At 64.5% G+C, this 56419-nt stretch carries 54 protein-coding genes (1 of these 54 cut by a window edge); 38 read left to right on the top strand and 16 right to left on the bottom strand.

Annotation, left to right across the window (positions count from 1 at the left end):
* On the bottom strand, nt 1–76 hold the beginning of the coding sequence (locus B7Z66_08895; protein OYV76450.1) for a hypothetical protein. 1058 nt of this gene lie to the left of the window's left edge; 76 of the gene's 1134 nt are visible here — the first part of the coding sequence; it begins with the start codon at nt 74–76; the stop codon falls past the left edge of the window.
* 409 nt (nt 77–485) lie between these two features.
* Here B7Z66_08895 and B7Z66_08890 point away from each other — a divergent pair, with 409 nt between their 5' ends.
* The 4 genes from B7Z66_08890 (at nt 486) to B7Z66_08875 (ending at nt 3924) form a co-directional block, all read left to right on the top strand.
* Nucleotides 486–1388, top strand: a complete 903-nt coding sequence (locus tag B7Z66_08890) for a sulfotransferase (GenBank protein ID OYV76449.1) — start codon at nt 486–488, stop codon at nt 1386–1388.
* Between the two features lie 102 nt (nt 1389–1490).
* Entirely contained in the window at nt 1491–2045 is a 555-nt protein-coding gene (locus B7Z66_08885) for a hypothetical protein (GenBank protein OYV76448.1), read from the top strand.
* A 144-nt stretch (nt 2046–2189) separates the two neighbouring features.
* Nucleotides 2190–2726: a hypothetical protein gene (locus tag B7Z66_08880; GenBank protein OYV76447.1), complete on the top strand. Its 537-nt coding sequence runs from the start codon at nt 2190–2192 to the stop codon at nt 2724–2726.
* Complete coding sequence (locus tag B7Z66_08875) at nt 2647–3924, top strand: hypothetical protein (GenBank protein OYV76446.1); 1278 nt, start codon at nt 2647–2649, stop codon at nt 3922–3924. The genes B7Z66_08880 and B7Z66_08875 overlap by 80 nt, the downstream gene beginning before the upstream one ends.
* 47 nt (nt 3925–3971) lie before the next feature.
* Here B7Z66_08875 and B7Z66_08870 read toward each other — a convergent pair whose 3' ends face one another.
* Nucleotides 3972–6419 (bottom strand): hypothetical protein, encoded by a 2448-nt coding sequence (locus B7Z66_08870; GenBank protein ID OYV76445.1) that lies wholly within the window; start codon nt 6417–6419, stop codon nt 3972–3974.
* Between the two features lie 526 nt (nt 6420–6945).
* Here B7Z66_08870 and B7Z66_08865 point away from each other — a divergent pair.
* The 5 genes from B7Z66_08865 to B7Z66_08845 all read left to right on the top strand — a co-directional run bounded on the left by B7Z66_08865 (nt 6946) and on the right by B7Z66_08845 (nt 14292).
* Entirely contained in the window at nt 6946–7455 is a 510-nt protein-coding gene (locus B7Z66_08865) for a hypothetical protein (GenBank protein OYV76444.1), read from the top strand.
* A 127-nt stretch (nt 7456–7582) separates the two neighbouring features.
* Nucleotides 7583–8491 carry a hypothetical protein gene (locus B7Z66_08860; protein ID OYV76443.1) on the top strand — a complete coding sequence of 303 codons (909 nt, stop codon included), beginning with the start codon at nt 7583–7585 and terminating at the stop codon, nt 8489–8491.
* Complete coding sequence (locus B7Z66_08855; GenBank protein ID OYV76442.1) at nt 8476–10653, top strand: HAD family hydrolase; 2178 nt, start codon at nt 8476–8478, stop codon at nt 10651–10653. Before B7Z66_08860 ends, B7Z66_08855 begins: the two co-directional genes overlap by 16 nt.
* Nucleotides 10653–13043, top strand: a complete 2391-nt coding sequence (locus tag B7Z66_08850; protein ID OYV76460.1) for a sucrose synthase — start codon at nt 10653–10655, stop codon at nt 13041–13043. Before B7Z66_08855 ends, B7Z66_08850 begins: the two co-directional genes overlap by 1 nt.
* A gap of 412 nt (nt 13044–13455) precedes the next feature.
* Complete coding sequence (locus tag B7Z66_08845; protein ID OYV76441.1) at nt 13456–14292, top strand: hypothetical protein; 837 nt, start codon at nt 13456–13458, stop codon at nt 14290–14292.
* 1030 nt (nt 14293–15322) lie between these two features.
* Here B7Z66_08845 and B7Z66_08840 read toward each other — a convergent pair.
* The 3 genes from B7Z66_08840 to B7Z66_08830 form a co-directional block, all read right to left on the bottom strand.
* Nucleotides 15323–16801 carry an anthranilate synthase component I gene (locus B7Z66_08840; GenBank protein ID OYV76440.1) on the bottom strand — a complete coding sequence of 493 codons (1479 nt, stop codon included), beginning with the start codon at nt 16799–16801 and terminating at the stop codon, nt 15323–15325.
* A 241-nt stretch (nt 16802–17042) separates the two neighbouring features.
* The gene (locus B7Z66_08835; GenBank protein ID OYV76439.1) at nt 17043–17723 is read right to left on the bottom strand and encodes a phosphoglycolate phosphatase; all 681 of its coding nucleotides are present in this window, start codon (nt 17721–17723) and stop codon (nt 17043–17045) included.
* A 7-nt stretch (nt 17724–17730) separates the two neighbouring features.
* On the bottom strand, nt 17731–18411 hold the full coding sequence (locus B7Z66_08830; protein ID OYV76438.1) for a ribulose-phosphate 3-epimerase: 681 nt from the start codon (nt 18409–18411) through the stop codon (nt 17731–17733).
* Between the two features lie 181 nt (nt 18412–18592).
* On the opposite strand from B7Z66_08830, the gene B7Z66_08825 reads away from it, so the two are divergent.
* The 14 genes from B7Z66_08825 to B7Z66_08760 all read left to right on the top strand — a co-directional run bounded on the left by B7Z66_08825 (nt 18593) and on the right by B7Z66_08760 (nt 28941).
* Nucleotides 18593–19417, top strand: a complete 825-nt coding sequence (locus B7Z66_08825; GenBank protein OYV76437.1) for a hypothetical protein — start codon at nt 18593–18595, stop codon at nt 19415–19417.
* Nucleotides 19418–19588: 171 nt separating this feature from the next.
* Nucleotides 19589–20050, top strand: coding sequence for a hypothetical protein (locus tag B7Z66_08820; protein ID OYV76436.1), 462 nt, complete (start codon nt 19589–19591; stop codon nt 20048–20050).
* A 30-nt stretch (nt 20051–20080) separates the two neighbouring features.
* Nucleotides 20081–20662, top strand: coding sequence for a DNA-3-methyladenine glycosylase (locus B7Z66_08815; GenBank protein OYV76459.1), 582 nt, complete (start codon nt 20081–20083; stop codon nt 20660–20662).
* A gap of 254 nt (nt 20663–20916) precedes the next feature.
* Nucleotides 20917–21363, top strand: a complete 447-nt coding sequence (locus B7Z66_08810; GenBank protein OYV76435.1) for a large-conductance mechanosensitive channel — start codon at nt 20917–20919, stop codon at nt 21361–21363.
* A 212-nt stretch (nt 21364–21575) separates the two neighbouring features.
* Nucleotides 21576–22049, top strand: a complete 474-nt coding sequence (locus B7Z66_08805) for a hypothetical protein (GenBank protein ID OYV76434.1) — start codon at nt 21576–21578, stop codon at nt 22047–22049.
* A 417-nt stretch (nt 22050–22466) separates the two neighbouring features.
* Nucleotides 22467–23108: a hypothetical protein gene (locus tag B7Z66_08800; GenBank protein ID OYV76433.1), complete on the top strand. Its 642-nt coding sequence runs from the start codon at nt 22467–22469 to the stop codon at nt 23106–23108.
* Nucleotides 23105–23635, top strand: coding sequence for a molybdenum cofactor biosynthesis protein B (locus B7Z66_08795; protein OYV76432.1), 531 nt, complete (start codon nt 23105–23107; stop codon nt 23633–23635). Before B7Z66_08800 ends, B7Z66_08795 begins: the two co-directional genes overlap by 4 nt.
* A gap of 20 nt (nt 23636–23655) precedes the next feature.
* Nucleotides 23656–24915 carry a molybdopterin molybdenumtransferase MoeA gene (locus B7Z66_08790; GenBank protein OYV76431.1) on the top strand — a complete coding sequence of 420 codons (1260 nt, stop codon included), beginning with the start codon at nt 23656–23658 and terminating at the stop codon, nt 24913–24915.
* Nucleotides 24912–25412 (top strand): cyclic pyranopterin monophosphate synthase MoaC, encoded by a 501-nt coding sequence (locus B7Z66_08785; protein OYV76430.1) that lies wholly within the window; start codon nt 24912–24914, stop codon nt 25410–25412. Before B7Z66_08790 ends, B7Z66_08785 begins: the two co-directional genes overlap by 4 nt.
* Nucleotides 25409–25663: a molybdopterin converting factor subunit 1 gene (locus tag B7Z66_08780; protein OYV76429.1), complete on the top strand. Its 255-nt coding sequence runs from the start codon at nt 25409–25411 to the stop codon at nt 25661–25663. Before B7Z66_08785 ends, B7Z66_08780 begins: the two co-directional genes overlap by 4 nt.
* A 1-nt stretch (nt 25664) precedes the next feature.
* Entirely contained in the window at nt 25665–26126 is a 462-nt protein-coding gene (locus tag B7Z66_08775; GenBank protein ID OYV76428.1) for a molybdenum cofactor biosynthesis protein MoaE, read from the top strand.
* Between the two features lie 130 nt (nt 26127–26256).
* On the top strand, nt 26257–27333 hold the full coding sequence (locus B7Z66_08770; GenBank protein OYV76458.1) for a heme A synthase: 1077 nt from the start codon (nt 26257–26259) through the stop codon (nt 27331–27333).
* Between the two features lie 530 nt (nt 27334–27863).
* Nucleotides 27864–28088, top strand: coding sequence for a hypothetical protein (locus B7Z66_08765; GenBank protein ID OYV76427.1), 225 nt, complete (start codon nt 27864–27866; stop codon nt 28086–28088).
* On the top strand, nt 28078–28941 hold the full coding sequence (locus tag B7Z66_08760; protein ID OYV76426.1) for a hypothetical protein: 864 nt from the start codon (nt 28078–28080) through the stop codon (nt 28939–28941). The genes B7Z66_08765 and B7Z66_08760 overlap by 11 nt, the downstream gene beginning before the upstream one ends.
* Nucleotides 28942–29024: 83 nt before the next feature.
* Here B7Z66_08760 and B7Z66_08755 read toward each other — a convergent pair whose 3' ends face one another.
* The 3 genes from B7Z66_08755 to B7Z66_08745 form a co-directional block, all read right to left on the bottom strand.
* Nucleotides 29025–29612, bottom strand: coding sequence for a hypothetical protein (locus B7Z66_08755; protein ID OYV76425.1), 588 nt, complete (start codon nt 29610–29612; stop codon nt 29025–29027).
* Between the two features lie 4 nt (nt 29613–29616).
* Nucleotides 29617–31377, bottom strand: coding sequence for an arginine--tRNA ligase (locus B7Z66_08750; protein OYV76424.1), 1761 nt, complete (start codon nt 31375–31377; stop codon nt 29617–29619).
* Nucleotides 31378–31824: 447 nt separating this feature from the next.
* Complete coding sequence (locus tag B7Z66_08745; protein OYV76423.1) at nt 31825–34050, bottom strand: primosomal protein N'; 2226 nt, start codon at nt 34048–34050, stop codon at nt 31825–31827.
* An 857-nt stretch (nt 34051–34907) separates the two neighbouring features.
* Here B7Z66_08745 and B7Z66_08740 point away from each other — a divergent pair.
* From B7Z66_08740 to B7Z66_08725, 4 genes are read left to right on the top strand one after another with little or no spacing between them, the layout of a single operon-like run.
* Nucleotides 34908–35441, top strand: coding sequence for an RNA polymerase sigma factor (locus B7Z66_08740; protein OYV76422.1), 534 nt, complete (start codon nt 34908–34910; stop codon nt 35439–35441).
* The gene (locus B7Z66_08735) at nt 35438–35794 is read left to right on the top strand and encodes a hypothetical protein (protein ID OYV76421.1); all 357 of its coding nucleotides are present in this window, start codon (nt 35438–35440) and stop codon (nt 35792–35794) included. The genes B7Z66_08740 and B7Z66_08735 overlap by 4 nt, the downstream gene beginning before the upstream one ends.
* On the top strand, nt 35775–36077 hold the full coding sequence (locus B7Z66_08730; GenBank protein ID OYV76420.1) for a hypothetical protein: 303 nt from the start codon (nt 35775–35777) through the stop codon (nt 36075–36077). Before B7Z66_08735 ends, B7Z66_08730 begins: the two co-directional genes overlap by 20 nt.
* Entirely contained in the window at nt 36064–36531 is a 468-nt protein-coding gene (locus B7Z66_08725; protein OYV76419.1) for a hypothetical protein, read from the top strand. The genes B7Z66_08730 and B7Z66_08725 overlap by 14 nt, the downstream gene beginning before the upstream one ends.
* Nucleotides 36532–36805: 274 nt before the next feature.
* Here the strand turns inward: B7Z66_08725 and B7Z66_08720 are convergent, their stop codons facing one another.
* Genes B7Z66_08720 through B7Z66_08710 form a run of 3 tightly spaced genes read right to left on the bottom strand, consistent with a single transcriptional unit; the run spans nt 36806 to nt 39602 of the window.
* On the bottom strand, nt 36806–38182 hold the full coding sequence (locus B7Z66_08720; GenBank protein OYV76418.1) for an NAD(P) transhydrogenase subunit beta: 1377 nt from the start codon (nt 38180–38182) through the stop codon (nt 36806–36808).
* The gene (locus tag B7Z66_08715; protein OYV76417.1) at nt 38182–38472 is read right to left on the bottom strand and encodes an NAD(P)(+) transhydrogenase; all 291 of its coding nucleotides are present in this window, start codon (nt 38470–38472) and stop codon (nt 38182–38184) included. The genes B7Z66_08720 and B7Z66_08715 overlap by 1 nt, the downstream gene beginning before the upstream one ends.
* Nucleotides 38472–39602: an NAD(P) transhydrogenase subunit alpha gene (locus B7Z66_08710; GenBank protein ID OYV76416.1), complete on the bottom strand. Its 1131-nt coding sequence runs from the start codon at nt 39600–39602 to the stop codon at nt 38472–38474. Before B7Z66_08710 ends, B7Z66_08715 begins: the two co-directional genes overlap by 1 nt.
* A 473-nt stretch (nt 39603–40075) precedes the next feature.
* Between B7Z66_08710 and B7Z66_08705 the strand changes: the two genes are divergently transcribed.
* Entirely contained in the window at nt 40076–40630 is a 555-nt protein-coding gene (locus B7Z66_08705; GenBank protein ID OYV76457.1) for an HNH endonuclease, read from the top strand.
* A 285-nt stretch (nt 40631–40915) separates the two neighbouring features.
* Nucleotides 40916–41821: a hypothetical protein gene (locus tag B7Z66_08700; protein OYV76415.1), complete on the top strand. Its 906-nt coding sequence runs from the start codon at nt 40916–40918 to the stop codon at nt 41819–41821.
* A 3-nt stretch (nt 41822–41824) separates the two neighbouring features.
* Here B7Z66_08700 and B7Z66_08695 read toward each other — a convergent pair whose 3' ends face one another.
* A complete protein-coding gene (locus B7Z66_08695) occupies nt 41825–42619 on the bottom strand; it encodes a hypothetical protein (GenBank protein OYV76414.1) in 795 nt (264 codons plus the stop codon).
* Between the two features lie 316 nt (nt 42620–42935).
* On the opposite strand from B7Z66_08695, the gene B7Z66_08690 reads away from it, so the two are divergent.
* The 4 genes from B7Z66_08690 (at nt 42936) to B7Z66_08675 (ending at nt 48262) form a co-directional block, all read left to right on the top strand.
* Nucleotides 42936–44249: a Xaa-Pro aminopeptidase gene (locus B7Z66_08690; protein ID OYV76413.1), complete on the top strand. Its 1314-nt coding sequence runs from the start codon at nt 42936–42938 to the stop codon at nt 44247–44249.
* A gap of 103 nt (nt 44250–44352) precedes the next feature.
* Nucleotides 44353–45573, top strand: a complete 1221-nt coding sequence (locus B7Z66_08685) for a 2-octaprenyl-6-methoxyphenyl hydroxylase (protein OYV76412.1) — start codon at nt 44353–44355, stop codon at nt 45571–45573.
* 121 nt (nt 45574–45694) lie between these two features.
* Entirely contained in the window at nt 45695–46912 is a 1218-nt protein-coding gene (locus B7Z66_08680; protein OYV76411.1) for a hypothetical protein, read from the top strand.
* Nucleotides 46913–47005: 93 nt separating this feature from the next.
* On the top strand, nt 47006–48262 hold the full coding sequence (locus tag B7Z66_08675; protein OYV76456.1) for a sodium:proton antiporter: 1257 nt from the start codon (nt 47006–47008) through the stop codon (nt 48260–48262).
* Nucleotides 48263–48297: 35 nt separating this feature from the next.
* Here the strand turns inward: B7Z66_08675 and B7Z66_08670 are convergent, their stop codons facing one another.
* Both B7Z66_08670 and B7Z66_08665 read right to left on the bottom strand, forming a co-directional pair.
* Entirely contained in the window at nt 48298–49287 is a 990-nt protein-coding gene (locus tag B7Z66_08670) for a hypothetical protein (protein OYV76410.1), read from the bottom strand.
* A 305-nt stretch (nt 49288–49592) separates the two neighbouring features.
* Nucleotides 49593–49826 (bottom strand): hypothetical protein, encoded by a 234-nt coding sequence (locus B7Z66_08665; protein OYV76409.1) that lies wholly within the window; start codon nt 49824–49826, stop codon nt 49593–49595.
* A gap of 132 nt (nt 49827–49958) precedes the next feature.
* Here B7Z66_08665 and B7Z66_08660 point away from each other — a divergent pair, with 132 nt between their 5' ends.
* The 5 genes from B7Z66_08660 to B7Z66_08640 all read left to right on the top strand — a co-directional run bounded on the left by B7Z66_08660 (nt 49959) and on the right by B7Z66_08640 (nt 53884).
* A complete protein-coding gene (locus tag B7Z66_08660; protein ID OYV76408.1) occupies nt 49959–50345 on the top strand; it encodes a DoxX family protein in 387 nt (128 codons plus the stop codon).
* A gap of 245 nt (nt 50346–50590) precedes the next feature.
* Nucleotides 50591–51325 (top strand): NAD(P)H-hydrate epimerase, encoded by a 735-nt coding sequence (locus B7Z66_08655; protein ID OYV76407.1) that lies wholly within the window; start codon nt 50591–50593, stop codon nt 51323–51325.
* A 134-nt stretch (nt 51326–51459) separates the two neighbouring features.
* Nucleotides 51460–52401: a hypothetical protein gene (locus B7Z66_08650; protein OYV76406.1), complete on the top strand. Its 942-nt coding sequence runs from the start codon at nt 51460–51462 to the stop codon at nt 52399–52401.
* A 14-nt stretch (nt 52402–52415) separates the two neighbouring features.
* Entirely contained in the window at nt 52416–52877 is a 462-nt protein-coding gene (locus tag B7Z66_08645; protein OYV76405.1) for a thioesterase, read from the top strand.
* A 398-nt stretch (nt 52878–53275) separates the two neighbouring features.
* The gene (locus tag B7Z66_08640; GenBank protein OYV76404.1) at nt 53276–53884 is read left to right on the top strand and encodes a hypothetical protein; all 609 of its coding nucleotides are present in this window, start codon (nt 53276–53278) and stop codon (nt 53882–53884) included.
* A 121-nt stretch (nt 53885–54005) separates the two neighbouring features.
* On the opposite strand, the gene B7Z66_08635 is transcribed toward B7Z66_08640, so the two are convergent.
* Both B7Z66_08635 and B7Z66_08630 read right to left on the bottom strand, forming a co-directional pair.
* On the bottom strand, nt 54006–54512 hold the full coding sequence (locus B7Z66_08635; protein ID OYV76403.1) for a hypothetical protein: 507 nt from the start codon (nt 54510–54512) through the stop codon (nt 54006–54008).
* A gap of 183 nt (nt 54513–54695) precedes the next feature.
* A complete protein-coding gene (locus tag B7Z66_08630; GenBank protein ID OYV76402.1) occupies nt 54696–55793 on the bottom strand; it encodes a hypothetical protein in 1098 nt (365 codons plus the stop codon).
* Between the last annotated feature and the right edge of the window lie 626 nt (nt 55794–56419).

Raw genomic sequence — 56419 nt, 5'->3', positions numbered from 1 at the left:
GGACCGGATCGGCGGTGGCGGGGGGAGCGAATGTGGGGGCAAACCCTAACGTCAGTACAACGGCAGTGATCAACATTAGTCTACGCATGGGGGGTCCCCCGATGAATGGTGCTTGGGCGCCGCGCCAACTGGGAGCCGCACCGTTAGAATCATTGTAGCGGTTCCAGCTGAACGCCGGCTGAACGGCCGCCCGAGCCCTTCTGAGTATTCTGACATGATATCCGCGCCCATACCGGGCTCTGTTGACGACCTCTAGCGTGATCCATGTCGGGGCTGCGTCTGTCTCCGGCGCTCTACTGCGGCTCGGAGGCCGAGCATGGGCGTGTGGCTGCCTACAATGGTAGAGTTGAAGGGAGGGGCCGGATGGCGCTGCCGTGATGTTCGATAAGCGCTATGCTTACGCGCTATATGTGAGCCTGCCCGGATAGGGCCCTGGTGGTTGACGCATCCGGCAGGGGGCCGGAAGACACCGAATAGGGGGTGTTATGGACAGAAATGCCGTTCCCCGAAAAACTCGCGAACTCCAGAGCCACCATTTCGACTCCACGATCTGGAATGATTTCAAATTCCGGGACGATGACATCGTAATCGCGACCTATGCCAAGTCGGGAACGACCTGGATGCAACAGATCATCGCGCAGCTGCTGTTTGATGGCAGGGAGGGTCTGAATGTCCCGGAAATGTCGCCTTGGATGGATCTTCGGATTCCTCCGAAGGCGGACAAGCTTGCCTCGGTCGAGCAGCAGGAGCACCGCAGGTTCGTCAAGACGCATCTGCCGGTAGATGCCTTGGTGTTTTCTGAAAAGGCTAAATACGTTTATATCGGCAGGGATGGCCGCGACGTTTTGTGGAGTCTGTACAATCACCATGCGACAGCGAACGAAGCTTGGTACGAGGCCCTGAATGATAGTCCCGGGAGGGTCGGACCGCCCATCGGCCAACCACCGTCGTCGATCATCCAGTATTATCACGACTGGCTCGATCAGGATGGCCAGCCATGGTGGCCGTTCTGGGAAAACGTGCGGTCATGGTGGGCCATTAGAGGCCTTCCGAATGTCTATATGACGCATTTCGCCAATCTCAAGAGCGACATGGGTGCCGAGATCCGAAGGATCGCGGAGTTTCTCGATATTCCCGTCAATGAGCAACGATGGGAGGCGATCCTGCGGCACTGTAGCTTCGAGTATATGAAGGCGCACGCTGAGAAAAGTGTACCGCTGGGCGGCATTTTCTGGGAGGGTGGAGCGGCGACGTTTATCCACAAGGGCACAAACGGTCGCTGGCGCGCCATTCTCACGGAAGACGAGATCGCCGAATACGAGCGCCGTGCCGTTCGGGAACTGGGTCTTGCGTGTGCCCACTGGCTGGAGAGCGGAAGAACGTCTTGAACGGTCGAGGCAGTCTAGCGACACCGACCAAGGCAGGAACGCGCCGGTACGGTACGGAGAGCGGTGGGGACAAGGAGGCGGGGCCATAAGCCCCTATGGAGAATGACCACGTGGTGTGCGGGGCCGGGCGGACTGCGGGAGCCGATGGAAACCGATATTGAGATCCGGGAGGTTCGTGATGGTGACCTGGAGAGCTTTAACGAGGCTCTCAATGAGGTCTGCGCCGAGCGGCAGTACATGGCCATTGCGCATGGGATCCCGCTGGAAATTCACCGGGCATTTCTGCAGATCGTCATCACCAACCGGCTTCCCCAGGTGGTTGCGGTTGAACATCAGAAGATCGTCGGGTGGTGCGACGTGATCCCCCACGTTGAAGAAGGCTTCACTCACATAGGCCGGCTTGGGATGGGGGTGCGGATGTCCTATCGGGGGCGTGGGATCGGCAGGGAGCTGCTCTCCGAATGCCTCCGCCACGCGGGGCGCTACGGGCTCGAGAAGGTCGAACTGGAAGTTTTTGAGAATAATGCGGTCGCGATTCGTTTGTACGAGGCATTTGGGTTTCGGCGGGAAGGCTGCAAGGCCAAGGCCCGGAAATTGGACGGGTGTTACCAGGATAGTATCCTCATGGGGCTGTTGATTGGGGCGGGCGGGCGGTAAACCGCCTACCCAAGCCCCGGTTTCGGCGCAGCGATGGCATGGGAGGCGCCGTGTCGTTGCGGCGCATCGGCATCAGCGCGGATCAATCCGGGACCGCCTGCTGCACCACGTTGGTCATGGGGATGTCCGCGAGGTCTGATCTGTATGCAACCTGCTATTTCTGATCATCTGGTCCGATTGCTGGTGGTCGGGATTCTGATTTCCCGCATCGGGGACATCGGAACGACGTATCTGGCATCGCCTGGACTGAAACTGGAGGCTAACCCCATCGTTAGGAAATTCCGATGGTGGTACGCGTTTCTGACGCTGTTTGTGTGCGTCATTCCGTACTGGAATGCGGGCGCTGGAATCATGGTGATGGTGGTGTCGTTCCTGGTATCGACGTCGAACAGTATGCGCTTGTGGTTCATCCGGGCTCTGGGAGAGACGGAGTACTTTCATCTGCAGGTCCGGGTTGCGTCCGCGGCGAATCCCGTGAGTTCGCTGATGCTGATCTTGCTTCCGCCCGTGTTCATGGCGCTGCTCGGCATCTCCCTGTGGGTGGTCTACCCGGACCCGGCCATAGACCCTGGCTATTGGTTTGCCTCCGGGATATTGGTCTATGGGGCGGTACTGGCCGTGTATTCCCCGTTGCATTTTCTGCGCCTGCGACGGGAGGCCAGAATTTCCGGTGTCGGATGATTTTGCGCGGCCGCAGCGCGCCGTTATGGCCAGTGCTGGGTCCGCGCCGGATATCAGGCGGTGTGGATATGAAACGTGTGGTAGCCTGGCGACCGATGGCCGGTGCCGCGATTGCCGCGCGCGCAGGCGGTGGAGTTCAAGCTATGTTGGACAGGTTCCTGTGAAGAAGCCTGGTATACCCGAAGACGAGCAGGCGCGGCTGCTGCTGCTGGATGCCCTGGGAAGCATCTACTCGCCAGCGGAGGAACGGTTCGACCGGATCACGCGTCTGGCCTGCCAGGTGCTGAATGTCCCGATCGCCCTGGTTTCGTTGATTACTGCCCGATGCCAGTGGTTCAAGTCGGCTCAGGGTCTGGCTGCATCCGAGACCTCCCGGGAAATCTCCTTCTGCGGCCATACCATTCTGGGAGCCGACTCTTTCGTGGTGCCCGACACGTTGCTGGACCCGGACTTCGCTGACAATCCCTTGGTGAGCGGAGAGCCCCATATCCGCTTCTACGCGGGCCACCCCCTACGTTATGAAGGCAGTAATGTCGGGACTTTGTGCATCATCGGCCGGGTTCCGCGGCGGCTGACCCCGTCGGAGTCCGAGACCTTGCGCAATCTGGCGGAGTGGGCCGAGAATGAGCTCAAAGTGGCCGCGTTGAGCGAGGCGCAGGCGCAGCTCATTTCGGTGCTGGACGAGGCACGCCGCGCGGCGTTGATCGATTCCCCGACCCGTTCGTGGAACCGGCAGGCGATGGACGAGCTTCTTCCGGTGGAGGTGGAACATTGCCGTGTCCGCAACGTACCCATTTCGGTCGTAATGGTGGAGGTGGGCAACCTAAAGACGATCACTGGGCGTTACGGCCCCGGCGTCACGGATTGGGCCCTCCGTGAAGTTGCGCAACGGATTCGTTCCTCGATCCGTCCGCAGGATCTGATCGGGCGTTTCGCCGACGACCAATTCCTGATATTTCTTGGCAATTGCACCGAGGACACGGTGATGCTCACTGCGAACCGGATCTTGTCGCGCGTTTGCGGGGAGCCGGTGACCGCGGACGGGGTGAGCCTGGATCTGGCGCTTGCCATCGGGGCCTCGACGATGGCCTTGTCTCCGGAAGCAGATCTTAGCCGTTTGTTTCAGCTTACCGGCGCAGCCCTATCCGAAGCGCAGGCCGCGGGTCGGAACTGCGTGCGGTTGAGGACCTCGCTGTAGCGGGATCCGTTGGCCGGCGGCGTCGGTTTGAAGCGGACAGCGAAGCTTCAGTTGGCCCTGGCGGCAGGCACTGTCAGCGGCAAGGTGGCGGGGGGCAGGCATACTTGTTCGTTGCAGGCTTGCACCCGCACGTCGCCATGCACCGTGCCCGCGGGTTTCAGGGTGCCGGCGGGGAACACGCTGGTGATGTGGGCGGTACCTTCATAGACGTTCAGCCCTTCGGTGGCGAAGGCCGGCGTGATCCGTACCGGATTGGGATAGACGACCCGGGATGGAGTCAGGCCATCGAAACGCACCGCCGTTGGCACCAAGTAGTCGAAAGACGCCGGGTTCGCATTCACATGATAGCCCGGGTCGATCCGCAGGGTAACGGTAATCTCGTCCTGTCCGGCGGTGATCCCGGCCGTGGCGCTGGCGTGCACATGGTCGGCGCTATCCGGCACGTGGAATCCCTTCGAGGGCGCCTTCTGCGGGGCCGGTGCGTTTTCCGCAACCGTCTCCGCCCGGGTTTGCGGATGCAGGGCAAGAAACGCCACCAGGCTACCCCATTGCCCTGGATCCTTGGCGACTTGGCCGCTCACATGCCGGATGATCTTCGCCGCCGCTTCTGCGTAGCGTGGGTTTCCGGTGCTGCTGGCGGAGAGACCTTGCAGCAGGGCCACGGTGGCGGAGGTGCCGGACGGGTAGGTGTTGTCACCGGTGTCCTCGGGAGGGATCAGAAGGTCTTTTTCCGTCGGCACCGTGGCCAAGCCGCCGTCCGGGCGCAGGAACCGTTCCAGGATGATGTCGGCCATGGTCTGCGCGTGGGTACGCCAGCGCGCTTGGTGAGTCGCCTCATAGAGTGAGAGGAAGCCATTTCCCAACAGTGCGTAGTCATCCAGGAACGCATCGGTGTGGGCCCGCCCATCGAAGATCTCGTGTTTCAATGAGCGGGTCTTGGGACTGTAGGCGATGTCCCAGATCCGGGTTGCGGCGCGGCTGGCCAGTTGGAGATAGACCGGCTCCCGCAGAACCCCCGCGGCGTGGGCATAAGCAGTGATCGCCAATCCGTTGAGCGCGACCACGATCTTGCGGTCGGTGAAGGGCTGTGCTCGACGCTCGCGGATCGCGAACAGCTTGTCGCGTTCGGGACGCAGCGCCGTCAGCATGGGCATCACCGCCGGGTAACCGGCGTCTTTTAACGTTTTCGCGAGGGGCAGTCGGACCCGGAGGACCCCGGGGACGAGTCCGTTCAGTTGCTGCTCGCGGGTCGGGTCCGGCATGGGCGTGAGTTCGTAGACTGTAAAGAAACGCTTGGCCGCCGTCTTGCCCAACGCCGCGTCGATCTGGCTGCGGGTCCACACGTAGCTCGACCCTTCCACGCCATGGACTTCGGCATCCTGAGCGGTGTAGAAGCCACCGCCCGGTGCGCTCATGTCGCGTTGGAGATATCCGCCGATGTCCAGCGCCATGGCGCGGTACAGGGGGTCGCCAGTGAGTTGGAAAGCGCGGGTGTACACGTCCAGCAACTGTGCGTTGTCGTAGAGCATCTTCTCGAAATGGGGCACGGACCAGGTGCGTTCCGTGCTGTAGCGGTGGAAACCACCGCCTAGCGCGTCGTGGATGCCGCCCAGGGCCATCGCGTCCAGCGTCCCGCGCAGCATGCCCAGGGCCTTCTGGTTGCGGGTCACGCGCGCGTCCGCAAGCCAGAGCTCCAGGATCGGCGCGCGCGCGAATTTCGCCTGCGCCGGGCCGTTGGGCAGGCCGCCGTATTTCCAATCGAAGCGCGTCTCAAAGGCACGCCGGGCTTGCTGCACCCAGGCCAGCGGCCGTACCGGTGCGGGTGCGCTCGCACCGGGAACGCCTACCTGCTGCATGATCTGGTATACGCGGTTCGCCTTGGCGAGCACCTCTTTCCGGTGATCGGTCCACTGTTCGTGGACCATCCGCAATACGGACGGGAAGCCCGGTCGGCCGAAACTGTCATCGGTGGGCGGGAAATAGCTGCCGGCGAAGAACGGCTTCAGGTCCGGGGTCAGAAACACATTGTTCGGCCACCCGCCATGGCTCGTGAGGATTTCCGTGGCCAGCATGTAGATCTGATCGAGGTCCGGGCGTTGCTCCCGATCGACCTTGATGTTGATAAACCACCGGTTCATCAACTTGGCGATGTCCGGGTCCGAGTACAGTGTCCGTTCCGCCACATGGCACCAGTAGCAGGTGCTGTAGCCGATGGATACGAAGATGGGTTTGTGTTCCCGGCGTGCCTTTTCGATAGCCTCCGGCCCCCAGGGATACCAGTCCACCGGATTGTGGGCGTGAAGTAGCAGATAGGGGTCGGCGGAATGGATCAGGCGGTTGGTATAGCGGGGCGCGTCACGCGCGTGGCCGGAGGCGGCTGTCGCTGCGAGAGCCGGCGCGCCGAGCGACAGCGTGAGCAACAAAAACCCGTAGAACCCGACGATTCGCACCAGCAACCGGGTAGCGCCGCACCCTGGCCACCGTCCCGCCGTCATCGTGGCCCGGTCCCGGAAACCGGCGTTACCGTATGGTATTTGTCCATTGGGTCTCCGCCGTGCTGGGGCCAGGAATGGCCGTACACCGTGCTTCCAGTATAACTATCTTTATAAGATAACTAGAACCTATCTCAAAATGCATCTCGATCGCCCATGCGGCGTTGCGGACCCTGCTGCGGTGCTCATTTACTGGGTGTAAACTGCGCTCCTCGCAGGGCCCGCGCCTTGCCTGAACGCCCGATCTGCGATTTTGAGATAGGTTCTAGACTCGCCCTGGCAGGATTTTGTTCCTGCCGGGTCCGCCTTCGTCTCGCCGTGAAGTCCGGACCGAGCTACGCTATGCGAATTGCCACGCCGCCGACGGCTCCGCGCGGTAGCGGCGCCTCCGTGGCCGAATTGCTGCAGCGGTTGCGTTCGCGGATTCCGAGTCTGCGTTGGAGCGCGGCCGGACAGCTCGCCGACCGGACGGATCCGCGCGCGGTGGAAGCCTTGATCCGCGCCATGGACGATCCCGACGGCAGATGCCTTGGCCCGCATCGGGGACGATCGGGCGGTAGCGCCGATGGTCCGTGCCGCGGGGGATCCGCAGTTGCGCCTGTGGATGGTGCTGGACCTCGGGGAGTTGGGTAGCCCCAAGGCCCTGCCGTACCTGACCGGGCTTAGCCGGGATCCGCACCCGCTGATCCGCCACGCAGCCGCCCAGGCCTTGGTGCGTATCGGTGCCCCGGCCCGCGCCACCCTGCGTGCTGCCCTGGGCCACGGCACCGCCCGCGCTCAGCCCTATGTCATGGCCGCGTTGGGCGCGTGGGGAAGCCAGCCGATGTCCCGCGCCTGCAGCAGACCGCGGAGTCGGCAAGCCGCCCCCCTGGCGTCCGCGGCGCGAGACTCGGTGCAGATCATCCGGTCCTTTGCCCGCTACCGTGGCGCCGATGCGCGGTTTCAGAGCCGGCCCGCCGGTATCCGGCCCCGGATTCCGGCGCCCGGGGGGTTTGCACCGTCGCGGGTCGATCCCACGTTCTCCACCAGAACCATCTGAATCCAGCCCTGGCACTGTATTCCGCGTGCGTGGCGCATATCCGGTGCCGTGTGAAATCCGCGCGCCATGTCCGACGTGCGCGAATCCGTTACAATGAATGAAGGCCCAGTTTCATAAGGATTGTGCAATGGCGAGTGTGCCGGGGCGGCCCGTGGTCTTTGGTGAAGTCCTGTTCGACCGCTTCGAGGACGGTACCCGGGTCCTCGGCGGCGCGCCGTTCAACGTGGCGTGGCACCTCGCGGGTTTTGGCCTGGATCCTTTGTTCATCAGCCGGGTGGGGCGCGACGAGTTGGGGGAGCAGGTCCTGACGGCGATGACCGGGTGGGGTCTGGATGTGGGCGGGTTGCAGCGGGATGCCAGCCATCCAACCGGATCGGTGCATGTGAGCCTGAGCAAAGGCCAGCCGGACTTCCGCATCCTGCCCGACCAGGCCTACGACTACATCGACGCCGATGCCGTGCGTACGAGTCTCGCCGGGCTCACCCCGGCGCTGCTTTACCATGGAAGTCTCGTCGCCCGTAACCGGGTTTCCCGCAAGGCGTTGGAGCAGCTGCGCGCAACCGGCGTACCCGCGTTCGTGGATATCAACCTGCGGGCGCCCTGGTGGCAGCGCAAGGGACTCGACACGCTGGTGCACGGCGCGCGCTGGCTCAAGCTGAGTGAAACGGAGCTCGCGGTACTTATGGATGCCGGCGCGCTGGACCCGGGCCAATTGGAATCCACCACACGCATGGTGCGTGAGCGCTACGGCTGTGCGCTGTTGGTGGTGACCCAGGGCGAGCATGGGGGATGGTTCGCCACCCGCGATGCAGCGGGACGCATTGAGCCGGTGGCGGTGCCGGAATTCGCGGATGCGGTCGGCGCCGGGGACGCCTTTAGTTCGGTCACGCTCCTGGGCTTGGTCCATGGTTGGCCGTTGCCGAAGACCCTGCGCCGTGCGGCCGCGTTTGCCGCGCGCATCTGCACCATCCGGGGCGCCACGACGTCGCACCGAGCCTTGTACGATGAGATGCTGACACAATGGGAAAGCGATTAGAGAAGGGACCGCCGCGCGACCTCTACTTGCTGCTTGTCAGCGTCCACGGACTGATCCGGGGCCACGACTTGGAGTTGGGGCGCGACGCGGACACCGGTGGACAGGTCAAATACGTGGTCGAATTGGCGCGTGCGCTGGCCGCTCATCCCGAAGTCGGCAGGGTCGACCTGCTGACCCGCCAAGTCTTCGATCCAAAAATTTCGTCCGATTATGCGCAGCCCGAGGAACAGATCGCACCCAACGCCTACATCATCCGGCTGCCCTTCGGCCCGCGCCGCTACCTGCGCAAGGAGGTGTTGTGGCCTTATTTGGAAGGCATGGTGGACTTGGCGGTCCAATATGTACGCCGTGTCGGGCGGCTTCCGGATCTGATCCACAGCCACTATGCGGACGCCGGATATGTCGGGGCGCCGGTGGCGAGCCTGCTCGGGGTGCCCCTGATCCACACCGGCCACTCCCTGGGACGGGTGAAGCGCCTACGTCTGTTGGAAAAAGGCACCAAGGATGCGGTTATGGAGGCGCAGTACAATATCGCACAGCGTATCGAAGCGGAGGAGATCGCCCTCGACACCGCGTCCAGGGTGATCGCCAGTACCCACCAGGAGGTGGAAGAGCAGTACAGTCTCTATGACAACTATCAGCCCGGCCGCATGGTGGTGATCCCCCCCGGGGTGGATCTTGGTCGTTTCCATCCGCCACAGCGTGGGGTCCCGCCGGCCGCGGTGCAGAAGGATCTGGAGCGTTTCTTGAGGGACCCGCGCCGCCCCATGATCCTCGCCGTCTCGCGTGCCGACGAGCGCAAGAACATCGCTACCCTGGTGCGCGCGTATGGCGGAAACGCCGCGCTGCGTGAGCGCGCGAACCTGGTGGTGGTCGCGGGGAACCGGGACGACATCGCCACCCTGGAGCGAGGTGCGCGCGACGTAATGACCGGCCTGCTGTTGCAGATCGACCGCCACGACCTGTATGGCTCGGTGGCGTACCCGAAACACCACGCACCCGATGACATCCCGGCGCTCTACCGGATGGCTGCCACCACCCGCGGGGTGTTTGTCAATCCGGCCCTTACCGAGCCCTTCGGGCTTACCCTGCTGGAGGCAGCGGCCTCCGGGCTCCCGGTGGTTTCCACCGAGGACGGAGGTCCGCGGGATATCGTCGGGATTTGCAAAAACGGTCTCCTTGTCGATCCGTTGGACGTCGACGGGATGGGGGCATCGATTCTCGAAGCGCTCTCGGATCGCGAACGTTGGCAGCGTTGGTCGCGCAGCGGTATTCGCGGTGCGCAGGAGCATTATTCCTGGAAGAGTCACGTGCAAAAGTATCTGCGTGAGGTGCGCAGCATCCTTGGTGAGCGCTACCGGTCGCGTACGCTCGCACCGGAGAAGAGCCGGCTCCCGACCGTGGACCGGCTTGTCGTGTGTGATATCGACGATACCCTGATGGGCGATGCGGAGGCGGCCCGGGCTTTCATCGCCCGGTTGGAGGCGGCCAATGGACAGATCGGTTTCGGGGTGGCGACCGGCCGGTCCCTGGACAGTACCCTGGAGGTGCTGAAGGAATGCCAGATGCCGGTTCCGGACTTGTTGATCACCGCCGTGGGTACCGCGATCCACTACGGACACGGGATGGTGGACGACGCGGGTTGGCGGCGTCATATCGATTACCGGTGGGAACCGGATTTGCTGCGGACTGCGTTGGCGGACTTGCCGGGCCTGCGGATCCAGCCGCGGCGCGAGCAACAACCGTACAAAATCAGCTACTATGTCGATCCCGAGGAGTCGCTTCCGATCCGTGGAATCCAGCGTCATCTGCGCAAGCGTGATCTGCATGTAAATCTGATCTACTCGCACCAGATGTTCCTGGACCTCGTTCCGATTCGGGCGTCCAAGGGCCTGGCCCTACGCTACTTGGCGTGGAAATGGGGTTTGCCCTTGGAGCGGGTGCTGGTGGCGGGCAACTCCGGAAACGACCGGGAGATGCTGCTGGGAAATACGCTTGGGGTGGTGGTGAGTAACCACAGCGCCGAACTCAATCGCCTGCGCGGGAAGCCGCGGGTTTATTTCTCCAAGGGCGCCCATGCCTGGGGCATCCTGGAGGCCATGGACTATTATGATTTTTTGGGTGAGATTCGGATTCAGGAAGAGGAGGTCGTCGAATCGTGATTGAAACCGTTGATGAACTCTTGCACGAGCGGCGGGAATCCGTCTTCATGCTGTTGCACCGCTACCTGGGGCTCGGCCGTCCATTCCTGCTGCATTCGGATCTATGGGACGAGTTCCAGCGCTTTTGCGAGTCCACGGAGGGCGCGCCGATGTGCGACAGCGCGCTCGCTCGCATCATCAGTTCCGCCCAGGAGGCGGCTCTGGAGGCGCCTTGGATCTACCTTGCGCTGCGCCCGGGAGTCGCACGCTGGATTTACCTGCGTTTCCATGTCGATTCGATGGAATACCAGGAGATCCGCGTATCCGAATTCCTGGCCTTCAAGGAGCGCTTGTTGGCGGGGCGCACCTTTACGGATCCCTGGACCCTGGAGGTCGATCTCGGACCCTTCAATCGGGAATTTCCCAAGCTCAAAGAGGCGCGTTCCATCGGTCGTGGCGTGGAGTTCCTCAACCGACGGCTTTCGAGCCAGTTGTTCCAGGAGCTGGGCAAGGGGGATCAGCGGCTGTTGGATTTCCTGCGGGTGCATCAGGTGCGGGGCCGTCAACTCATGCTCAACGGGTTGATCCGCGATGTGTCTGAGCTGCGCCGTGCCTTGCGCCGGGCGGAAGATTACCTGGCTACCGAGTCCCCGGAAGCCGATTGGGAGCGGGTCGGTCACACCCTGCACAGCTTGGGTTTCGAGCCGGGATGGGGGGCGAGCGCCGAGCGCATGCGCGACACATTGAACCTGTTGACCGACATCCTGGAGGCGCCGGAACCGGGCAATCTAGAACGCTTTCTTGGGCGGATCCCGATGATCTTCAACATCGTGATCCTGTCGCCCCACGGTTTCTTCGGACAGTCCAAAGTGCTGGGCCTGCCGGACACCGGGGGACAGGTGGTGTACATCCTGGACCAGGTCCGGGCCTTGGAGAAGGAGATGCGCCGGCGGATCGCCGAGCAGGGACTGGATACTGAGCCCCAGATCCTGGTGATTACGCGGCTGATCCCCGAGGCCCGCGGCACCACCTGCGACGAGCGGATCGAGCCGATCATCGGCACCGAGTTTGCGCGCATCCTGCGGGTCCCGTTCCGGGGTTCGGACGGCAACGTCATCCCGCATTGGATATCGCGGTTCGAAGTATGGCCCTACCTGGAGGGTTTCGCGGCGGAGTCCGAGACGGAACTGCTCGCGGAACTCGGTGGCCGCCCAGATCTCATCGTCGGTAATTATTCCGACGGGAATCTGGTGGCCACGCTGCTGGCGCAACGCCTGCACGTGACCCAGTGTAATATCGCCCACGCGCTGGAAAAGCCCAAGTACCTCTATTCGGACCTCTACTGGCAGCAGAATGAATCGCAATACCATTTCTCCTGTCAATTCACGGCGGACCTGATCGCGATGAACGCCACGGACTTCATTATCGCCAGTACCTACCAGGAAATCGCCGGGCGTGAGGATGGGCAGGGCCAGTACGAGAGCTATTCCACCTTCACCATGCCGGGACTATACCGGGTAGTGAATGGCATCGATCTGTTCGATCCGAAATTCAATATTGTCTCGCCCGGCGCGGACTCGAACATCTATTTTCCCTATACGGATCACGGCCGGCGGTTGACGGGGCTGCACACCGAGATACGCGAGCTGGTCTTCGGCGCCGCGCGGCCTGGTGCGCGCGGCGTCTTTTCCGATCCCGAGAAGCCCCTACTGTTCACCATGGCACGCCTGGACCGCATCAAAAACATCACTGGGCTGGTCGAATGGTTCAGTAACGACCCCGCACTGCGCGAACAGGTGAACCTGCTGGTGGTCGCGGGGCATGTAGACGCGGCCGAATCCAGCGATCGTGAGGAGCAGGAACAGATCGCGCGCATGCACGAACTGATGGACCACCATGGTCTGGATGGCCAGGTGCGCTGGCTCGGCATCCATCTGGACAAGAACATGTCGGGGGAGCTGTACCGGTTTGTCGCGGACCAGCACGGCGCGTTCGTGCAGCCGGCGGTATTCGAGGCCTTCGGCCTGACAGTGATCGAGGCGATGGCCTCCGGGTTGCCCACCTTCGCTACCCGGTACGGCGGTCCCCTGGAGATCATCGAGCATGGGCGTTCGGGTTTCCACATCGATCCCAATCACGGGGAGGAAGCCTGTCAGGTCCTGACGGATTTCTTCGATCGTTGCGCAAAGGAGCCGGGCCACTGGGAACGGATGTCCACGGGCGCCATCGACCGGGTCCGCAGCCGTTATACCTGGGAACTGTACGCCGAGCGGATGATGACCCTGTCGCGCATCTACGGTTTCTGGAAGTACGTGACCAATCTGGAGCGGGACGAGACCCGTCGCTATCTTGAGATGTTCTATACGCTACAGTTTCGTCCCTTGGCCCAGGCGGTGCTGACGAATACTTGAGCGCGGTAGTCTTGCGCTGCTGCGAGACAGGGTCAGGTGGCGTGGGACCGCGGGGTCACGAGGCAATACGTGACCGGTCCGGCAGCGTGGGGCGAGCGATATTCGATGAAAGGTGGTCGGGACCGGAGCGGCCTCCGGGATGTCGGCTCGAAGCCAGCGTTCCGGTCCAAGCCTGCGCATCTCGCCAGTGTTCGTCGTGCGGGCGCCGCGATACCATTGCGGGGGTACACAGACCGCAGCGCGCCGACACAGTAGCCGACTCTACGTCGAGGCGGGCGTAGAGAATAACCCCCGGTTTGGCGCGCGCAGCGGCGGCCACAGCCGAAGACCGTGTAACATGCGGATTGGCGTCGTAGTGCGGGGCCTGTGGGCACCCGGGGGCCTGTGCTTGACGACCTGCACGGGAGCCGCGATGTTCGTTGATTACTACGCCATCCGCCGCATGAATCCCTACCTGGGCGTGCTCCAGGTAGTGGACACCGGCGAGGCACGGGCTTATTCGAGTAACGGCCGACGCTGGCAGGTGCGCAACGTCGAAGGCACTGGGTGGCGGGAAGCCGCTGGCGCAGAAGACGGTGACGATGCCGGTCTTTCGGCGCACAGCGACGCCCCCGAGGATATCATGGCCGCGCTGGAACGACGTCCGCCTATCCCGTTCCGTTTCGGTGACCGCTACGAGCTGTGGCTGTTGCATCGTGAGACCTTGGCGCCTCTGGCCCTGCTCCAGAGCCGGCGCTGGCGCTACGAGGTGGAGCCGGTACGCGACCCCACTTGGCGTCCGTTCATGCTCGGCGACGCGGGTTTTCCCGCCCCCGCCATTGGATCCGTCTCCAACTCCGCGCGCCACCGGGGTCTTCTGGAACGGCAGGTAAACCTCGCTGCGCGGCCCAGGCCGGTGGCTCAATGGTTCGAACGGCACACCGACGGCAGCGGTACTGGCCTGTCCGGCTTGCGGGTGGGGGAAGAGCGGGTCGGTCGGCGGATCGCGGCCCCGGACTTCCCTGAGCTCCTGGTGGACGAACGTTGGGAGACCGAACTGCAAGGTCAGTTGGTTGCCGAATACCATCACTGGAACGCGCCCCTGCTGCTGACCCACCAGAATCTCGCGCGCGCCACGCGTGTGCGCCTGGAAGAGGCCGCTCGGCGCAGCCCCCGGCGCCTTTTGGACATTTGGCCGCTGATCCCTGAAGTGCTGGACTCCGACGCCATGCGGGTGGCGCTGGTGGCCGCCCGGCTGATGCGCGCCTAGAACGCATTTCTTATCGGCCTGCTAGCCGTGCCCGTCTCGACGTCGTATCGGCTACGCCGTTGCGCCCTGTGGTCAGTGCGGTCCGTTCTGGCAGCGCCTCGGCGCCCGCGCGACGGACACCGGCGCGGTCCGCGGCCCATCGCGCCGGGCACGCTGACCACCGGATGCTGTGGTTCGTGCCACGGGATGGCGGCGCGAGTACGCTACAGTGCGCACCGCGTCGTTTTTGACCCCCGGAACGGGCCCGCGAAACCGATTCGAACGCAGCGATTTGCCCGCTGATCGCCCGCGCGTGACCGTTCGGCATTGGGCCGCTGAAAAGCGCCGGCAGCGGTACCCCACCCATCGGACTTGACCGAGCGCCGTTGCTCTGCTAAAACACAGATACGTCGGTGGAACCATGACAACATCTGCGGGACGCGGCGCAGCCTGCCGGGGCGCCTGAATAACAAGAAATCCCAGGGACGGAATCTGAAGCTGGCATCAGCGCGCGAACAGGAGGTTTGCGGCCCACCACGTACTTAGCCCCAGAGTTTTCAGTCGAGGATGCCGGTTTTCCCGCGTGAGGTCCGGTAGTCAGTCGGACGAACGGGCGACGAGCCGGCATGTTGAGGAGCGCCTTGCCATGGATAGGCGGTGCTCGTGGCGGGTCTCTGCCAGGGGAGGTCTGGCGTGTGTTGCTGAATCTCAGGCGGACGACCTCGCCACTTTATTATGGAGGTAGATGTGCCGCACCTACTCGCGGCCGCCGGTAAGGGGTTCGGGTTTGTGCGGTTCTCGCCGGCCCCATTCAGGGCCGGACGTGTTGGACACAGGGATCGTGTAGCCCGGCCCCCCGGGGTCGTGGTGTGCACCGCCAAGGAAGGCTCTATGTGTACCGAAATCCCAATGTCCCATCCGTATGGCTGTTGCTGTTGTCTTTATTCCCTGGGGCTGCACGGCCGTGCAGCCCCAGGGAATGCCGTTCGAAGTGGAGACACTTTTACCGTTGCCGCATGAGCCACCGTATGTAGCTCGTGGCTCCCGGCGATCAACCATCCAAGCCCGCCTCGGCCATGGCCACCGCGCGGAAGATGGCACGGCGTTTGTTGAGGGTCTCTTCCCACTCCGCGCGGGGCACGGAGTCCGCGACGATTCCGCCGCCGGCCTGGATATGCAGGGTGCCGTTTTTGATCACCACGGTGCGGATGGCGATGGCGGTGTCCATGTTGCCGGACCAGGATAGATAGCCCACTGCCCCGGCATAGACGCCACGTTTCACCGGCTCCAATTCATCGATGATCTCCATGGCCCGGATCTTGGGCGCGCCGGTGACGGTGCCGGCCGGGAAGGTCGCTCGCAACACATCGATGGCGCTCAGGCCCGCGCGCAGCTGTCCAGTGACGTTGGAGACGATGTGCATGACGTGGGAGTAGCGCTCGATGGTCATCTGTTCGGTGAGTTTCACCGTTCCGATCTGCGCCACGCGCCCGACGTCGTTGCGCCCCAGGTCGATGAGCATGAGGTGTTCGGCGCGCTCCTTGGGGTCTGCCAGCAACTCCTGTTCGAGCGCCAGGTCCTCCTCCTCGGTAGCGCCCCGGGGCCGGGTTCCGGCGATGGGGCGCAGGGTGACGATGCCGTCTTCCAATCGTGCCAGGATTTCCGGGGAAGACCCCACTACGTGGAAATCGGCGAGGTCGAAGAAGAACATATAAGGGGACGGATTCAGGCTGCGCAGGGCGCGGTAGAGGTCCAGGGGCGCGGATTCATAGGGGATGGCCATGCGCTGGGATGGAACCACCTGCATGACGTCGCCCTCCACGATATAGGCTTGGATGCGGCGCACCGCGTCTTCGTAGCCTTCCTGCGTAAAGCTGGAGCGGAAGTCCGCCTCCCGCACTTCGCGTGGCGGATGCGGTACCGGGGGTTGCGGCGCGGTCTCCCGGAGCGTGCGCACCAGCTCGTCGAGACGGCGCTGAGCACGGGGGTAAGCGTCGGGTATGCCGGGATCGGCGTGTACCACCAGTTCCAGCTTGCCCCGCAGGTTGTCGAAGACCACGACTTCTTCGGATACCAGCAGGAGGATGTCCGGTGTACCCAGCGGGTCCGGATTGGGACACGACCCGAGCCGCGGCTCCACGTAACGCACGGTGTCGTAGCCGAAGTAGCCCACCAGCCCACCGGTGAAGCGCGGCAGACCGTCCACGGGCGGGACCCGGTAGCGCTGTTGGAAGGATTCGATCCAGGCCAGGGGGTCGTCGGTGCGGGCATGCTCGGCAACGACGTCGTCACGTTCCACCGTCACCTGATCGCCCTGCACCCGCAGCCGGGTATGGCATGGCAGCCCGATGATGGAATACCGCCCCCATTTCTCGCCACCCTGCACGGATTCCAGCAGATAGGAGTAGGGGCCGCGGGCGAGTTTGAGGTAGGTGCTGAGGGGCGTGTCGAGATCCGCCAGAACCTCGCGGGTGACGGGGATGCGGGTATGACCCTCAGCGGCGAATTGCCGGAATTGCGCTTCGTTCATGGTCGGCTCCAGTGCAAACGGACACGGCGGGAGTACACCTGATGACGGTAGGACTCACGCGCCGCGCCATCGCCGCGCGTGGGCGCGCTCCGCCTCGTCTGGTGCACTGGATGCCGTCATGGGGGCCGCGTTCGTTTTCACTTTGAGCCTAGTCGTTCCGTAGACAGAACTATAAAACAGATCGGTGGGTTCCACCACGCATACGCGCCGCAAATGCCGGTGTTCCCACCGGGGTAGCGGCTCAGGCCGCCCGCTCTAGCAGCCCCTTGAGGTCCCTCAGGCTGGGGACCACCGCGTCCGGGTGGGCCGCGCGGATGTCCATGCCGTGATTGTAGCCGTAGGGGACGCATACGACCTGGAACGATGCGGCACGGGCCGCACGCACGTCGTTTACCGAGTCTCCGATCAGCCAGGATTCCTCGGGGCTTACCCCAAAGAAGCGCGCGGCGTGCAGCAGCGGTTCGGGGTCGGGCTTTTTCTTGGGCAGGGTGTCGCCGCTGATGACCAGTTCGAAGTAATCCCGCAGCGCGAGGTCGCGCAGCAGCGGCTCCGTGAATTGGGCCGCCTTGTTGGTCACGCAGCCCAGCCGGTATCCGGCCGCCTTGAGGTGGTCCAGCCCTTCGCGGACCCCGGGATACAAACGGCTGCGCACGGAGGTGTTCTCGGCATAGAGGTTCAGAAAGACTGGATAGGCCTTCTGAAATAGGGCCTCGTCCGGCTCACCCTCCAGGGTGCCTACCAACGCGCGGCGCACCAGCCGTTCCACGCCGTTGCCGACCCACTGACGGACGGCTTCTTCCCCCCGGATAGCGCCGCCCAAATGTTCCATCATGCGATCCACGCACCATGCCAGGTCCGGGACGCTGTCCACCAGGGTGCCGTCCACATCGATCAGGATCATGCGCGGGCGGCGCAGGGCCATGGCGGGTTTATCGCCCGGCACGGGCCAGCTCTGCGCGCATGGCGGTAATGGTCGCCTTGTAGTCGTCGGTGCTGAAGATGGCGGAGCCGGCCACGAAGGTGTCGGCGCCCGCCTCGGCGATGGCGCGGATGTTGTCCACCTTCACGCCGCCGTCGACCTCCAGGCGGATGTCACGTCCAGACGCGTCGATGATCTTGCGTGCCGCGCGCAACTTGTCCAGCACGTAGGGGATGAATTTCTGGCCCCCGAAGCCAGGGTTCACCGACATCAGCAGCACCATGTCCACTTTATCGATGGCCCACTGCAGGTAGTCCAGGGGCGTGGCGGGGTTGAAAACCAGTCCCGCTTTGCAGCCCTCTCCCTTGATCAGCTGCAGGGTCCGGTCCACGTGCTCGCTGGCCTCGGGATGGAAGGTGATATAGCTCGCGCCGGCGGCGGCGAAGTCCGGGACGATGCGGTCCACGGGCTTGACCATCAGATGCACGTCGATCGGTGCGGTGACGCCATGCTTGCGCAGGGCTTCGCACACCAGGGGACCAATGGTCAGGTTCGGAACGTAATGGTTGTCCATTACGTCGAAGTGGACGATGTCGGCGCCCGAATCGAGGACGTGGGTGACTTCCTCGCCGAGGCGGGCGAAGTCGGCCGACAGAATGCTGGGCGCGATGAAATACTCGGACATGGTCATGGATCCTCTATGGACGTCCTGAACCCAGGCTGTCCTATGCTTTGGCGCCCATGGTGCGAAGGCGCGTGAACGGGGGAATTTACCTGATTGGCGCCGATTTTTCAGCCCTTGGGGTGGTTTGGCCTATAATGTGCCGGTACGCCACGCCCCGAACCTCCTACGGACCGCCGGGAGACGCGCTATGTACCTACGGCCCCTGGTGTTTCTGACCCTGTTTCTGGCCGCCGGGCGGGTGTTTCCGGCCACCGGGGCCGACACGGCGCGGGAGCAGCACTGGGCCCAGGAACTCCAGGCGACCTTGTTGACGGGCCATGCGGAGTCCCTGAAGACCGCTAGCGGCACCTCGTTCTTTGCTATCTATACCGTGCCCACTGGCGGCCTGCGTGTCTACGGAGGAGTGATTCTCCTGCATCGGATGGGGGCCAACCCGGACTGGGCGGATGTGGTCCGTCCGCTGCGTATCGGGCTCGCCGGGGAGGGCTGGGCCACCTTGTCGCTGCAGATGCCGGTGCTGTCCGCGGATGCCGCTCCCAAGGATTACGGGGCATTGTTTCCCGACGTGCCACCGCGCATCGAGGCCGGAATCCAATTCCTCAAGTCCAAGGGCATCAAGCCCATTATGCTGGTGGGGGACCATATGGGCGCTGCTATGGGTGCCTATTTCCTGGCCCATAACGCCAACAGCGGGATCCGGGCGTTCGTGGGCATCGGCATGCCGAGCGACCCGGATCCGAAGTCACCCCTCGATACTGCCACGGCGCTCAAGCAGATCCACATCCCGGTACTGGATCTGTACGGCAGCGGTGATTTCGACGACGTGTTGGAGGGCGTTCCGCAACGAGCGGCAGCGGCGCGGGCGGCGGGCAACCATGCCTTCGCCCAGGTGCAGATCTACGGCGCCGGCCCCGATTTTCGGGACCTCGACAGTGCGCTGCTGATTCGGGTTCAGGGGTGGTTGCGCAAGTACAGCCCAGGAACAACGGGGCGATCAGCGCCAGGAGCCTGATGAGCCGTCGGCAAGCCAACTTTTCGGTCTGTGTCCCCGCGCCATCTCGAAGGGGTGGGCCACGGTGGGGCTAGCGTATCCACGTGTAGTCAATCGTATGGACCAAGACGACGCCAAGAAAATGCCGTTGGGTTACTTGGTTTCGTCATAGTCAGTCACTGAGGAGCATCCATGGAGATCGCAATCGGGTTGCACATAGTCGCTGCTGTCATCTGGGTTGGCGGGATGTTTTTCGCCTACGTGGTCCTGCGGCCGGTGGCCGCCAGCCTCCTGGAACCGCCCCACCGCCTCCCCCTGTGGACCCAGACCTTCGCGCGTTTTTTCCCCTGGGTGTGGATCTCGGTGGCGGTGCTGCCGGTGACCGGCTACTGGATGGTGTTCCGGCTGTTCGGCGGTATGGCCCAGGTCCCGGTGTATGTGAATATCATGCAAGGAATCGGGTGGGTGATGATCCTGCTCTATCTGCATGTCTTCTTCGCGCCCTATCGGCAATTGCGCCAAGCGGTGGCCCGCCAGGATTGGCCGGAGGGCGCGCGACGGCTCGGTCAGATCCGCCGCCTGATCGGTCTGAATCTGACCCTGGGTCTGATCGTCGTGGTAGTGGCCAGCAGTGGGCGCTACTGGCACGGCTAGGCGCGATCTCAATTGACCATCGACACGCCCATGGTATGTAAGCCCAAACGCCGCTGCCCGTGGGCCCGGAGCGGGTCCCTGGAGACCGATTATCACGACCGGGAGTGGGGCGTGCCGGTGCATGATGACCGAACCCTGTTCGAATTCCTGACCCTGGAAGCGGCACAGGCAGGTTTGAGCTGGTCGACTATCCTTAAGAAGCGCGAGGGATACCGCTTGGCCTATGACGGGTTCGATCCGCAGCACGTGGCGCGCTATGGCGCCCGGAAACTTGATGCCTTGCTGGGGGACGCGGGCATCGTCCGCAACCGCCTGAAGGTGGAGGCGTCGGTCGCCAATGCCCGGTGTTTCCTTGCGGTACAGGAGGACTTCGGCAGCTTTGCGGCCTATCTCTGGCGTTATACCGACGGGACGGCGGTTATCAACCGATGGCGTTCCCAGCACCAAGTGCCGGCCTGCACGGAGCTGTCCGAGACCTTGAGCAAGGACCTGCGCAAACGGGGATTTCGATTCGTGGGCGGCACGATCTGTTATGCCTTCATGCAGGCGGTCGGGATGGTCAACGACCACCTGATTGCCTGCTTTCGCCACCGGGAGCTGGCGCGTTACTGATGCACCCTCCATTAGGGCAACCTTCCGGTCCGTGCACCCCCCATTTTTCATAGGCGCGGGCAAGAGTCGGCTAGTGTGATCGACCGTATCGGCCAAGGCAAAACCAAGGGAGTGCGGTCTGTTTCCTTTGTCTCAATTGCAGCAAGGCGGGCCGCCGCGGGGTGCGGACCGGCACCGGACGTCTTTTCTAAGGGGGGCGAATAACGGGCCCAAACATCAGGACGACTGCATCGACAGATGCGAGAGAGGTATAAATGTTAAAAGATTTTAAAGAGTTTGCAATGCGCGGCAACGTGGTGGACATGGCGGTCGGTATCGTCGTGGGTGCCGCGTTCGGCACGATCGTCAAATCGCTGGTCACCGATGTCATCATGCCTCCCATCGGCCTGCTGTTGGGCAATGTGGACTTCTCCGACCTGTTTGTGGTGCTCAAGGAGGGTGCGAACCCGGGACCTTATGCGTCGTTGGCGCTCGCGCAGAAGGCGGGTGCGGTTACCATCAACTACGGTGCTTTTGTCAACACGATCGTCAGCTTCCTGATCGTGGCGTTCGCGATCTTCCTCGTCGTTCGCGGGCTGAACCGGCTGAAGCGCGCGGAGGCGGTGGCGCCGGCGGTACCGACGACCAAGGAGTGCCGGTACTGTATCTCTACGATAGCGCTGAACGCGACCCGCTGTCCGCACTGCACCTCTGAGGTGTAACTTGCCGGTCTGTGCTGGGGTTGCCGTGTGGTAGTTGCAGGCGGTGTTCCGTGACGGGGGAGGCGAGATGCTGGAATGCGCGGACGTTATATCAAAGCTTCTGGTCGCCAAGAAGATCAAGGCATGAGCTTTGCGAGACTGGGGAAGTTCCTTCCGTATAAGCGCTGGTAGCTCGGGATCGCAGTGAACCGGGCCGTGAGGGAGTGAAGCCGATGCCCGAAGATGGATCTTTTACCGTGGAGGTGGAGCAGCTGCGGGACTACGAATTTCGAGTAAAGTTCGACTGGCCGGAAGTGGCGGAGCTCACGCTGGACGAGCCCCCGCCGCTGGGCGCGCGCCAGGGGCCAAACGCATCCCGTTTGTTGGCCGCTGCGGTGGCGAATTGCTTGAGTGCGAGTCTGCTCTTCTGCCTCGAGAAAAGCCGCCTTGCACCGGGTGGCATCAAGAGCGTGGTGCGTGGAACTCTGGTTCGCAACGCGGACAAGCACCTGCGCATCGGCGGCCTCAATGTGGTCATCGATCTGGTGGGCATGGGCGAGGCTGGGACCCGGCTGGGCCGCTGCGTGGACTTGTTCGAGGAGTTCTGCGTGGTGACCGCCAGCGTCCGGCAGGGGATTCCGGTTGACGTCACCGTGCGCGCCGACGGGGATGTGGTCCACCGGGACCCGGGCGGAACGGGGCGGTAGCGATGCGGGCCGTCAGCCCACCGATGGTCCTCGCACCAACCGCCGCAGGCGCTACGATCCCGGCTCCTTAGCCCGTATGGTTCGCGCACTGTACAGCATGGTTTGATGCCGCTGTAGCCCCGTGCCTTGCCTCATCTTCCGTGTGATGCTCATGAACAGCGGACGGCAGGTATTCCGTGGCGGTTTCGCCGCGCTGCTGTATGTTGGATTGATCTGGCTGGCGTTAGCCTATGTTCCAAACCTGAAACTCTGGGGACGGGCTCCGGGTGCCGCGTACGCGCCGCTTAACGTGGAGGACGTGTACTGCGCCCAACCCCGCCTGCTTGACCGCGAGCTCAATGCGCTGAGACCCCAACGCCCGGGCGTTGTCGACCTGTATTTGTCGGGGTCGGCAGCTACGCTGCCCAGGACGTGTTCATGAAGGAGGTTCGTTACGCACGCAAGCCGATGGACCGGCGTTTCGATACCCGAGGCCGCGCGGTGGTGATCATCAACAATCGGGATACAGTTGGGAATATTCCTCTGGTGTCTGCCACCAACCTCAAGCGGATTTTGCTGCGTATCGGAACGGTCATGGATCCGAAGGAGGACATCCTGTTTCTCTATATCACCACCCACGGTGAGCCGGGACGGCTGTCCATGTGGTTTCCCTGGCTGCAGCTCAACGACCTGAATGCCGGGGACCGGCACCGGATGTTGGTGGCAGCGGGGATCAAATGGAAGGTTCTGGTGATCTCCGCGGGCTATTCAGGGAGCTTCATCGATGCCCTCAAAGATGACGATACCCTCATCCTGACCGCGGCGGCTGCCAACCGGACTTCCTTTGACTGCTCCAATGAAAACGACTTTACCTATTGCGGAGAGGCGTTTTTGCGCGATCAGCTGGCCCACCGGTACTCCTTGACCGATGCGTTCCTGGCCGCGCGCCTCCAGGCTACGCCACGCCGTTACCCGTCGAACGGCGGGCGCCGGTCCGCGCCCCGGTTTGCCCGCCCATCCCGCCGAACTTATAATGTGCTCCCGATTCCTGCTGGCACCGCTCTGGCGGCCATTCCATGAGCCACACTAATCACCCGAAGGACTTTGTTGCGCTGCGCATCGCCGTGCTCACGGTGTCCGATTCCCGTACCGAGGACACGGACACTTCAGGACGCACCCTGGTGGAGCGGTTGAGCGCGGCGGGTCACGCGCTGGCCGAGAAGGTCATCCTGCCCGATGACCGCTACCGGATCCGGGCGCTGGTGGCGGGCTGGATCGCGGAGCCCGAAGTGCAGGTGGTCCTGATCACCGGCGGGACGGGAATGACCGGGCGCGACATCACTCCGGAGGCGGTGCGCCCCCTGTTCGATAAGGAGGTGGAGGGTTTCGGGGAACTGTTCCGCTCGCTCTCCTATGAAGAGATCGGTACCTCTACCCTCCAGTCCCGGGCCGTGGCGGGGATCGCCAACGGCACGGTGATTTTCTGCATGCCCGGTTCCACGGGTGCGTGTCGCACCGCATGGGACCGCGTCATCCGCGACCAATTGGACCACCGGCACGCGCCTTGCAACTTCGTGGAGTTGTTGCCGCGGCTGACCGAGCGCTGACTGGCGCACCTGAGGGAGCCATGGGACCCGAACCGATCCACAACGACGGCTGCCCGCCCCCGGAGGGCGGGTTGCAAACCGTTGCGGCGGCGTTGGCGCTGTTGCTGGCCGATGCCCGGCCGGTCGCGGAGTCGGAATGCGTGGAACTGGAGGGGGCCCTGGGCCGGGTACTGTCCGAGTCTCAGGTGGCGGCGGTAGATGTGCCGCCCTGGGACAACAGTGCCATGGACGGTTACGCGGTGCGCAGCGCTGATCTGCAACCGGGTGGCGAGACCCGGCTTGCCGTGAGCCAGCGGATTCCGGCGGGCCGCGCCGCCGCGGCGCTGGCGCCGGGCACCGCGGCACGCATCTTCACCGGGGCGCCGGTCCCGGACGGGGCGGATGCGGTGGTGATTCAAGAGATCTGTGTTCCGGGTGATGGAACCGTAACGGTACGCGGCAACGCGGCTCCCGGCGCCAACATCCGCCGCGCCGGCGAGGATATCCGCGCTGGCAGCGAGATCTTGGTGGCGGGTACCCAGCTGGGTCCCCAGCACCTGGGACTCGCCGCTTCGGTGGGCTTGGCGCGGTTGCCGGTGTACCGGAGGTTGCGGGTGGCGATCTTCTCCACCGGAGATGAGCTGGTGCGTCCCGGCGTGCCCTTGGGTCCGGGGCAGATCTACAACTCCAACCATTACACCCTGACCGGATTGCTGCGGGGTCTGGGCTGTGAAACGGCGGATCTGGGGGTGGTGCCGGACCGTCTCGATGCCACCTGCGTGGCACTCGAGCGGGCGGCCGCCCACGCCGACCTGATCCTAACCTCCGGCGGGGTGTCCGTGGGGGAGGAGGATCACCTGAAACCCGCGGTGGAGCGCCTAGGTCGGCTGGAGCTGTGGCGCATCGCGGTACGTCCCGGTAAACCCCTCGCCTTCGGACAGGTCGGCGGGACGCCGATCATCGGCATGCCGGGCAACCCGGTATCCTTGTTCGTGACCTTCTGCCTGTTCGCCCGCCCCTTCATCCTGCGTGCCCAGGGCCGCACCGATGCCGGGTTGATACCCATTCCCGCCCCCGCTGATTTCGACTGGCCCTGCCCGGACCGACGCCGCGAGTATGCCCGCGCACGCCTGGTGCGGGACGCCGCAGGCGGGGTCCGGGTCCAACTCCATCCCAGCCGTTCGTCCGGCGTATTGAGCTCCGTGACCTGGGCCAACGGCCTGGCGGTCATCCCGGAGGGCCGCGCGCTGAAGCGTGGGGATCCGGTGGATTTTCTCGCGTTCCCGGAACTGCTGTCATGAACCCCTTTTCCCATCTGGATGACGCAGGTCGTGCGCGCATGGTAGACGTGTCAGGCAAGGCGACCACGGTGCGTGAGGCGACTGCGGCCTGTACCGTCACGATGGGGGCGGAGACCCTGCGGGCCATCATTGAGGGCACCCACCGCAAGGGCGATGTGCTGGCGGTGGCGCGGGTGGCGGGGATCCAGGCCGCGAAGCGGACCCCGGAGCTGATTCCGCTCTGCCATCCCCTGTTGTTATCCTCGGTGCAGGTCGATCTCGAGCCGGAACCGGCGGCGGGCCGGGTGCAGGTGCGGGCCACCTGCCGGGTGGAGGCTCAGACCGGGGTGGAGATGGAGGCCCTCACCGCGGCGGCGGTCGCGGCGTTGACCGTCTACGACATGTGCAAGGGAATGGACCGGGGCATGGTGATCGGGGATTTGCGGCTGCTGGAGAAAAAGGGCGGCCGCAGCGGTCACTGGCGCGCGGACCCGGCGCTGGGCGGCGCGGGCTCGTGATCACCGTGCGCTATTTCGCGTGGGTGCGGGAACAAGTCGGCACCGGGTCCGAAGCCGTCGAACTGCCCCAGGGCGTGCGGGACGTCGCGGCCCTCACGGCGCACCTGCGTACCCGGGGGGAGACATGGCAAACGGCCCTGGGAGGGAACCACTCGGTGCGGGTGGCGGTCAATCAGAGCGTGGCCGCCGCTCACAGTCCGGTGGCGGACGGGGACGAGGTGGCCTATTTCCCGCCGGTCACCGGAGGTTGAGATGACGGTACGGGTGCAATCCGACCCCTTTGATCCCGCTGCAGTGCTGGCTGATGTGGCGGGCGGGGACCCGGGGGCCGGCGCCGTGGTGAGCTTTATCGGGCGGGTAAGGGATTCCGGCCCCGGTGGCCCGGTCTCCCGCATGACCCTGGAGCACTATCCCGGCATGACTGAGCAGGCCCTGGCCGACATCGAGGCGCAGGCGCGTGCCCGCTGGGAATTACGGGATGTGCAGGTGATACACCGGGTGGGGCTCATGACCCCCGGCGAGCCCATCGTCCTGGTGGCGGTGGCGAGCATGCACCGCGGCGCGGCGTTTTCGGCGTGCGAGTTTATCGTCGACCTGCTCAAGACCCAGGCGCCGTTCTGGAAGCAGGAGCAAACGCCGGAAGGCACGCGCTGGGTGGAGGCACGGCTATGCGACACCGAGACGGCACGACGGTGGGAAGATGGGGAACCGTAGGCCTTGAAGGCCCGGCCGGCGTAACCGGCCCGTCGCGTGAGCCCTACGGGGCGCGCCAAACCGGCCACGCCTTACACTCAGCTGATCACGGATCAATGGAAGTCTACTTATGAATGCAATCAACGACACCATGGCAGATACCGCGTCACGCAGCGCCGCCACGACCGACGCGCGCCGGCCCATCGCCCTATGGCTGCTGATCTGCTGCGCCATGATCTACGGCATGGTGATCCTCGGCGGTCTCACACGGCTGACCGGCTCCGGACTGTCCATGGTGCGGTGGAACCCCATCTTCGGAATTGTCCCGCCGCTCAGTCAGTCCGCTTGGCAGAAGGCCTTTACCCAATACCAGAAGTCTCCTGAGTACCGGGAGGTGAATTTCCAAATGGATTTGGCGGGCTTCAAGCGGATCTATTACGTGGAGTATGCCCACCGGGTCCTGGGGCGGACCATCGGCTTGGTATTCCTGGTGCCGTTCCTGTATTTCTGGGTACGGCGCAAGATTCCGCGAGGGTTGTCTCCACGCCTCGTCACCATGTTCATACTCGGCGGACTTCAGGGCCTACTGGGCTGGTACATGGTCAAGAGCGGCCTGGTCAACGTCCCGCACGTGAGCCAATATCGGCTCACTGCCCACCTCGGGTTGGCGTTGATCATCTATGTCTTCATTCTATGGACCGCATTGGATTTGTTGTTGACATCGTCACAGGCCATGCCGGCCCGGGGTTTGCGCGGCCTGCGGCGGTTCGCGACGGCGGTGGCGTGTCTGGTGTTCGTGACCATGCTGGCGGGCGGGTTCGTCGCCGGCCTGAAGGCGGGCTTCGCCTACAACACCTTTCCGTTGATGGATGGGCGTTGGGTGCCCCTCAACATGTTCCTGCTGCAGCCGTTCTGGCGAAATTTCTTCGAGAACATCGCTACCGTGCAGTTCGATCACCGGGTGCTGGCGATCCTAACCTTCCTGTCGGTGTGCAGCCTGTGGCTGGTGGCGCGGCGCTATACGCTTGCGCGCCGCGCGCGGATTGGGTTGAACCTATGGGTGGCGATGGTATTCGTTCAAGTTGGACTTGGTATCTCCACCCTGCTGTTGTACGTCCCGACGCCGCTGGCTTCTGCCCATCAGGCCGGCGCCGTGGCGCTGCTCACGCTCGCGGTGTTCACGGTTCACGAACTGCGCAGCGGAGGAGCTGCAGGCGGCGCCGTCTGAAGAGGGGTGTCGCGCCCGCCGCAGGTCTGCGGGTGATCCGCCAGTGACGCAGTTCACCGGTTCGAGCCTGGGTAGGCGCAGCGCCGACGCAACGTAGGTGTAACGCCGGTGGCACCTGTCCCGCTGCCAATTCGTGCGATCCGCGTCCATGCGATACCGGTGCGCCTCTTGTTCCGGCGTCGTTGGACGGATCCGCTTCAGCTTTCGTCGATCTGGCCGCTAGGCGTTTTTGTGGCTGGACTTCACTTTCGGTAGAATCGTGAAACCAATTGATCTCCAGTGACAATTCGGCGGGCGATGGCGCTGCGCAGCGCGGTTCGGATGAACTGGGGCGGCTAGAACCTACCTCAAAATCGCGGATCGGGTGTTCAGGCAAGACGCGGGCGCTGCTAGGAGTGCAGGGTACACGCGGCAAATGAGCACCGCAGCCGAGTCCACAACGCCGCATGGGCGGCCGAGATGCATTTTGAGGTAGATTTTAGGCACGCCGGGTTGACGCAGGGACCGGATAGCACAAGGAGCCGATTACCATGTCAGATGCGAAGGGATCGCCGCCGGAGCTGATCGATTTGGGCATCAACTGGCCGGAGATCAACGTCCGGGAATGGCGCAATGAGGCGGGCGACTCCGACAACCATGTTCGTGAACGGTTCCGGCTCGTCGATAGCGAACATCCGCTGATCCAGGAACTGATGCGACTATACCGCGGCCGGTTGCCCACGGTACAACCCGGCGTCTCCGGCAATGGCGGTTAATCCGCGGGAGCTGATATCGAAGGCGGGTGACCTGGCTTCGTTGCCGGAAGTGGTCGCCCGGGTATGCAGCTTGATCGGGGATCCGCGCACATCGGCTTCGGATATCGGCCAAGTGATCGCGCAGGATCCGGCGATGACCACGCGGCTGCTGCGCGTCGTCAACAGCCCCTTTTACGGGTTCCCGTCCCGTATCGACACGGTGTCCCGCGCGGTGACGGTCGTCGGTACTGGGGAGCTGTTGAGCCTGGTGCTTGCGGCTTCGGTGGTCCGCCAGTTTCGTGACATCCCTCCCGAGCTCATCGACATGCAGGCATTCTGGCGCCACAGCGTCTATTGCGCAGTAGTGGCCCGGGTGCTTGCTGCGCGGCGCCGCGAGACGGATATCGAGCGGTATTTCGTCGCCGGCCTGATCCATGACGTCGGCAGCCTCATACTGTATAAGACCGTGCCCAGATTGGCCGCGGAGGCCTTGGTGCGGGCGCGCGACACCGGGGAGGATTTACCGTCGGCGGAGCGGACGGTCATGGGGTGCGATCACGCCGATGTGGGTGCCGAACTAATGAATGTCTGGCGGATGCCGCCCGCGTTGACGGAAGTAGTCGCCTACCATCACGCGCCGGAGCGGGCGGTGGAATACCCTCGGGAGGTAGCGACCGTCCACTTGGCGGATATCATCGCCGGCGCGCTGGGGGCGACGGGCAATGGCAGCGAGCACGTCCCGGCCATGGTTCCTGACGCGTGGGCCGCGGCGGGATTCCCGGTGGCGGAGCTGGATTCGGTCCTTTCCCATGCGGACGATCAGTTCAACGTTGCATTGGAATTGATCATGCCCGAGGCGCTGGTGGTCGCTTAAACGCGGTTACCGCGATCCGCGTGACACGGTATCGGACCATCGGTTGCACCGCGGCATGGCGTCCCGATCGCCGCGCGGCCCAGTCAGCTTTTCAGCTTCAGGAGCAATGCCTCGATGTGGTGCTCCTTGAGCACCTCCCGTGTCTCGTTCAGTTTCTTCAGGTTACGGAATGGACCGAGCCGTACCCGATGCCAGGTCTCGGTTCCGCTCACCGTCACGCTCTGGATGTCCGCTTCCAACCCCAGTAGGGCGAGTTGTGCCTTGAGGCGGTCCGCTTGCTGGTATTTCCGGAACGATCCTGCTTGCAGGATATACGTGCCCGGTGCCGCCACCTGGGTGACGCCGTGCTCGACCTTTCCGGAGATGTCCTGATCCGGCACCATCACCTCCATCTCCGGCAGAATGGTGTAGAAGTCGAACTTGGGCTCTTTGGCGGAGGTGGCCTCCTTATTGAGTGCCGGCTTCTTCGCCTCCGGTTTGGGCGTCTGCGCGGCGGAACGCGTCGTCGCGACGGAACGGGTGGTTCGGACCGCCGTGGCCGGCTGGTATTGACGCAGAAATACCAGCAACGCCACGAACAATCCCAGCGCGAGACCTGCGACCAGCCATACCCATCCCGGGGCGGGTTGGGGCTGCTTGCGGTTGGCGGAATGCTTGTAGTCCCGTGGCATGGTGCTACATGGTTTCCGGCGCCGATACCCCAAGCAGGCCGAGACCGTTGCGGATCACCTGACGCACGGCGGCGATCAGATTGAGGCGCGCATCGCGCAGCCCTGGGTCATCGACCAGAAATGGGTGGGCATTATAGTAGGTATGAAAGTCGTTGGACAGTTCGCGCAGGTAGTGGGCAAGTTGGTGCGGCTCAGTACCGACCGCCGCCGCCTCGATTACCTCCGGGTACCGCGACACGGTATACAGGACGGCCTGCTCGTGGGGTTCCGTTAGCCGGTGCAGATTGGCATTGCCCCGTACTTGATCCCGATCCAGCCCCTTTTCCTCCCGTTGTTTCATGACGCTGCACACTCGTGCATGAGCGTACTGGATATAAAACACCGGGTTGTCCGCGGACTCGGACTTGGCCAGATCCAGGTCGAAGTCCAGATGTTGCTCGCATTTGCGCATCACATAGAAAAAGCGCGCGGCGTCGTTGCCCACTTCGTGGCGCAGCTCCCGCAGCGTGATGAACTCGCCGGAGCGGGTGGACATCTGGACCTTCTCTCCGCCGCGGTACAGGATTGCAAACTGCACCAGCAGCACGTCGAGGTGCGTTGGGTCTTCGCCCATGGCCGTGAGCGCCGCCTTCACCCGGGGTATGTACCCGTGGTGATCCGCGCCCCATACGTCGATGACCCGTTCGAAGCCGCGCTCGCGCTTGTTCATGTGATAGGCGACGTCGGATGCGAAATAGGTGGTCTGGCCGTTCTCGCGCACCAGTACCCGGTCCTTGGTGTCGCCGAGCCCGCTGGAGCGGAACCATAGGGCACCGTCCTGCTCGTAGGTATGCCCCGCGCTGCGCAGCCGCTCGATGGCGCGTTGCACGGCCCCACTGTCCATCAATGAGCGTTCCGAGAACCACTCCTGGTAGACGACCCCGAACTCTTCCAGGTCGCGGCGGATGTCGCCGAGGATGGCGTCTAGTCCGGCATCAAAAACCGTTCGGTAGGGGCGCGGACCAAGCAGATCGCGGGCGCGGGCGATAAGGGCGTCGACGTGCTCCTCCTTGTCGCCACCGGCAGGTTCGTCGGGCGGCAGGCCCGCAAACACCCGTTGCACCGGCGCATGGAAGGCGGTGCCATGGGTGCGATGTACGTTCGCCGCCACGTCCCAGACATAGTCACCCTTGTAGCCGTTGACCGGGAAGCGGATGGTTTCGCCGCACAGCTCCAGGTAGCGCAGCCACACGCTGGCTGCCAAGATGTCCATCTGCCGTCCGGCGTCGTTGACGTAATACTCCCGATGCACCCGGTAGCCCACGCTCTCCAGAAGATCCGCCACCGCCGCGCCGTAGGCGGCCCCGCGTCCGTGGCCGACGTGCAAGGGGCCGGTGGGGTTGGCGGAGACGAACTCCACCTGCACGGCGCGTCCGCCGCCGATGTCGCTGCGCCCGTAGTCCGCGCCCGCCTCCAGGATTTCGCCCACCGTGGTCTGAAAGGCCGCCGGGCTCAGATGGAAGTTGATGAACCCGGGTCCCGCGATCTCGACGTGCTCCACGCAATCGCTGGCAGGCAGCGCCTGCACGATGCGTTGCGCGAGATCACGCGGTTTCATGCCGATGGACTTGGCGAGGATCAGCGCGGAGTTGCTGGCGAAGTCGCCATGGGATCGGTCCCGAGTGCGTTCGATGTGGGCCGCTCCGTGGGTAGTCGCGGACAACAGCCCGTCACGCCGCAGCGCGCTCAGCGCCTCTCCCAATAATTGCTGCAACACACGCTTCAAGCGCGCTCTCTCACGGGTGGGTCCTTGGGTGCCAGCCGCTCGGCATGCGGTGGGGGTGTGATGTCGCAGTCCGGATCGATGTGCGCATGTGTTGATGTGGTCCGCAGTACCTGTTTGCCGATTCCGCCGTGCCGGGCATGCGCCGCGGACCGCTAGGCAGCCACTAGGGTGTAGCGCTGGGGGTGTGCCACCGGATGCCGGTTGCGCAGATGGCGCGTCGGGCGTGTCGCGGGCGCGGTTGAAGGCGCCTATTATCCGGGCTGCGCGGCGTGTTGCAAGGGAGCCCGCGCCTATTCGCGGCGGGCCCCGCGTTCCGTTGCCGGCGGTGGGTCCGTTTTCGCAGGGGAGGGTTGCGCGTGGGATCACCGGACCCGAAACTCCGCGAGCGTAGTGTTTCACACTTGGTGCCCGGGTGGCTCCGATGCAGGCCGCGGCACCGATCCGCCGCTACAAGGTGTCGACCGGGTCCACATCCACGGACCACCGGACCCGGCGCCCGGATTTCAGGGTCTCCAGCGCCGGTACCCAGACCCGCAGCAAGCGTTGCAGGGGGCCACGTTGTTCCGCCTGGAGCAGGAGCTGAGCGCGGTAGCGCCCGGCACGCCGTTCCATGGGGGCGGCGACCGGGCCCAGTAGGCGCGTGGCACCGGCGCCACTACGCTCGGCCTCTGCGCGGGCGTCTTCAAGGAATGCCAGGGGTGCCTGCGCGGTTGGGGCCTCGGCCCGCACCAGGACCATATGGGTGTAGGGGGGCAGGCCGGCGGCGTGGCGTTCCTCCAGCGCGCGCCCTGCGAAGCTGGCATAACCCTCCTGAAGCAGGGCTATCAGCAGCGGGTGATCGGGATGGTGGGTCTGGACCAGCACTTGGCCGGGTTTTTCCGCGCGCCCGGCCCGGCCCGCCACCTGCACGATGAGTTGCGCCATGCGTTCGCTGGCACGAAAGTCCGTGCCGTACAGCCCCTGATCCGCGTCCAGAACCGCGACCAGGGTGACGTCGGGAAGGTGATGGCCCTTGGCCAGCATCTGGGTGCCGATCAGGATCCGGCTGTGCCCGGAGCGCGCCTGGGCCAACAGGGACTCCAGAGTACCCTTGCGGCGGGTGCTGTCGCGGTCGATGCGTGCGATCGCCACCCCCGGGAAATGGCGCAGAAGGACCTGTTCTACGCGCTCCGTGCCCTGGCCCAGGGGCCGGAGATCTACGCCGCCGCAGTCCGGGCACTGCCGGTCCACGGGCCGTTCGGCGCCGCACTGGTGACAGCGCAGGCGCGGCTGGCCCAGGTGCAGCGTGAGGCGGGCGTCGCAGCGGGCGCACCCCGCGACCCAACCGCACTCGTGGCAAAGCAGTGTTGGGGAGTAGCCACGCCGGTTGAGGAACAGCAGTGCCTGGCCCCCGGCCTCCAGATGCTGACCGATGCCCTGGAGCAGCGCCTCGGACAGTCCTTCCTCCATGGGCCGGCGGCGCAGATCCAATATCACGGCCTGGGGGTGTACCGCGTTGCCCGCGCGTTCCGGGAGTACCAGATGCTGGTAACGGCCCTGGCGGGCATTGTGGAGAGATTCCAACGACGGCGTGGCGGACCCCAATACCACCGGGATGCGGTGGCGCTGGGCACGCAGTACGGCCAGATCGCGGCTGTGGTAGCGGAAGCCCTCCTGCTGTTTCAGGGAGGGGTCGTGCTCCTCGTCCACGATCACGATACCGGGCGCGTGCAGGGGCACGAATACCGCGGAGCGCGTACCGATGACCACCGGTGCCGCGCCACTGCGCGCCATGAGCCAGGCGGAGAGCCGTTCCGAGTCGGAAAGCCCGGAGTGCAGCACGGCCACCGGCACCGGAAACCGGCGCTGGAAGCGGGATACCAGTTGGGGCGTGAGACCAATTTCCGGGACCAATACCAGGGCTTGACGTCCCGCCTTCAGCACCCCATCGATCACGCGCAGATATACTTCGGTCTTGCCGCTGCCGGTGACCCCGTCCAGCAGGAAGCCCTGGAAGGCGCCGAGCGCGGCGCGGATTCCGTCGACCGCGGCACGTTGCGCCTCCCCCAGCGCGGGGGGGGCGCAGTCGCCGGTGCCAGGCGCCGACGTGTCGGGCTGCGCGGCGGACGGGGCCATTTCCTGGGCGGCAACCCAACCCCGGGTCGCCAGGGTGCGGAGGGCCCCGCGCCAATCGCCCTCGAGGGCCGCCAGTTCGTGATCCGAAATCCCGTCTGGGTATCCCGCTAGGTGTTCGAGGAGCTGTGCCTGCCGTGGGGCGCGCGGTAAGCGGCGCGGGTCTATGGCAAGACCTTCCGTCGTAAGGTGCCAGCGCCGTAGCCCGGACTGCCGGGCCGCTTGCCCACGCCGCAGAGCCGCGGGCAGGGCGGCGGCGAAGACCTCGCCCGGGGGATGATGGTAGTAGTCCGCGGCCCAGAGCAGCAGTGCCATGAGCGGGCCGTCGAACAGTGGCTCCTGGTCCAGGATCTCCAGTACCGGGCGCAGGCGGGCGTGGGCCACGCGGCTTGGGACCGCGCATTCCACCACCACCCCTACGGTGCGGGCGCGGCCGAAGGGCACCCGGACTCGGAGGCCCGGCACCAAATGTTGCGGGTCCGAGTGGGGGGGCGGGAGGTAGTCAAAGGTGCGGTGCAGGGGCGAGGGGACCGCGACGTGCAGGACCAGCTGAATCGACATGGTGCATTACTGTACACCAGCGAAGACGAGACCGTGGGGTGGTGGGCGCGTTGATACATTATCCACAGATCTTGTGGATATCTATGTGGATGAAATGAACCCAACTGCGGTAATTCGCGGGTTTCCACGGTTCTGTCGGCGCTGGGCAATTTATACCCAAAATAAATTTTATTAATTATATTCATTAAGTTACGTAAACTCTGTAGAGGATATCCCGTATTTGACGCAGTTGAGACTACAAGGCCCGTGTTCCAGTGATGCCTGTGTATAAAACGCGTCGGCGGACTTGACTTCCGCTAGAGGTTTCCCTAGGGGGTGGGTGCCGGTCAACCCGTTTGACGGCGGCGCGTTAGTGTCCAATAGGCCTGCCCTTTAACCGGAGAACCCCAATTTCGCCGCTGGGTTCGGGGCCTCTGATGGTGGTGTCCAGGCAGGTACACTAGTCTGGATTTCCTGCCGGTGTTGGCCGCGTGGGTGCCGAGGCCGTCGGCGCGTGCGGAACAAAAGGTGACGACGGCAGCCGTCAGTAGGTCGAGGTGGACGCTGGGGTACCGTCCCGTCCTGGCGTGGGCCGCGGCAGCCCCGCAGGCGAACGGTGAGAATCCGGGCTGCCCTGAAAATCGGTACGTAGCGGGGAAGGTGGGGCAGCACGGACGGTTGCGCGATCGCTCGATGGACATCGTGGGCCGGTCCCGCGCGGATGATCGGCAAGACGGGCCGATCCGACCGCCACTAACGGGTTTACTCCGGTAAGCGCGTGGGATCTGCGGCCTGGGTCGAGTGTGCCAGGGATCGGACCGTGTTGACCGGCAGGGGCCAATGGGTGGGGAGGAGGGGCGCTGGAAAGTGATCAGGCGATGGATCGGTTCCTGGCGGGGATCGAACGCCGTGCGCTGCGCATGGCGGAGTTCGCCACCGGGAGTCGTGATGCATCACTGGATTTGGTGCAGGATGCGATGATGCGTCTGGTCCAACGCTACGCCACCCGGCCGTCGGAGCAGTGGCCCCCACTCTTTCACCGGATCCTTCAGAACGGGATCCGGGACTGGTACCGGCGCGAGGGGCTGCGGCGGCGGCTGCGTCTTTGGATCGGTGGGCAATGGGACCCGCATCAGGAAGACGCCGGTGCCGATCCGATGGATACCCTGCCCGACCATCAGGCGGTGGACCCGCTGGACGGGCTCGCTGACGGTCAGGCGATGGAGGCGCTGGAGCGGGCGTTGCGCGCCCTGCCCCGGCGCCAGCAGCAGACGTTTCTGTTGCGGGCGTGGGAGGGGCTGGGGGTGGCGGATACCGCGCGTGTCATGGGTTGTTCGGAGGGGAGCGTGAAGACCCACTATTCCCGAGCGGTCCACGCATTGCGCAAGCAACTGGAGGCGCACTGGCCATGAACAGAGATCAAGAGGATGTATTTCTGGAGCGGGTCCGGTCCTCGCTGGACGCCGGGGTTCGCGACCTGGACGGCCCTACGCTGGAGCGCCTGCAGGGCGCGCGTCGGCATGCGCTGGCGAGCGCGCGGCCGTGCCGCCGGCGATCCATTTCATTGTGGGTGCCGGCGGCGGCGGTCGCAGGGGTCGTGGCGCTCGCGTTACTGTTGGTGGTGGGCCGGCCTTCCGCGCCGGCCAGCAGTACGGTGGCGGCGCAGCTGGACGCGGTGGATGTACTTGCGAGCGGGGATAGTCTGGATCTTTACCAGGACCTGGATTTCTATACGTGGTTGGCCCGTGACGCGGACCAGGGTTGAACGATGGCTCCCGCTCCTCGGGTCGCTGCTGGCGCCGTACGCGGCGGCGGCGCAACTTCCCGATGCCCGGCGCCCGCCCCCGATCGCGGCGCCTGCGCCGGCGCCGGATGAGCGCCTGTTGGAGTTCCTGGGTTCGTTCGAGACTGCGGATGGACGGTGGATCGATCCCGGCGCCCTGGATCGGGAGGACCGCCGGCCGCGGCCTGAATCTCGCGTTCCGGGCAGGCCGCCGACGACGGTGGATCCCAAGGCAACGGAGGCGCCCGACGATGGGTCACATTAGGCGATGGTTGTGGGCGGCGTGTATGCTGGCGCTGGCGCTCTCTCCGGGCTTGGCCGCGGCGCAGCCGAGGGTGTCGTGGGATCAGCTCACGCCCCGCGAACAGGCCGTCTTGAAACCTTTTGCCGGGCGCTGGGAGCGACTCCCGCCCCAACGCCAAGCACGGCTGCAGCGCGGCGCGGCGCGCTGGGCCCAACTCACCCCCCAGCAGCGTCAACAGGCGCGAGCGCGGTTCAAGCACTGGAGATCGCTGAGCCCGGAGGAGCGTGCGCGCATCCGCCACCGCTACGAAGCCTTCCGCAGACTCCCGCCGGCCGAACAGGAACGGATCCGACGCCGTTACCAATGGTTCCAGAATCTGCCCCCAGAGCGCCGACGGGAGTTACGCCAGCGTTGGCGAGGGCTTACACCGGAGCAGCGGCGCGGCGCGTTCCCGCACGGCCGCAAGGTCGAATAGGCGAGGACCATAAGGGACGCGCCGGACGCCGTTCCGCGTTTCCCCGGGGCGATGTGACGGTGTCCGGGTTCGGCGAGTAACGCCCGGCGTGCCCGCCCGGCAGGGGTGGGTCCACGCCGGGCGGGCACTACCGTCGTGGTGGAAAACCGGCCTAGTGGCTGGATCTATTTCGGTCCCATCAGACCCGCTGGGTCACTCAAGAGATCGAATTCCGTACCCGCTCACTCACACGCGCGTGTGTGGCGCAGATGAGACCCGGACCGGCTCCCGGCCATCAGAGCCGCTTCACGGCCTGAATCAGTTTGCCCACCATTTCCTGGGCATCGCCGTACAGCATTCGGGCATTGTCCTTTCCGAACAGGGCATTCTCGATCCCGGAGAAACCCTTACCCTGACCGCGTTTGACCACCAGCACGTTCTTGGCCTGATCCACGTTCAGGATCGGCATGCCGTAGATGGGGCTCTCGGGGTTGGTGCGCGCCACCGGGTTGACCACGTCGTTGGCACCGATCACCAGCGCTACGTCCACAGTAGGGAACTCGGGGTTGATCTCGTCCAGATCGTAGATCTTGTCGTAGGGGACGCCAGCCTCCGCGAGCAGCACGTTCATGTGTCCCGGCATGCGTCCCGCCACCGGGTGGATGGCGAATTTGACCTGCACGCCGCGATCATCCAGCAGCTCGGCGAGCTCCCAGATTTTGTGCTGCGCCTGGGCCACCGCCATGCCGTAGCCGGGTACGATGATCACCTTGCTGGAGTAGCCCATCATGATGCCGGCGTCTTCGCCGTCGATGGATTTGAGCGCCCCCGCCTCGCTCGCCGGGCCGGCCGCTTGCGGGGCGTGGCCGAAGGCTCCGAACAGTACGTTGGCCAGTGAACGGTTCATGGCCTTCGCCATCAGCTGGGTGAGCAGCGAGCCAGCCGCGCCCACCACGGTTCCGGCGATAATCATGGCCGCGTTGTTGAGCACAAAACCCTCAAACGCTACGGCCAGCCCAGTCAAGGCGTTGTACAGCGAGATCACAACCGGCATGTCTGCGCCGCCGATGGGCAGTGTCATCAGCACACCGAATGTCAGGGTGAGCAGGAAGAACGCCAGCACCAAGTAGCCGCCGGCCCCATTGAAGGCCAGGGCGGCGCCGATGACGAGCGCCGCTGCGAATACCACCAAGTTGAAAGGCTGCTGCATGGGAAACACGATGGAGCGTTTGATCAGGCCCTGCAGCTTGGCGAACGCGATCAGGCTTCCACTGAAAGATATGGTGCCGATCAGGCCCCCGAGCACCGCCAGGGTGAGCGCCGTGTGACCGTGGCCGTTGCCGAGTCCACCCCGCACCAGTTCCAAGGCCGCTATGGCGGCGGCTGCGCCGCCGCCCATGCCGTTGTACAGCGCGATCATCTGGGGCATGTCGGTCATGGCCACGCGCTTGCCGGAGACCCAGGCGACGCTGGAGCCGAGGGTGATGGCCGCGATCATCAGGACATAATTGGTCATCCCCTGCCAGAAGAATGTCACGAACGTTGCCACCAGCATGCCGACGCCTGCCCACACGATCCCGCCGCGGGCGGTGACCGGCGAGCTCATGCGCTTGAGCCCCAGGATGAACAGGGCCGCGGCCAGGAAATAGCTGACCTGGATGACCGTATTCATCAGTTCGACCCCTTACTGCTTTTGAACATTTCCAACATGCGTTCAGTCGCCACGTAACCGCCTACCGCGTTCATGGATGCAAGCAGGACTCCGAAGAAGCCGATGGTCCGTTCCAGCCCGGTATCGGCGTGGCCCATCGCCACCATCGCGCCTACCAGTACGATCCCGTGGACGAAGTTGGAGCCCGACATGAGCGGTGTATGGAGGATTACCGGCACGCGGGCGATGATCTCGTAGCCGGTGAAGGCGGCCAGCATGACGATGTACAGCGCGGTGAAGCCCTCGATCATCAATTGTCTCCTTCGACCAGTGCGCGTGTGGGCTCATGGCGGATCACCCCGTTATGGGTCAGCGCGCTTCCAGCGATGACTTCATCGTCCCAGTCCGGTACCAGTTCGCCGTCCTTGATCATCAGTGACAGGAGGTTGAGGATGTTCTTCGAGTACATCTCGCTGGCGTCGGCGGCCAGCATACTCGGCACATTCAGGGGGCCGTGTATCAGTACGCCGGCATGCTCCACTGTCTCGCCCGGCCGGGTCAGTTCGCAATTCCCCCCGCTCTCCGCGGCCAAGTCCACGATCACTGCTCCCGGTTTCATATTTTCCGTCATGGCCCGGGTGATGATGCGCGGCGCCGTGCGTCCGGGCACCGCCGCTGTGGTGATTACGACATCCGCGGTGCTGACGTGACGTCCTAACACCTCGGCGGACTGCTGCTTTTCCGCTTCGGTGAGTTCGCGGGCATAGCCGCCCTCGGTTTGGGCGTCGACGCCCACATCCACGAATTTGGCTCCCAGCGACTGTACCTGTTCCTTGGTGACGCCACGCACGTCATAGGCCTCGACGATGGCGCCGAGGCGGCGCGAGGTGGCGATCGCCTGCAGTCCCGCCACGCCGGCGCCGATCACCAGCACCTTGGCGGGGCGTATGGTTCCGGCGGCGGTGGTCAGCATCGGGAAGAAGCGGCCGGTCAGGCCCGCGGCGATCAGGGCCGCCTTGTAGCCCGCGGCGGCGGCCTGGGACGACAGGGCGTCCATGCTCTGAGCGCGGGAGATGCGTGGAATCAGTTCCATTGCGAAGCTGGTGATCCCACGGTCGCGCATACGGGCGACCCGCTCCGGGTAACGGTGGGGCATCATGAAGCCGATCACCACGGTGCCTTCCGCCAACCACTCGATCTCCTCGTCTGAGGGTGGGAGTACCTTGAGTACCACTTGGGCCTCTGAATACAGCGCCCGGGCGTCGGTGACCAACCGGGCCTTGGTGTAGGCCCCGTCTTCGAAATGGGCGCGCTGGCCCGCACCGGCTTCCAGCAGGATTTCCACGCCAAGCGTGGCCAAGCGGTCCGCGACGGCCGGTACCACAGCGACGCGAAGTTCTCCCGGGGTGTTTTCCTTAGCGACGGCCACGCGTATCGGCATCGTCTGTCCTCGCTCTACCGGCTTTGTTCGTGTTGGGTTGACCAGGGCAGGAAAGCATCACGCATACGCGGTGCGGCCAGTCTGAGCCGTTCCTGGGTTCCCGCAGATGTGCCAGCGCGGGCAAGGCTCACCCCGGCACAGTAAAGCGGAGAATAATAGCCCATTCTGCCCAGCGTTCAAACTTACCGGACTAGGGTCCGGCGCGTTTCCGGACGGTGGCCAAAGGGGTGAAGGGTGGGGAAAGGGCTGGAACTGGCTGCATTTACACAAAGATGATACCCTTTTCCTCCACCCGACTGGTGGGTCGGACGGACGGTATCCCGCTCCTATGCCCGCCCCGGGTTCGGACTTCGGTCGCGGGGTTGGCGGCCGATAACCCGGGTGGTGCCCAGGTCGAGCCCTGGGATGGCGATACCCCGAGGAGCACCGTGTACGACTTGAGGCTCCAAGTTCTGCGGACCGATGTGGCGGGCATGCCCCTGGAATGGATCGATTACCAGGACGCCGTACGCCTATATCACCTCGGGCAGGTGGCTTATACCTGCGGAACCCTGCTCTACCGCATCCATGGTGGGATCAATGCCATCACCGGCCTGCGCAGCATGATCGACGTTAATTCGATCATCGCCACCTATGGTGACAATCACGCATTGGCGAAGGCCCGAGATCACTATGTACCGCCCCTCAACAACCCGGCGCTGTTCAAGCGCGACGCCCGGTTGTGCCTCTACTGCGGGCAGCGTTTCGCGGACCGTGATCTGTCGCGGGACCATGTCACGCCCTTGAGTCACGGTGGGGAAGACGCCTGGAACAATGTGGTGGCTGCCTGCAAGCGGTGCAACAACCACAAGGCGGGACGCTCGCCGGAGCAGGCACAAATGGAGCTGTTGGCGGTGCCCTTCGTGCCTACTCACGCGGAGTACATCTACCTGCAGGGCCACCGGGTGTTGGCGGACCAGATGGAATTCCTACTGGCCCACTTCCCCCGCACCAGCCCGCTGCACGAACGCCTGCGCCGTCAAGCCTGAATTGCGCGGCACCAGGGCGGGTGACCGCCGGCCACGCACGCAGCGTACTTGGTGGATGGCTGTCCGTATATCTGTGCCTATTTCGTATGGTCCGTGATCGTCGGCATCGTGCCACGTCCGTGCCGCTCGCGCTCGCCTCTGGCCAGCGTCTCGGGGAAAGAATCGGCGCGCATTTCTCACCGGCCTACTGCCGTGTCCGCCGTTGCCCCGGTATCGTGCGCTGCCTATGATGTCCAGGCGGCGCGCCGGGACGCTCATCCGGCTCCATCACCAGGACCAATCACCATGGCGGCGTTACCCGGGGACACACTCTGGCTGGCGGTCGCCGCGCAGCTTACCGCGGTAACCGGGGTCACCTTTGCCACCTATCGCGCTCAGCCCCTGGGCGGGGGCTGTATCAACGCCGCTTACCGGCTGGAGGACGGTCGCCGCCGCTATTTCGTCAAGATCAACACGGCGGCACGGGCGTCGATGTTCGAGGCCGAGGCGGACGGACTCCGGGAGATCGCCCGCAGCGCGACGGTTCGGGTGCCGAAGCCGATCTGTACCGGTGTCCACGGTAGCTCGAGTTACCTAGTGCTGGAGGCGTTGGATCTGGCAGCAGGGAGTTCGCGCCTAGCGCTGGAGCACCTCGCCCGACAGCTTGCGGCCATGCACCGCACGCCGTGCCCGCGCTTTGGCTGGCATCGCGACAACACCATCGGATCGACCCCCCAACCGAACGCCGTCTCCGATGACTGGGTGGCGTTCTGGCGGGAGCGGCGCTTGGGGTTTCAGTTGGAGTTGGCAGCCCGCAACGGGCATGGGGGACGGCTGCAATCCCGGGGACAGCGGTTGATGGCGGGGTTGCCGGCCTTCTTCCAGGGGCACCGGCCGGTGCCCGCGTTGTTGCACGGTGACCTATGGGGTGGGAACTATGGAATGACGGACGCGGGTGAGCCGGTGATCTTCGATCCTGCCACCTACCATGGGGACCGGGAGGCCGACCTGGCTATGACCGAGCTGTTCGGTGGATTCGGGGAGCGTTTCCACCATGCCTACGGGGAGGTCTTCCCCGTGGACCCCGGGTACCCTACCCGCCGGGTGCTCTACAATCTCTATCACGTCCTGAATCACCTGAATCTGTTTGGCGGAGGATACCGGGCCCAGGCCGAGCAGATGATCGATCTCCTGCTGGCGGAACTGGGCTGAGGGCTAGTGCGCCGTGGGGGGAGCGGTGGGGTGTGTCGCCCCGCCCGGCGCCGTGCCCGAGTCCGGCTCGTCCCCCGAATTCAGATCGAATTTCGGACGTGGCGGGTTGCCATCGTAGATGACGTACATGCGGTGTTGATGATAGGCCTGTCGTACGAAGGTGTAGGGGTCGAGGGCGCCGACCCCCAGCACTTGGCCCGCGGCCAGCAGTTGCGCGCGCTTGTCGATCGTTTGCAGGACCCCGAGCGGTATGCTGATCACGATGGGCACGTAGGTCAGGGGATCGGTCAACAGGCCGACACCGAGGCCGTAGATGTCCCGGGTGCTGGAGGAGCCGAACAAGGGCAGCACCAGGTAGTTATCGGTCTCCACGCCCCAACCCGCCAGCGTCTGTCCAAAATCCTCCTCGTGGGCTTGCATCCCAAGATGTGTGGCTACGTCGAACAGTCCACCAATTCCAATTGTGGAGTTGGTGATGAAACGTCCGGAGTCCGACGCCCCTTGGGACCACTTACCCTGAAAGACGTCATTGACGATGACGTTCAGATATACCAAGTTGCCGAAGAAGTTCGACACGCCGGTACGTACCGGCTGCGGCGTGATATACACGTAACCGCGTGCCACCGGCTCCAGGACATGGCGGTCCAGCGTATCGTTGAACCAGTAGATCTTGCGATTGACATGTTCGTAGGGATCCTGGAACCGGTCGTGGAAGTTGGAGAGGTTGGAACAGCCCGGCACGGTGCTTAGGACCAGGGGAATCAACGCCATGTGAACCAGCCGCATGCCTGTCTTCATCGCCGTGCCGCCATCCTTTTGCGTGAGGTTATCGGGCGCGGCTACGAGGCCGATCGCCCAGTCGTTTTGTCGGCAGTCCAGCGCAAAAGCTTACCGCGGGCGCGGGCAGGATGCACGTGGCTCGGGGCGCCCGCCGGTGGGGTTCGGGCCGTACCCGCCACCAAGGCGAATATCCCGAATGACGGCCCGGCTTCCGTCACAGCGCACTTGCGCCCGCCAAGCGTCGCGGCGCGGCGTCGCCGCCGGGTGCGCCATCGTCTTCCGCACCGTATACTCTTGACATCCGCGTATGGGGTGACTGTCTGAAGGCGGCAACATGAAGATGAGCGAATTTGCCCGGCGCCGGCGTCAGCTGATGCGTATGATGGGCACGGACAGCATTGCGATCCTACCCGCCGCGCCGGAACGGGTACGTAACCGGGACGTGGAATATGTGTACCGTCAGGACAGTGATTTCCAATACCTGACCGGCTTCCCGGAACCAGAAGCAGTGGCCGTGCTGGCCCCCGGCCGGCGCCATGGGGAATATATCCTTTTCTGTCGCCCGCGCGATCCGGATCGCGAGACATGGACTGGCGCACGCGCCGGCCAGGAAGGGGCCGTGGAGGCGTTTGGGGCCGACGATTCATTTCCCATCGGGGACCTGGACGATATCCTGCCTGGTTTGTTGGAAGGCCGGGAACGGGTCTTTTATACCATGGGTCGTCACCCGGAATTCGATCAGCGTCTGATCGCCTGGGTCAACCGGATCCGGGACAATACCCGTGCCGGCAGTCGCGCACCGGGTGAATTCGTGGCGCTGGATCCCATGTTGCACGAGATGCGTTTATTCAAAGGCGCGGCGGAATTGAGGGTGATGCGCGCAACGGCGCGGATTGCCATGGAGGCGCATCGGCGCGCGATGCAGGTGTGCCGCCCCGGCATGATGGAGTACGAGATCGAGGCGGAGCTGCTCCATCACTTCCGGCGCCACGGCGCCCAAAACGCCTACCCGCCGATCGTGGGCGGGGGTGCCAACGGCTGCGTGTTGCATTACATAAGCAACGATCAGCCATTGCAGGATGGAGATCTGTTGCTGATCGACGCGGGCGCCGAGTTGGAATGCTATGCGTCCGATATTACCCGCACCTTTCCGGTGAACGGCCGTTTCAGCCCCGCTCAAAGGGCCGTCTACGAGCTGGTGCTGAAGGCCCAGCACGCCGCAATCGCCAAGGTCCGGCCCGGGAACCACTGGAACGATCCCCATCATGCGGCGGTCAAGGTGTTGACCGAGGGGATGGTGGAGCTGGGCCTGCTCAAGGGCAAACCCGCGGCCCTCATCCGGGATGAGGCCTACCGGCGATTCTACATGCATCGCACGGGCCACTGGATGGGGATGGATGTGCACGACGTGGGCGAATACAAGGTCGCCGGCAAGTGGCGCCTGCTGGAGCCCGGCATGGTGTTGACGGTGGAGCCGGGCCTGTATATTCCCGCCGGGTCCAAGGGCGTGGCGAAGAAGTGGTGGAATATCGGCGTGCGGATCGAAGACGACGTGCTGGTCACCGCCACGGGCCACGAAGTGCTGACGGGTGGGCTGGCCAAAGGGGTCGAGGAGATTGAGGCATGGATGGCGCGCAAGGCCTCCTAGCTACGCGCGTCCGGCCGTCCGCCGCGCTGGAGCGGCGCTCGGTCCAGGACCGGCGGCAGGTCTTCCCCGTGCGCCGTGCCTGGCCCGGTAGCAGGCCTCGATCATGACCAGCGACTTCGACCTGTTGATCCTGGGTGGCGGTTTGGTGGGCGTCAGCTTGGCGTGCGCACTGGGCGGGCAGGGTCTGCGCATCGGACTCGCGGAGGCGGTTACCCCGAATTCGGATGGTGGACCCGGTTACGACGACCGCAGTCTGGCACTGGCCTACGGGTCGCGGCGCATCTTCGAGGGGATGCGTCTGTGGGACCGGCTGGTGGCGGAGGTCACGCCCATCCACCGCATCCACATTTCGGAGCGCGGGCGTTTCGGGGCCGCACGCATCGACCGCGCGGAGGAAGGGGTGGAGGCCCTGGGCTATGTGGTGCCGAGCCGGGCATTGGGCCGGGTGCTGATGGACCGGCTCGCGACGCTCGACGGCGTGGAACTGCTATGCCCGGTAACCCTGGATGGGTTTTCTGTACAGCCGGATCTGGTTCAGGTGCGGTTGCAGACCGATGGGCGGGCCCGTGCGGTAAACGCGCGGCTGCTGGTGGCGGCGGACGGGGCGCGCTCGGCAGTGCGTACCGCCTTGCATATTCCCACCCGGCATTGGGAATACGGTCAGACGGCAGTGCTGGCCAATATCACCCCGGGGCGGCCGCACGGGCATGTGGCCTACGAGCGATTCACCGACCAGGGTCCTCTGGCCCTGCTTCCCCTGGACGCGGATCGTTGTGCCATGGTGTGGACCCGGCGCGACGCAGCGGTGGCGGGTGTGCTGGCATTGAATGACGCGGATTTCCTGGCGGCCCTGCAGACGTGTTTCGGGGGCCGGCTCGGGCGCTTGCTGCGGGTCGGCGCGCGCAGCGTGCAACCCCTGTCCCTGACCCTGGCCCGCGAGGCGGTTCGGCCGCGGGTGGCACTCATCGGCAATGCCGCCCATACCATCCATCCGGTGGCTGGGCAGGGGTTCAACCTTGGCCTGCGGGACGTAGCGGTACTGGCGGAAGTGGTGGCACGGGCGGTGGCGGAGGGCCGGGATCCCGGGCACCGCGTGGTGCTGGACGCCTATGCTCAATGGCGCCGCCAAGACCAGCGCCGGGTGGCCCTGTTCACCGACGGGCTGGCGCGGATCTTCACCAGCCCGCTGGGTCCCGTGGCCGCCTTGCGCAACGCCGGTCTGCTCGCCCTGGACCTGTGCCCGCCGGTCAAGCATCTGCTGACTCGCCGGACCATGGGTATCGCCGGGCGGCTGCCGCGGCTGGCGCGGGGCCTGGGCCTGTAGCGCCCGGGAACCCCGTATCCTGGCCGATGGGCTCCGCGGTCATTTTTTACGACATGGACACTAAGTGAGGCCCATTCGCCGTACACTCACTGAACTCGTGTTCACGGCGTTACCCGACCTTATGGATGACCACTTCGACATTGCGATCATTGGCGCCGGTCTGGTTGGCGGCACACTGGCTTGCCTACTGGACCGCAGCGGGTTTCGGGTGGCACTGGTGGAGGCCCGCGCCCCGCGGCCGCCGGGTGAGATGGGGGCCGATCCGCGGGTCTGGGCGCTGACCCTGGCCTCGGAACGGATCCTGCGTCACGCCGGCCTGTGGCCGCGGCTGGATCCGAGGCACCTGGGCCCGTTCCGGGAAATGGAGGTATGGGACGGCGCCGGAAGCGGACGGATCCATTTCGATAGCGCGGACATCGGGGTTTCCGCCTTGGGCCACATCGTCGAGAACCACCATTTGGAGGTGGCCCTGCGGGCGCAACTGCAGGACCTGCCTTCGGTGGAGTGGATCTGTCCCGCCGAGCCCGCTGCCCTCTGCTTCGGTGACGCGGCGGTACAGGTGGATCTGTCGAACGGGCGCCGGCTCACCGCGGGGCTGGTGGTGGGGGCCGATGGGGCCGATTCCACCGTGCGCCGCTACGCGGGCATCGCGACCCACGGCCAGCCCTATGTACAGAGCGCGGTGGTGGCGTGCGTGCGTACCGAGGAATCCCACCGGGAGACCGCATGGCAGCGCTTCCTGCCCGAGGGGCCGGTCGCGTTTCTACCCTTGGCGGATGGGCGCAGTGCCGTGGTTTGGTCCACGACGCCGGTCCATGCCCAGGCGCTGCTGGCGATGGATGAGTCCGCGTTTCTGGACGCCCTGCGGGAGGCCGGCAACGGGACCCTGGGGTCCCCATTGGAGACCGGACCCCGCGCCGTCTTTCCGTTGCGCCGCTTGCATGCCGATGCCTATGTGCGTGACGGGCTGGCGCTGGTAGGAGACGCCGCCCACACGGTCCATCCCCTGGCAGGGCAGGGGGTTAATCTCGGTCTCCTGGACGCCGCAAGCCTAGCCCAAGTGCTCGGGGAGGCCCAGCGTACCGGCCGCCGTGTCGGTGCGCTGCGGGTGCTGCGTCGCTACGAGCGTTGGCGTAAGGGCGAGAATCTGGGCATGTCGGCGGTGTTGGACGGATTTCAGCGCTTGTTCGGGAGTCCCCGGCCGCCGGTGCGTTGGCTGCGCAACGCCGGGCTCAACCTCACCGATGCGGCGCGCCCGGTGAAGCGGCGCATCATGGCGCGCGCGTCCGGCCTCGCGGGCGATCTCCCGGAGCTGGCGCGCCCGGGGGTGGCGGGGTGACCCGGCCGCGGCCGCCACAGGCCGGCGCACGGCGATCCGGCGGCGGTGTTCGCCGATATCCGCGCCCGGCCGCCTGATCTCCGCTGCGCGCCGATGGACCTGCTGCAGATCACCTCCATCCTGGTTGCCGTCGCTGCGTTGTTCAGCTACCTCAACGAACGTTTCCTGCGGTTACCCACCACCATCGGCCTGATGCTGATCGCGCTGGTCATGTCCCTGGGACTGATCGTGCTCGGACATCTCGGTCTCGCACCGGATACCGCGGTGCGCGAGTTCCTGAGCCATATCGACTTCAATCAAGCGCTGCTGCATGGGATGCTGAGCTTTCTCCTGTTCGCCGGCGCCCTGCACGTGAATCTGGAGGACCTGCAGCGCCACGGGTGGACCATCGGCCTGCTGGCCACCGGTGGTGTCGTGTTCTCCACGGCGGTGGTGGGGGTGCTCGGCTGGTGGTTGCTGAAGTCGTTGGGGATGGAACTGCCGTTTCTGTACTGCCTGGTGTTCGGAGCACTGATTTCGCCCACCGATCCCATCGCGGTGCTGAGCGTCTTGAAGACCACGCATGTCTCCCGGGGGCTGGAGACCAAGATCGCGGGCGAGTCGCTGTTCAACGACGGGGTGGGGGTGGTGCTGTTTCTGGTGCTGTTGGGAATTGCGGCCGAAGGCAACGGTGTCCATCCGGGCGAGATCGCGCTGCTGTTTTTGCGCGAGGCGGGCGGCGGGGCCGTATTCGGGCTGGCAACGGGCTATCTGGCCTACCGAATGCTGAAAGGCGTGGACAACTATTCGGTGGAGGTGCTGATCACGCTCGCGCTGGTGACCGGAGGCTATACCCTGGCCGACGCGCTGCATCTATCGGGACCCATCGCCATCGTCGTGGCCGGACTGCTGATCGGCAACCATGGCCGGGTGCTGGCCATGTCGGACACCACCCGGCAACACTTGGATATGTTCTGGGAATTGGTGGACGAGATCCTCAACGCCGTGCTGTTTGTCCTGATCGGCCTGGAGGTGCTGGTGCTCACCTTTACCCCCCGCTACCTGGTGGCGGGCGCCGCGATGATCGTCGTGGTGCTGGCGGCGCGTTTCGTGAGCGTGGGCCTGCCGGTGCGCCTGCTGCGCCGGTTTCGGGAGTTCAGTCCCAACGCAATCCTCATCCTGACCTGGGGTGGGTTGCGCGGTGGCATCTCGGTGGCCCTGGCCCTATCCCTGCCACCGGGCCCCGAACGCCCGGTGATCCTGGCGATCACCTATGTGGTAGTGGTGTTCTCCATTCTGGTTCAAGGACTCACGGTAAAACGGCTCGTGCAAGGGCCGTTCGGCCAGGGTCGCGGTGCAGACCGACACTGACGTATCCCCGCAGCCCTCCGCCTGATGCCGCGGTGCTAAGCCGCCCGCGGCATCGGCCCGGGACGGGTCCACCGCCACAGCACCACGAGCCCCAGAGCGGTCAAAAACAAGGTGCCCGGTTCCGGGACCGCCCGGCGTGCCGCGATCGCAATGATCTCGTGGCCGGCGGCGGTGGGATGGATACCGTCCCAGAACAGATAGTGGTTCGGGTCGCTGCAGTAGGCGAGATTCGGATTCGCCTGGCCGAAGCTCAGGCACGGGTTGGTGACGTCGGTCAGGCCGTAGGCGCCTGGATTGCTGGTGACCTGATCGATCAGCCCGAAGATGTCCAGGCCCAGCAACCGGGTGCCCGGATGGAGCGTGCGGATCCCGCCCAGAGTGCTGTTGAGCAGGGTATCGAAGGTTGCCGACAGTAGCGTGGCGTCCGTTGCGACGCCGGCATCCTGGGCCGCCGGTGTCAAGCCCAGGTTGGGCACGTTCGGTACCAGGATGGTGCCGGCGCCGGCACCAATCAGATCCTGGACGATTCCGCCGACATTCGCCACCGCGGTCTTGAGCGCCGCGAGCGGATTGGCCGATGTGGCCGCGTCGCGTACGTCGTTGCTGCCGCCCCACACCACATAGAGCGCATTGTGCGGCAGCCCGCCGGGATAGGCGGCGAGCAGTGTCTGGCTCTGATCCAGCAGCGATGGCGGGATGCTGCCCGCCGGACCGGTGCGCGCGCCGCCAAAGGCGTAGTCGCTGCCGCCGAGCAGCGACGGCGTGGCCGATAGCCCCAGCATGCCGGCCAGATCCTCGGCCCAGACGGGGCCGTTGCTGAATCTTCCGCTTGCATAGGGTAGTGACGGGATAGGAGCGAAGGGAGGCTGTGACGTGCGCCCGCCCAGGGCCACGAACGCGTTTCCGCTGTCCGACAGGCTGTCGCCCAGCACAAACAGACTGGTATACGGTGTCGCAACGGCGGCATGGGCGGTGAGTATCAGGGTAGCGGCGGTCAGAAAACGGACGACGAGATGCCTATGCATGGCGGTTGGTCCCCGGCTGTGAATTGTGGTTCGATTTGGCCAGCGGTAGCACGATAACAGGGCACGGTGGATGCCGCAGCCTATTATTCTGCGCCGGGCCGCGTGAGGGCAAGGACGACCGGATGCCTGGGGGGGACCGTAGCAGCCGATGCAGCCGCGCGGCGTAGTATGGACCTGGACGAAATCGGGCCGGGGGTCATTCGGTCGTGACCGGGGTCTGCCGGCGATGACCGGCCAAGGCCGGCGTGGCGTGTCAGAGAGGGCGTGCGTCCCGGGACTATATGCCCCCCCTCCCGACGTCCTTATCAGGGCCGCTTCTGCAGTTTGCGTTGCAAGGTGCGCCGGTGCATCCCCAGCACATGGGCGGTCGCCGACAGGTTGTTGTCGTTTCTCATGAGTACCCGTTGGAGATGTTCCCACTCAAGTTGCCGTACCGACAGCGGGCGATCGAGCGTTGGGACGGAGGTATCACCTCCGTCGGGAGATTTACCCGGCCGGCCCGGCGTGTACGGTCGTATCCTGTCCCGGGCTTGCGCCAGATTGAGAAACCGGCTCTACTCTTCGAGCGTGATGGCCCGTGGCGGGGCTTTGTTGTCGCCTGTGGCCGAGTCCCAGAACGAGATGGCCCGGACACGATCGCGGGCACTTTGAACCCCAATGGAGGATGCGAGATGAAAGACGTGGTCCTGTTGGTGGGGCGTTTGTTCATGGCTTCGATCTTTCTGATCAGCGGTTTTCACAAGATCACCGGGTATGCGGGTACCCAGGCGTTCATGCAGTCCCATGGCGTTCCGGGCATGTTGCTGCCCCTGGTGATCCTACTGGAGCTGGGTGGCGGTACCCTGTTGGTGTTGGGTTGGCAGACGCGACTGGTGGCCTGGTTATTCGCCGGATTCACGCTGGCGGCAGCGTTGATCTTCCATACCAACTTCAGTGATCAGTCTCAGGTGCTGCTATTCATGTTGCATATGCCGATCGTCGGGGGATTCCTGGTGCTCGCGGCCCACGGCGCGGGCGGGTTGAGCCTCAATGGCGGCGGACGGCCGTCCGCTGACTGAACCGACCTGGGAGTGGGTGGCCCCCCGGCTTTGCAGTGGCCGCTGATCCCGCCGGTCCGGTTGTGGCTGCTCGACCTGGTGTACCGCAGACGTGTCCCCGTCACGATTCACATGACGGTCGTGGCCGCGACGCTACGACGATGGTACCCTGACCCGCTCCTGATGTTGGATGGTTGAATGGTGCGGATCGTTCCCTAGCCCGGTGCCGCCGCCGGCGTTGTACCGATTTCGCGTGGAGCGGTGCAATGCAGATGCCGCAGACCGATGTCCCCTGTGTTACGGCCGAGCAGATGCGCGAGGTGGACCGCGCGATGGTGGAAGGCCTGGGCATCGGCTTGATCCAAATGATGGAGAGCGCCGGGCGGCATCTGGCTCATCTGGCACGCAGTCGATTTCTGGACGGTGATCCGGTGGGCCGGGTGGTCACGGTGCTGGCCGGGTCCGGCGGCAACGGCGGCGGTGCCCTGGTGTGCGCCCGCCGTCTACATACCTGGGGTGCCGAGGTCACGGTGGTCCTGGCCCGCGACACTGACGCGTTCGTCCCGGCCTCTGCCCACCAGTGGGAGATCTTGACGCGCATGGGGGTTGCGGTGCTCGGGGCAGATGCTGTCTCCCACGCGCCGCAAGGCGGTTTGATCGTGGACGGGATCCTCGGTTACAGCCTTGCGGGGGCACCGCGGGGCGCATCTGCGGACTTGGTGCGCTGGGCCAACGGATGCGCGACGACGGTCCTCGCACTGGATGTGCCCTCGGGAGTCGATGCCGGGTGTGGCACCGTGTACGATCCCGCAATCCGTGCCACTGCAACGCTTACCCTAGCGTTGCCCAAGTGCGGTCTGTTTTCCGCCGCCGCCGCGCCGTACGTAGGTGAACTTTACTTGGCGGATATCGGCGTGCCCGCTGCCGTTTATCAGGCGCCATCGCTGGGATTGACGGTCGGTCCGCTGTTTGCCCGCGAGGAAATTATCCGCTTGAGTTGACGACACGGGTGCGGGGTGGGGAGGATGGTGTATCATCACCCGCGCCGGGAGGCGCGAATCCGCGCCCTATGCCCGTCACGGCGGCGCCCCCTCAGGGACCCTGAATCGAGACATTCCGGAAGATCGCATCAGGCATGAACGCGACGGTAGAACTGCACGTGATCATCGGTTCCGGCGCGTTGGGCATGGCCCTCAGCCGGGAGTTGCTCGCGCGACGCAAGCGCGTGCGCATGGTCAACCGCTCCGGGGTGGCCGATGTGCCCACGCGGGTATACGTATTCCGGGGCAACGCTGCCGATCCCGCGACCCTGCGCGAGGCTTGCGAGGATGCCACGGTGATCTACCACTGCGCGCAACCCTCCTATAAGGATTGGGTGGCTACCGCGCCCGCTCTTATGGACGGTGTCATTGAGGCCGCCGCGGTGTCCGGGGCCCGGGTTGTGTACGCCGACAGTCCATGGGCCTACGGCCCGGAGCCCGGCCCGCTAACCGAGGAACTGCGCTGCCGGCCCTCCGGGGTCTTCGGTGCCGTCCGTGCTCGGCTCGCCGCCCGGCTCATGGAGGCTCATCAGAGCGGACGGGTGCGCGCCACCATCGGCCGCGCCGCGGATTTCTTCGGGCCGTTTTCCCGTACCTCACTCCTCGGACGTTACGTATTCGACCCGGCCATGGGCGGGCGGACCATTCGGGTGCCGGGTGACCCTGATTTACCGCATACCTACACCTACATCGACGATTTCGCCCGTGGGCTGGTTGTCCTCGCCGAACGGGATGAGTCTTTGGGACAGGCCTGGCATGTTCCCAGTGCCGAGACCGTGACCACCCGGTGCTTCGTGGAAATGGTACTCAAAGAACTGGGTGCACAGACGCGGCTGCAGGTGGCGCCGCGATCTGGGTTCACTGTGCGGGGCTGGTTCGATCCAGCGGCAAAGGCACTGAACGAGACCCGTCAGCAGCGGGACCGGCCGTTCGTCTTGGGCCACGGAAAATTCCAAACCGCGTTCGGTGCCGAGACCACGCCGCATCCGGAGGCGATCCGCAAGACCCTGGAGTGGTGGCGTCAGAACCCGGCCTGAGCCGGAGGTGGGGCATGAACGTTCCAGCGCTTGAGACTTTACTGGCAGCGTTCCCGGTGGTGGCCCGGATCGTGGTGGCGTGGAGTGACATGGACGCCCTGGGCCACGTGAACAACGCAATGTATTTCCGTTACTTCGAGGCGGCGCGGATCGCTTATCTGGAGCGCCTGGATGCCATGGCGCTGTTGGGCGCCACCGGTGTCGGGCCGATACTCGCCGCCACCCACTGCCATTTTCGGGCTCCTCTTACCTATCCGGACACGATCGCCGTGGGTGCCCGTACCACGGGGGTAGGTGAGGACCGGATCACCATGGAATATGCTGTAGTTAGCCCCCGGCTGGGCCGGGTGGCCGCGGAAGGTGGAGCGGTGGTCGTCACCTATGACTATCAGCAGAATCGCAAGGCCCCGCTCCCTGAGGCACTGCGGGCACGGATTGCGGCCCTCGAAGGCGCACCGGCTGGACTCACGCCGTAACGGAATTGTTCGCGGCCGCCGATCGCACCGGGACGCACCGCATGCTCGAACGCCGACACCGCGCTGTAGCACCGTAATTTGAAGTCAGTATGCGGCGCACAGGAGAAGCATTTCTGGATGTTCCGTCATTTCGCATCGCACACCCGGTTCGTCGTGGTGTGCGGACCCTGGTGGGCCGTCTGATTTGTGCCGCTATTCAGGTTTTTGGCCCGAGGACCACGAGCCGCTAAAGCAGCCTGCTCGTGAGTCGATAGTACAGACGCGGCACCACGCGATTTGCAAGCGTAGAGAACTTTTCCTACATCTTGATGTCGAGTGAAGGACGTGCCAACCCGTTCTCAGCAGGGTCCAACGTGGTGTCGGTAGACTGACTCTAGTCTCTAATGTGAGGTTCCGTCATGGCTTATGACCGTGCTTCGATCGCAACCCGCCCCGCTGCGGCACGCGTCCTCCTCGCGCTGCTCCTGGCCGCGTTTACGGCTGGCGCCCATGCTGACGCATCCGGGAAGGATACGTCAAAAAAAGACACCTATAGCCAGGATACGGTGATCCACGACGCCACGACTTTCTTCGGGAAAGGCAGTGCGGGTATCGCCAAGGTCGTCGAAAAGGCGTTCGCCGATCAGGGGCGTCCCAATGCGATCATCAAGGGCGAGGAAGTCGGCGGGGCCCTGGTAGTGGGCCTGCGCTATGGCGATGGCACCTTGGAAATGAAGAACGGTGCACAGGAAAAGGTATTCTGGACCGGCCCGTCAGTGGGTTTCGACTTCGGGGGCAACGCCTCCAAGGTCTACGTGCTGGTCTATAATCTGCCGAATCTCGACGCCATCTTTCAACGTTTCCCCGCTGTCGATGGCAGCCTCTACTATGTAGCTGGCGCGAGCATCAACTATCAACGGATCGATGGTATTACCCTGGCACCGATCCGCCTGGGAGTGGGCTTGCGTGCCGGCGTGAGTCTGGGTTACATGCATTACACCCGCAAGAAGTCCTGGATGCCCTTCTAACCGGTGTTCCTCGCAGGCTGTTCCAGTTCCCGCCAGCACCAGCGACGGAGGGTCGTGTGACACGCCACTATTCGGTGCCGCGTTGCCCTGACGGGGGCAGCCCTGTGTCGGAGCTGGGTCTTTACCAGAGCCAGCCGAAGGGCGGGTGCTGCCAACCCGTGACCCGCCCGTTCCCGGTAAACATGACGGAGCCGTTGCCAGTGCCGGTGTATTGGTAGTACCAAACCGGTTGCCCGTTGAGTTGAAAGCGCCGGCTTGGCTCCCCCAGCAGCGCCCGCACCTGGTCACCGTTCATCCCTTCCCTGAGCGCGCTCCAGCTTTCCTTGGCACTGGGGGTGAGGACGCGGCCCGCGTCGTGGTGTGGGACTGTGGGCGCTTGGGTGGCCGAGCGGGAGATGGTAGGCCCGGGTGGTGGTGACTGAGGCTGAGCCGTCGCCGCCGGCTTGCGGGCCTTCAGTGTATGCACCTCCTGTTCCAGTTCCTGGACCCTGCGCTCGAGCTGATCCACTTGGTGTTGGATGCCGGTGTTGCCGGGCGCATCGGCATGTGCGGGGGTAATCATCGGTGGGGCGACGGCCAGTGCCAGGACCCAGGTGACGGAGCGTAACCGGAATCGTCGTTGAATCATGGCGTTTTCCTGCGGTGTAGCGAAGGCGTGAGGGATTTTATTTAGAACCTATCTCAAATGCATCTCGGTCGCCCATGCGGCGTTGCGGACCCTGCTGCGGTGCTCATTGACGGGGCGTAAACGGCGCTCCTCGCAGGGCCCGCGCCTTGCCTGAACGCCCGATCTGCGATTTTGAGATAGGTTCTAGTATCGCACGACGGGCGTTCCGCGGGTAACCAATAAACGGGCCGCCACCCGTACTTCGGTGATTACCACATCAGCCAGCCGAGCAGGTAGAAGGTGTTGTTGTCTGGTATAGCCGGTGTACTGGGCCGTGAACTTGGTGTTCTCCCAGGGCAGGTAGCTCGCCTGGAGGATGTAGCCGCGGCTGTCGCCGGTGATCAGGGCCGAGTTCCCGGTCTTCTGAAAGTAGGCCACGGTGCCTGTTGCCCAGTGCCCCAGATGGTAGGTGCCGTTGAGCCGCAAAGTCCTGCCCTGTGCCGATTCTCCATTCACCAGTCCGCCCACGGCCCCGCTGTATCCATCCACGTTTTCATAGAGGTAGAGCATGTGGGCAGATATCGAGTCACTGTCGTTCACGGGCCGCTCGTACTGGGCATCGACGCCGACGTCGGTGTACTTGTCGCTCACACCGTTTACGGCGGGAAAATTGGCGGCTGGTACTAGTCTGGCGTACAGCCCAAGGGTGCCGACCTCCAAGTAGTTGGCGCCGAAGTTCTGTTGCCATGCCAGCCGCCAGTACGGCGCGAAATTCTGGATCGTGCCGGGGCTGCAGGAGCTGATGGACGGATCGCACCCGGTACCGCCCGGAACGCCCAGGTGTGCGGAGCGGTAGGCGTCCGCCTCGACATAGAGGTGCCCGTTCACCAGCGTGTAGGCGCCGAGTCCGGCCACGTCCTGTGCCAGCCTGCCGTCGAGGAGGGCGCTATAGGTGGGTGTGCCGGCGGTGTTCGAGGACGCGAACGGGAAGCCCCAGGCCGGGACCGTGTTCCACACGTCCTGTACCGTGGGGTTGTTGTTCAGGGTCACTCCGTAGATCGTGTCGCCGCCAAACAGAGTGGTGTGATTGGCATAGCGCACATCCGTGCTGTCCCAACGGAACTTGTCGTTCGGCTGACTATAGGTAAACCGCAAGAAGGTCCCCATGTGCGGGGAGATCTCGCCTGCGAAGAAGAAACTGAGCTGCTGCGGGAACTCCACGTTGTTGTTCTGTATGTCCTGCCCGGCTGTCCTACGCAGCGCCGCGGTGCTGGCGACATTGGTGAATCCCACCTGCAGCATGGCGGACAGCGGCGGGATTCCGGGAACACCGTGTGGCAGGCCTGACAGGGTAATCCCGTCTGGCGCGCGAAGCTGGGTACGGCGTTGGCGTTGGTTGAGAACAACACGGCCGCGATGACGACCGAACCCGCAAGTCCCTTGATTACAGATCGCCGTTTCATGGGTATTCCGCCCTGCTGCGTTGATGCGTTGTCCCGGTATGGATGACGCTGGGTCCGGACTGATCGTGAGGGCCACCTTGCTAACCCGCAAACCCACGGGACAAGTAAAGCCAAATGCCACCGGAAGGTCATTGACGTGCGTCAGCTCGCCGCCATTTCAGTAACGTACCGGATGCGCAACTGACCGTCTACTTCTTGCGACTACCGTACCACCAGCGATCAGACGACGGCCAACGCTACGGATGCCCCACGCAAAAAAACGGGCCGCGGATAGTCGCGGCCCGTTCCACTGAAGGGGAATCACCACATCAGCCAGCCGAGCAGGTAGAAGGTGTTGTTGTCTCCTGCGTGGGCGCTGTCCCCGTCGAATTTGGTATAGCCGGTGTACTGGGCCGTGAACTTGGTGTTCTCCCAGGGCAGGTAGCTCGCCTGGAGGATGTAGCCGCGGCTGTCGCCGGTGATCAG

It is taken from the genome of Chromatiales bacterium 21-64-14, assembly GCA_002255365.1.
GTDB lineage: Bacteria > Pseudomonadota > Gammaproteobacteria > 21-64-14 > 21-64-14 > 21-64-14.
Note: the sequence above shows the minus strand (reverse complement) of the source record. Positions and strands in the feature narration are given on the sequence as shown.

What these genes read in the sequence shown, in the direction of transcription:
- B7Z66_08890 (OYV76449.1), top strand. Translation starts at nt 486, where the DNA reads ATGGACAGAAATGCCGTTCCCCGAAAAACTCGCGAACTCCAGAGCCAC.
- B7Z66_08885 (OYV76448.1), top strand. Translation starts at nt 1,491, where the DNA reads ATGACCACGTGGTGTGCGGGGCCGGGCGGACTGCGGGAGCCGATGGAA.
- B7Z66_08880 (OYV76447.1), top strand. Translation starts at nt 2,190, where the DNA reads ATGCAACCTGCTATTTCTGATCATCTGGTCCGATTGCTGGTGGTCGGG.
- B7Z66_08875 (OYV76446.1), top strand. Translation starts at nt 2,647, where the DNA reads ATGGGGCGGTACTGGCCGTGTATTCCCCGTTGCATTTTCTGCGCCTGC.
- B7Z66_08870 (OYV76445.1), bottom strand. Translation starts at nt 6,419, where the DNA reads ATGACGGCGGGACGGTGGCCAGGGTGCGGCGCTACCCGGTTGCTGGTG.
- B7Z66_08860 (OYV76443.1), top strand. Translation starts at nt 7,583, where the DNA reads ATGGCGAGTGTGCCGGGGCGGCCCGTGGTCTTTGGTGAAGTCCTGTTC.
- B7Z66_08855 (OYV76442.1), top strand. Translation starts at nt 8,476, where the DNA reads ATGGGAAAGCGATTAGAGAAGGGACCGCCGCGCGACCTCTACTTGCTG.
- B7Z66_08845 (OYV76441.1), top strand. Translation starts at nt 13,456, where the DNA reads ATGTTCGTTGATTACTACGCCATCCGCCGCATGAATCCCTACCTGGGC.
- B7Z66_08840 (OYV76440.1), bottom strand. Translation starts at nt 16,801, where the DNA reads ATGAACGAAGCGCAATTCCGGCAATTCGCCGCTGAGGGTCATACCCGC.
- B7Z66_08835 (OYV76439.1), bottom strand. Translation starts at nt 17,723, where the DNA reads ATGGCCCTGCGCCGCCCGCGCATGATCCTGATCGATGTGGACGGCACC.
- B7Z66_08830 (OYV76438.1), bottom strand. Translation starts at nt 18,411, where the DNA reads ATGACCATGTCCGAGTATTTCATCGCGCCCAGCATTCTGTCGGCCGAC.
- B7Z66_08825 (OYV76437.1), top strand. Translation starts at nt 18,593, where the DNA reads ATGTACCTACGGCCCCTGGTGTTTCTGACCCTGTTTCTGGCCGCCGGG.
- B7Z66_08820 (OYV76436.1), top strand. Translation starts at nt 19,589, where the DNA reads ATGGAGATCGCAATCGGGTTGCACATAGTCGCTGCTGTCATCTGGGTT.
- B7Z66_08815 (OYV76459.1), top strand. Translation starts at nt 20,081, where the DNA reads ATGGTATGTAAGCCCAAACGCCGCTGCCCGTGGGCCCGGAGCGGGTCC.
- B7Z66_08810 (OYV76435.1), top strand. Translation starts at nt 20,917, where the DNA reads ATGTTAAAAGATTTTAAAGAGTTTGCAATGCGCGGCAACGTGGTGGAC.
- B7Z66_08805 (OYV76434.1), top strand. Translation starts at nt 21,576, where the DNA reads ATGCCCGAAGATGGATCTTTTACCGTGGAGGTGGAGCAGCTGCGGGAC.
- B7Z66_08800 (OYV76433.1), top strand. Translation starts at nt 22,467, where the DNA reads ATGAAGGAGGTTCGTTACGCACGCAAGCCGATGGACCGGCGTTTCGAT.
- B7Z66_08795 (OYV76432.1), top strand. Translation starts at nt 23,105, where the DNA reads ATGAGCCACACTAATCACCCGAAGGACTTTGTTGCGCTGCGCATCGCC.
- B7Z66_08790 (OYV76431.1), top strand. Translation starts at nt 23,656, where the DNA reads ATGGGACCCGAACCGATCCACAACGACGGCTGCCCGCCCCCGGAGGGC.
- B7Z66_08785 (OYV76430.1), top strand. Translation starts at nt 24,912, where the DNA reads ATGAACCCCTTTTCCCATCTGGATGACGCAGGTCGTGCGCGCATGGTA.
- B7Z66_08775 (OYV76428.1), top strand. Translation starts at nt 25,665, where the DNA reads ATGACGGTACGGGTGCAATCCGACCCCTTTGATCCCGCTGCAGTGCTG.
- B7Z66_08770 (OYV76458.1), top strand. Translation starts at nt 26,257, where the DNA reads ATGGCAGATACCGCGTCACGCAGCGCCGCCACGACCGACGCGCGCCGG.
- B7Z66_08765 (OYV76427.1), top strand. Translation starts at nt 27,864, where the DNA reads ATGTCAGATGCGAAGGGATCGCCGCCGGAGCTGATCGATTTGGGCATC.
- B7Z66_08760 (OYV76426.1), top strand. Translation starts at nt 28,078, where the DNA reads ATGGCGGTTAATCCGCGGGAGCTGATATCGAAGGCGGGTGACCTGGCT.
- B7Z66_08755 (OYV76425.1), bottom strand. Translation starts at nt 29,612, where the DNA reads ATGCCACGGGACTACAAGCATTCCGCCAACCGCAAGCAGCCCCAACCC.
- B7Z66_08745 (OYV76423.1), bottom strand. Translation starts at nt 34,050, where the DNA reads ATGTCGATTCAGCTGGTCCTGCACGTCGCGGTCCCCTCGCCCCTGCAC.
- B7Z66_08740 (OYV76422.1), top strand. Translation starts at nt 34,908, where the DNA reads ATGGATCGGTTCCTGGCGGGGATCGAACGCCGTGCGCTGCGCATGGCG.
- B7Z66_08735 (OYV76421.1), top strand. Translation starts at nt 35,438, where the DNA reads ATGAACAGAGATCAAGAGGATGTATTTCTGGAGCGGGTCCGGTCCTCG.
- B7Z66_08725 (OYV76419.1), top strand. Translation starts at nt 36,064, where the DNA reads ATGGGTCACATTAGGCGATGGTTGTGGGCGGCGTGTATGCTGGCGCTG.
- B7Z66_08720 (OYV76418.1), bottom strand. Translation starts at nt 38,182, where the DNA reads ATGAATACGGTCATCCAGGTCAGCTATTTCCTGGCCGCGGCCCTGTTC.
- B7Z66_08715 (OYV76417.1), bottom strand. Translation starts at nt 38,472, where the DNA reads ATGATCGAGGGCTTCACCGCGCTGTACATCGTCATGCTGGCCGCCTTC.
- B7Z66_08710 (OYV76416.1), bottom strand. Translation starts at nt 39,602, where the DNA reads ATGCCGATACGCGTGGCCGTCGCTAAGGAAAACACCCCGGGAGAACTT.
- B7Z66_08705 (OYV76457.1), top strand. Translation starts at nt 40,076, where the DNA reads ATGCCCCTGGAATGGATCGATTACCAGGACGCCGTACGCCTATATCAC.
- B7Z66_08700 (OYV76415.1), top strand. Translation starts at nt 40,916, where the DNA reads ATGGCGGCGTTACCCGGGGACACACTCTGGCTGGCGGTCGCCGCGCAG.
- B7Z66_08695 (OYV76414.1), bottom strand. Translation starts at nt 42,619, where the DNA reads ATGAAGACAGGCATGCGGCTGGTTCACATGGCGTTGATTCCCCTGGTC.
- B7Z66_08690 (OYV76413.1), top strand. Translation starts at nt 42,936, where the DNA reads ATGAAGATGAGCGAATTTGCCCGGCGCCGGCGTCAGCTGATGCGTATG.
- B7Z66_08685 (OYV76412.1), top strand. Translation starts at nt 44,353, where the DNA reads ATGACCAGCGACTTCGACCTGTTGATCCTGGGTGGCGGTTTGGTGGGC.
- B7Z66_08680 (OYV76411.1), top strand. Translation starts at nt 45,695, where the DNA reads ATGGATGACCACTTCGACATTGCGATCATTGGCGCCGGTCTGGTTGGC.
- B7Z66_08675 (OYV76456.1), top strand. Translation starts at nt 47,006, where the DNA reads ATGGACCTGCTGCAGATCACCTCCATCCTGGTTGCCGTCGCTGCGTTG.
- B7Z66_08670 (OYV76410.1), bottom strand. Translation starts at nt 49,287, where the DNA reads ATGCATAGGCATCTCGTCGTCCGTTTTCTGACCGCCGCTACCCTGATA.
- B7Z66_08660 (OYV76408.1), top strand. Translation starts at nt 49,959, where the DNA reads ATGAAAGACGTGGTCCTGTTGGTGGGGCGTTTGTTCATGGCTTCGATC.
- B7Z66_08655 (OYV76407.1), top strand. Translation starts at nt 50,591, where the DNA reads ATGCAGATGCCGCAGACCGATGTCCCCTGTGTTACGGCCGAGCAGATG.
- B7Z66_08650 (OYV76406.1), top strand. Translation starts at nt 51,460, where the DNA reads ATGAACGCGACGGTAGAACTGCACGTGATCATCGGTTCCGGCGCGTTG.
- B7Z66_08645 (OYV76405.1), top strand. Translation starts at nt 52,416, where the DNA reads ATGAACGTTCCAGCGCTTGAGACTTTACTGGCAGCGTTCCCGGTGGTG.
- B7Z66_08640 (OYV76404.1), top strand. Translation starts at nt 53,276, where the DNA reads ATGGCTTATGACCGTGCTTCGATCGCAACCCGCCCCGCTGCGGCACGC.
- B7Z66_08635 (OYV76403.1), bottom strand. Translation starts at nt 54,512, where the DNA reads ATGATTCAACGACGATTCCGGTTACGCTCCGTCACCTGGGTCCTGGCA.
- B7Z66_08630 (OYV76402.1), bottom strand. Translation starts at nt 55,793, where the DNA reads ATGCTGCAGGTGGGATTCACCAATGTCGCCAGCACCGCGGCGCTGCGT.